We start from the raw sequence: 57,671 nt of genomic DNA, 5'->3' as shown, positions 1-57,671 counted from the left end.
CGGGTCGTCGGGGAGCATGAGATGGGTGTCCAGCCGCAGTACGGCATCCAGCGCCGTGTCCGCGCCACGCGCGCCCAGATCCGCGCCGACCAGGTCGCCGCTGGCATCACCCGCAAGGGCGTACGCCGGGCCGACGACCTGGCCCAACTCCGCGTGATCGTGGTCGAAGAAGAGTTCCGCGAACGCCGGTGCGACCTGGTCGCGGGGCACCTCGACGAAGGGCTGGTGATAGCCGTACCCGGCGAACACCTCGTCCGCGCCCTGCCCGGACTGTGCCACGTTGACGTGCCGCGCGACCTGCTCGGAGAGCAGGTGGAAGGCGACCACGTCGTGACTGCCCATCGGCTCGGTCATCGCCTCGATCGTCCGGCGTACGGCCGGCACCAGGTCGTCGTCGGCGAGTTGGATGCGCTGATGGTCGGTGTCGAACGCCCTGGCCACCAGGTCGGAGTAGTGGAACTCGTCGCCGGACTCGCCACCCCGACTGTCGAAGCCGATGCTGAAGGTACGCAGGTGTTCCTGTCCCGCCTCGGCGAGCAGCGCCACGATGAGGCTGGAGTCGAGTCCACCGGAGAGCAGGACCCCGACCGGCACGTCCGCGACCAGTCGACGGGCCACCGCCGTACGCAGCGCCTCGCCCATCGCGGCCTGCCAGTCCCGGGTGTCCCAGCCGGTGTGGGTGGCCTGGCGGACGTAGTCGGGCCGCCAGTAGACACGCTCCCGGCTGCGCCCGTCGGCCTCGACGACCCGTACGGTCGCCGGTGGCAGCTTCCGCACCCCACGCAGGATGGTCCGGGGCGCGGGCACGATCGAATGCCAGGACAGGTAGTGATGCAGCGCCACCGGGTCGACGTCGGTGTCCACCTCACCGGCGGCGAGCAGCGCCGGCAGGGTCGAGGCGAACCGCAGCCGGCCCGCCGTCTCGGCCAGGTAGAGGGGCTTGACGCCGAGCCGGTCGCGGGCCAGCACGAGCCGCCGCCGGGCCCGGTCGACCAGGCCCACGGCGAACATGCCGACCAGATGGTCGACGAAGTCCTCGCCCCACTGGGCGTACGCCACCAGGATCACCTCGGTGTCGCTGGTGGAGTGGAAGGTGTGCCCGGCGGCCCGTAACTCCTCGCGCAACTGCGGATAGTTGTAGACGCAGCCGTTGAACACCAGGGCGAGCCCGAGATCCTCGCGCACCATCGGCTGGGCGCCGGCCTCGGACAGGTCGATGATGGTCAGCCGTCGATGCCCGAGGAGCACCCAGTCCTCGCCCCATCGACCCGCACCGTCCGGACCCCGCGACCGCATCGCCTCGGTCATCCGGGTCACCGCGGCGGCGTCGGGCGCCGTCCCGTCGAACCGCGCCTCACCACTGATCCCGCACATCCGGCGGCTCAGGCCGGGACGGCTGGCGGCGGAGGGCCTTCGGCCGGCGTCACCTGACCTGGCACAGGGCGTCCCTTCGCTGGTGGCGGGTGGCGGGCCCAGGCCGTCGGCGTAGCTACCCGGGACGGGACGACGGCTCCGACCTGACCTTGACCGTATGCCGGCCGGACGTACGGCCGGGGGTAGATCGGTGAGGAGGAATTCCCACGCCCGGGACCGCTGCCGTCGGGGTTCGGCTGCCGTCCCGCGAGCGCCTCAGTCGCCCCCGGAATGTGCCGCGAGGCAACCGGCGATCGGGTGCGGTGGCCGGTGCCCTTCCAGGCGCCGTGCCTCGGCGCCCAGGTCGATGCGGAGGTTGTCGAGGAGTACCCCGGACGCCTGTTCGACGACGATCGGGGAACGCGAGCGCAGCGGCTCCTGCGCGCCGGGACCGGTGGCCGGCAGCGGCACCAGGGTGCAGTCCGCCACCACGACGTCCCGGTATGCCAGCACCCGGACCGAGTGGTCGACCTCGCTGCGGCCCCAGCCCGCGATCCGCATGGCGTACAGCGGGCCGTTCCACGCCACCCGGGCGCGCGACACCCGGATCCGCTCCCCGATGGCGTTGTCCGCGTCGGTGTGGAAGCGGTCGGTGTTGTCGCCGGGCAGCAGCCGGAAGCCGATCTCGACGTTCGACAGGCAGGCCCGGTCCACGGTGACGTCGTGCACCGAGCTGAGGTAGAAGCCCTCGAAGGCGTCGGCCACCTGAAGATCGTGGATGTCGATGTGGTGCGGGTGGTACGACGGCCCGCTGATCGAGCTGACACTCTCGCCGACCGCACCCCAGTGCACCGCGATCCCGGTGCAGCCACCGACGATCGACACCTCGGCGATGGTGACGTGGCGCACCGCCCCGACGAGCGCGATGCAGTTGGCGGCGCGGGTGTCCGGGCGCTCCACCTGCACCCGGCGAATCTGGATCCCCTCGATCCACTCCGTCTCGGCCGGGTAGAGGTACCGTCCGATGGTGATCGCGGTGCCCAGGTCACCGCCGTGCTCGCCGGGCGCGGCGGGCGGTGGCCGGAACCCGATGTCCTGAATCGTCACCTGGGAACCCAACACCTGGACGATCGGCTGGCCGTCCGGGGCGGACGAGGTCAGCCAGGTTCGTACCGGCCCGTCCGGGTGCCGCGCGCCGGCCAGGGTCCAGCCCGAGCCGACGACGAGCCCGCGGTCGAGCGGGAAGGTACCGGCCGGCAGGTGCAGGGTCCCGCCCGCGTCGCTGGCCAGGATGCTTTCGAGCGTCCGCCGGTTGGCCGTCGCGTCGGCGGAGAGCCTCACGTCGTGGCGGTTCGGTGCCGACATGTCACCACTCCACTTCGGTGACCTGGCAGGCGATCTCGGACACCCGCCGCCGCGCCGCCTCGGCCGCCGGGTCGGCCAGGCCGATCAGCACCGGCCCGTCACCGGCCCGTTCGATCACCACGTCGATCAGGTCCGGCCCGGGTGCCGTCGTACGGACCGGGCAGTCCGTGCCGTCGACCAGGTGCGCGGCGCGTACGGCCAGGCGGCCCGCCTCCGGCGGCCGGGTGAACGGCGACGCCTCGAACAGTGCGTATCCCGCGCCCCGCCTGGCCACCCGCACCGCCTTGAGTACGGTCTGGCTCTGCTGGCGACGTAGCCACGGCTGGGAGGGGTGCCGAAACGCCGCCGGCGGTACGGACGCGACGGTGGTCCGCAGCCGGGTGCGTACCGTCGGGCCGGCCGCGTTGACCACGACGAACCTGGACCGGGGACGGCCCTCGGTGCGGCCTCGTGCCCCCACCAGTCCACCGGCGCTGACCAGGCCGGCGAGCTGCGCCGACGCTCCGGTCAGGGGGCGTCTGCCCGACTCCCCGGCGACCTCCTCGATCGCGGTCACCTCGACCTGGTTGATCCGTACGCCGAAGGCCGCCAGCGGGCTCAGTGACGCCGCCGCCCACGGCGGCAGCGTGGCGTCCGCCAGCTCGATGATCAGCAGATGGTCGTCGCCCATCTCGTCCGCGCCCAGGTCGAACTCCACCCAGGCGTGGGCCTCCACCATCCGCAGCCGCCCGCGCTGGCGACTGATCAGGGCGGCGGCCCGGGCCGTGCCCTGGGCCCGGACCATGATCAGGCGGGGTAGCTCCCGCATGCCCCGCTCCGGAGTGGCCGCGCGGGACCAGGCCGCCTGCGCGGCGCCGTCCACGTGGAGATCGACCCGTACCCGGACCGGCCGACCGCCGCTGCGGACCTTCAGCATCACCGCGCCCGACCCGCCCTGGACCCGCCCGACGATGGCCGCACCCCGCGCCATCTGGTCGGCGACCAGCACCTCGGGGTCGCCGCCGCTGGTGAACACCGCGGGCAGCTCGCGCGGCGGTGCCGGTTCGTCGAACTCGGTGGCGAACCGTGCGCCGGTCGCCGTCACCGGGCACCTGCCGGCAGGTGGAGGTCCGTTCGGGTCAACACCGGCTCGCGTCGGCTCCACATCCGCTCGACGGCCTCGAACAGCGGATCGGCGTCGCTCTCGATGTGCCGGAACGAGACCTGTACGGATTTGAGCAGGTAGTCGGCGGGCCAGACCTCCCACTGCGGCACCTGCGGGGTGAACAGGTCGGTGGCGCTGCGGTAGAACCACAACCACAACCGGGCACGCTCGACCTGTTCGGCGGAGATCAACTCTTCGCCGCTGCCCAGGGCGCCGATCGCCGAGTCGAGGGCCTTCCAGTACGTCTCCGGGTCGTGCACGACGGTGGACAGGCCGCACTCGCTCCACTCCGACCAGCCCGCCTGGATCACCGGGATGCCGTACGCGGGCAGCTCGTTGCTCACGCTGCCCCGCACGGTCACGCCGAGGTCGACCAGGCTCCACAGGCCGTTCTTGCTGAGATCCTTGCTGGGCTGGAACACCATGTGCCGGTGCCGTGCGTAGCGGGCGGCGACCGACTCGAAGAAGCCGGTGCTGTCGTAGCGGAACTGGCTCGGGTGATCCTGGAACAACCACTGCACCTGCGTCGCGGTGCTCGCGAAGCGGGCGGTCTCCTCGAACCAGTCGGCGAGCGTGGGGAACGACTGGTGGTTGGTGCCGGGAGCGTCCGAGACGGCGTGGTTGAAGACCGCCACCACCGGACGCGCCGGGTCGAAGCCCAGACGTGCCGCGAAATGGGTACGCAGCCGGGCCCGCTCCGCGCTGTTGTTGATGTCGACGGAGGCGCTGGCGCCGCCCCGCCACCAGCTCGGCCGACCCAGGTTGACCTTCGACCGCCAGGCGACCAACTCCGCGTTGCGGCGCACCTCCTCGCGACGGGACCAGACGCGATCGGCGAAGAAGGTGCCGATCTGCTGGGTGAGTTCGCCCCGGAAGGTGTACTTCCCGGTGTCCGTCTCGGGGAACAGCGCGTACGCCTTGAGGCACCCGGTCTGCTGGGTGTGCACGACGGGGATGCCGGCCCGCCGGGCGGAGTCCACCGCCAGGCCCCAGTGGTCGTAGTCGACGTGACTGGTCACCAGGGCCACTGCGGAACCGTCGCCCAGCAGGGCGTCGTACGCCGACGACATGGCCCGGGCCAGCGCCTGCCGCCGCGGGTAGCGCGGGTCGGCCGCAGGATCCTCGGGCGGCCGGGGCCGCTTGGTCACCCGGCAGTAGGTGGCGCTGACGAACTCTTCCAGGGTCTCCTCGCTGATCGGCGGCCCGGGCACCAGTGGCCTGCCGAACAGCTCCAACTGCACCGCGCCCGGCGTGGCGGACCGGGCCGGGCCCTCGACCAGACGGTAGAGGTCGATGACCTCGCTCGCGCCGTAGGCTTCGGCGATCCGCCTGACCAACTGCACGTCGAACTCGGTCCAGAGCGCCTCGTGCCACATCTGCTCGACCCCGGTGACGACGACGAGTTGGGCCGGCACGATCCGGCGGATCGCGTTGGCGACCGCCAGGTTCCGCAGAGCCACCCGGATGTCCTGGTGGAACACCTCGACCACGAGGTAACGCTGGGACGGCGTGGACCCCAGGTTCTTGCGCCAGTAAACCGAGGCGGCATCGAGGAACCCGTCGAACGCCTTCTTGTCAGCCCTGAGCCACACCCGAAACCCGTCCTCACCCCGAAACGGCGCCAGCGTCGGGACTGTACGGTCCGGTTACGCACAGCAGCCGAACAACCGGTGGCCAGCCGGTGAAGACGAATCCTCCCCCGTACGGGGGAACTGCTCCGGCCCCGATTTCCCGATGATCGGGGAGGCGTGAGCCGCCGCAACGCTGGCAAGCTCGCGGTATGGCGAACCCGGACGTGACGGCGACCAATATGGCCGAGCCCCGTGGTGGCGTGGCCAGGTGGAGTGCGCCGCTGGTACTCACGGCGGTGGTAGCACTGGTGCTCCTGGCGACTCCGTGGTGGGGGGTGGACGCCCTCTACGAGGCTTCCAGCACATGGCTCATCGATCCGGGTCGGCTCGGGCTCGGGCTCGCCAACTTCGCGGCGGTCGCGGCGGTCGCGTTGTCCCGGTACCGGCTCGGCCCGGCCTGCGTGTTGGCGGTTGTCCCCTGGGTTCTCTCGCCATTGCTGGGTGCGGTTGCCTGGGGGTGGTGGTTGGCTGTCCTCGCCGTGCTCGGGATCGCTGTCTACGAGGGTGCGCGCAAGCTCTCCCTCGCCATGGTGGCTCTGGCCGTCACGCTCGCGGTGGTGTACTGCACCAGCGGGATGTACTGGCATGTGCCGCTCGTCGGGCCGGTCAACCTCCGCTCCTATGAGCCGGATCGCTGGCTCGACGAGCTGCGGATCGCCTACCTGGCGATCTATCTGGGCGCGGTGGGCGCCGTCGTGCTGGTCGCCGCTGTGGTGCGTCGACGTCGCGCCGCTCGCGTCGGATCAAGCGACGCCACATCGGGAGCGGCAGCAGTGCCCATGCTGCCTGCGGTCGAGTCGCCCGAGTCGCCGACCGAGGCGGTAGCAGTGGCCGAGCCCGAACCTTCAGTGGCGCCGACCGGGCCAGTAAGGTCCGAGACCGAAGCACAGGCGACGCCGACCGGGTCGGCAGTGGTCGCCGAGGCCGAAGTGCAGGTGTTGACTGGGCCGTGGGCCGAGCGGATCGCGACGCTCACCCCGCGCGAGCGAGAGGTGCTGCTCGCCGTCGCCCAAGGCCGGTCCAACGCCGAGGTGGCCGTCGACCTCGGCATCGGAGACGAGACCGTCAAGACCCATGTCTCCGAGGTGCTGCGCAAACTCGGCTGCCGCGACCGCGTGCAGGCGGTGATCGCCGTCTACGAATCCGGTCTGCGATAAAGGCGACCGGCAATTGGGCTGGTCCTGCGTGTTTCACCAACTGGCCAACCTTGCAAACACCGCGGAGTACGGCTTGCTGCTCTCAATCCCGAGAGCGGAGAACTGGTCGACCTCGCCACGATGGCCTTCGGTATCCGTGCGGGGGCGGTAGCTGCTGCTGCCACGCTGAGTGGCAGGGAGGATGCGCGACATCCCCGGCTCATTTGGGCCGCAGGTGATGATCAAGCGTTAGTCGGGCAGCAGTATCTGACGGGCCCGGTCAATCCTCGGTCGGGCTGGGGCGGTTCTCGGCGATCCAGGCCCGGACTGGCCCTCGCGCGGCGGCACCGACCAGCGTGGAACCACCGTCTCCGCCCTCACCGCGTAACCGGCCACTGGTCCGTGATCGCGGCCTGCGCTCACCGGCCCTGACGGAACGCGAACGGGCGCTGAGCGATCGCTCAGCGCCCGTTCACGGCGGTCGAAGCGTCAGGCCAGACCGTGCACCCGCTTGTACTCGACCATGTAGGCCAGCTTTCCGGGCTTGGCGTCCGCGTACGGCCTGCTCAGCTTGTCGAACTCGCCCTTGTCAGCGGCCTTGCCGTCGTTCCACCGCTCCAGCGCGCCGAGGTCGGCCGCAGTGAAGCCTCCGCCGACGACGGCGTTCCTGGGCAGCGTGGTGATCGCCTCGGTCAGTGAGCGAACGGTGGCCAGGTAACTGCCATGGTCGGCAGGGTTCCAGCCAGCCAGTTCGACCGGCTTGGTGTCGCGGACCCAGCCGCCCCAGTAGAACTCCTGGAACGGCAGCCCGTTCGGCGTGTAGCCGACGTCCCGGCCGAAGTAGAGCAGGCTGCGGTACCTGTCGTCGGCGAAGTTGGCCGGGCCGACCTTCCCCGGCAGCTTGTGCACGTTGATTGCCCTGCCCTCCGGGTCGCGCAGGTACACCCACTTCTGTGCCTTCATCTCGGCCCAGAAGGCCGCCGGGGGGAGGGTGCTCAGGTTGGCCGTCACCCGCAGCCGGACGTGCAGGTTCGCGCCGCCGTCCGGGGATTCGAAGAAGGACGTGAGCGTGTGGTGCCCGTCGGTGAGGAAGGGTTCACCGCCGGGACCGATGACGACGGTCTTCATCGGGGCGATGCTCCCCGGCGTCTCCGCACCGACCGGCAGGGCACAGGTGAAGGAGGACGGGTCGTCCAGGCGGGCGCCCGGAGCCGCGGCGACCGCATCGAGTCGGCCGTCGGCCTCACACCAGTCGCTGAACCTCTTGTTGACCGCGTCCTTGCCGAGTGTGTATCGGCCGAGCTTGTAGTACACCTCGTCGTACCCGAGCGACGGCTGGGTGGGGTGCACGTCGCCGATGCGTACGTCGAGGAGGTCGCCGGGCTGCGCACACAGGTACTTCGCGAACGGCGTACGGCGGCTGTCGTGGTCACAGAACGAGGGCCGGGCACCCGGGGCACCAGGCGCCGCGATCGCACCGGGTGCCGCGACGGCGGCCCCTGCTCCGACGGCGACCGTGAGGGCCGCCCCCAGCAGCGAGGCACGACGGACGGTTGATTTGAAGCGCATGACAATGGCTCCTTGCGCCAACGGGGGGATGTCGCAGGCGAGCCTGTAGGCGACCGACCAACAAACGGGATCCGCTGCGTGGCCGGGAGCCGACCCGGAGGCGAACGATCGCCCATCCGGCCGCCGCTGACCTGGCAAAACGGAAACGCTGGCAGCGTGGAGCCCGCAGCTGTCCGGTGGACCGGGCTGGCCGGACAGCCCGTCGGGCCGACCGGTGGGGCAGCGGATTCACCGAGCGGGGTCGATACTGCGGGGGTGGTGAAACTTGCCCGGTTGACGATGGTCGTCGTCCTGGCGTCGATGGCGGCGGCCTGTGACAGCACACCCGAGGCCGACCCGACCGAATCTTCGTCGGCTTCTGCGGTCGCTCCGACGGGCTCGCCCGGCGACTTCGCGGCACCACCATTGCGGCTGCCCAGCGGTGGTGCCGGCGACGCCTGCCCGGTCACCGAGCCGCGACCCTGGGACGATCCGGAGCAGGCGTCCCGGGTGCTCGGCCCCGGTCCGGTCTACCCGATCGCCGACTACTTCACCGGCGGCGTCCTGCCCCTGCGGGACAGCGATCGCCGACAGGATGGCAGCTACCAGGTGAAGGTCCGCTGGCTCTACGCCGGCTACACCGGCCCGGTGCTGGTCCGGGCGGGCCGTATCGATGCCCCGGGCACCGCCGCTGCGGAGTTCTCCTACCTCGGTGAACCACGCCACGGCGGCCACTACGCCGTACTGCCCGGGCCGGCGGCCTCCCTGCCCGGCACCACCACCGTCAGCGGCCCAGGCTGCTACGCCTACCAGGTGGACAGCCCCTCCTTCAGCTACCACATCACCTTCCGCGCCGCCCCCACCCCCTAGGTTCTGTCTCGCGGATCTTGTTGGTCGAGGACGGCGGGTAGCCCGTTCGACGTTCGACGAGTCGAGCCAGGCGTGGAAGTGGGGCCGGGCATGTCGTACCGGCCCGCCTGGTCGCGCCAGCGCCTGCGCCGTTGAGGCCGCGCCCGTCCCGGCTGCGTTGCTCGTCCACACCGCGGACCAACAACACTGGTCGGCCCCCTGGTCGACACCGCCGGGCGACCCGGTCCCCTTCACCCGGTCCCAGCCGCAGATCTTGGTTTGGGACGGCCCCCATAAAGGCCGTCCCAAACCAAGATCCGCGAGACAGACTCCCCCTCCCCCTCCCCCTCCCGCATCGATCTTGCACTTTTGGTCGGTGAAGTGTCCGTATAGGAGAGGTTTGTCCCGGCCAGAAGTGCAAGATCGCGGGGCGGGGTCGCCGTTAGGCGTTCGGGGGTGGGAGGGCGGGTGGGTGGGTGGGTGAGAAGGAGGGGTGGGGTGGTGGGGAGGTTGGGGCGGAGATCCGGGTCAGGTTGCTGAAATCGGGTCGGCACGCGGGCGTGGTTTCATGGGCGGATGGCAAATCCGGTGATTCTCTCCGTCGACGACGACCCGGCGGTGTCGCGGGCGGTCGCCCGGGATCTCCGGCGCCGCTACGGCGACCGCTATCGGGTGGTTCGGGCCAGTTCCGGGCCGGAGGCGCTGGAGGCGCTGCGCGAGATCAAGCTGCGGGGCGAGCAGGTCGCGCTGCTGCTGGCCGACTACCGGATGCCGGAAATGACCGGCATCGAGTTCCTGGAAGCCGCGATGGACCTCTTCCCCGTGGCCCGACGGGTGCTGCTGACCGCGTACGCGGACACCGGCGCGGCGATCGACGCGATCAACCTGGTGGACCTCGATCACTACCTGCTCAAGCCCTGGCACCCGCCAGAGGAGAAGCTCTACCCGGTGGTCGACTCGCTGTTGGAAACGTGGTCGACCAGCCCGGACGCCGGCACCACGGAGATCCGGGTGGTCGGGCACCGCTGGTCCGCCGAGTCGTTCGCGATCCGCGACTTCCTGGCCCGCAATCTGGTGCCGTACCGCTGGCTGCTGGTCGACGATCCGGAGGCCGGGCGGCTGCTCGCGGCGGCCGGGGTGAGTGCGGACGACGTACCGCTGGTGGTCACCGCCGACGGTAAGGCCCTGGTGGCGCCGACCGAGGCAGAGCTGGCCGGGCTGGTCGGCCTGACCGTTACCCCGGCGGCGGACTTCTACGACCTGGTGGTCGTCGGCGGTGGCCCGGCCGGGCTGGGGGCCGCCGTGTACGGGGCCTCGGAGGGGCTGCGGACCGTCCTGGTGGAGCGCCAGGCCACCGGCGGCCAGGCCGGGCAGAGCAGCCGGATCGAGAACTACCTCGGCTTTCCCGACGGCGTCTCCGGTGCTCAGTTGACCGACCGGGCCCGCCGGCAGGCGTTGAAGTTCGGCGCCGAGCTGCTCAGCACTCGTGAGGTCATCGGCCTGACCGAGGCCGGGTCGGCGCGGCTGCTGCGGTTCAGCGACGGCCAGACGCTCGCCGCGCACTCGGTGGTGCTGGCGACCGGGGTGGCGTACCGGATGCTCGACGCCCCCGGCCTCGCCGACTTCACCGGTCGTGGGGTCTTCTACGGCTCCGCCGCCAGCGAGGCGCCGAGCTGCATCGGCGAGGACGTCTACATCGTGGGCGGGGCGAACTCGGCGGGGCAGGCGGCGGTCTACTTCTCCCGCTACGCCCGGCGGGTGCATCTGCTGATCCGGGGTGCCGACCTCACCACGTCGATGTCCCGGTACCTGATCGACCAGCTCGACCGCGTCGAGCAGGTGACCGTGCACCCGTACACCGAGGTGGTCGGCGGTGCGGGCGGCGAGCACCTGCAACAGCTGACCCTGCGGGACAGCCGTACCGGCGCGCAGCGGGACGTGGACGCCTCCTGGCTGTTCGTCTTCATCGGGGCGGCCCCGCGTACCGGATGGCTGGACGGCACCCTGGTCCGCGACGAGCGCGGGTTCGTGATCACCGGACCGGATCTGGTCAGCGGGGGACGGCGGCCCCCCGGCTGGTCGTTGCCCCGCGACCCGTACCACCTGGAGTCGAGCGTGCCGGGGGTGTTCGCCGCCGGCGACGTACGCGCCGAGTCGGTGAAGCGGGTCGCCTCGGCGGTCGGTGAGGGCGCGATGGCCGTTTCCCTGGTGCACCGTTACCTGGAGACGCAGTGACCACCGGCGAGGGCGTGGCCCCTCCTCAGCGGTTGACCCCGGCGGAGATCCGGACGCTCTTCCTGTTCGAGTCCCTCGACGACGAGCAGGTGACCTGGCTGGCCGAGCAGGGGCGGGTCGAGCAGCGCTCGGAGGGTGAACTGGTGTACGCCGAAGGCGACTCCGCCGAGTGCTTCTTCGTACTGCTGGACGGCACGGTGCGGCTGTGTCGTACGGTGCACGGCGACCAGGTGGAGATCAGCCGTACCTCGCAACGCGGGGTGTACGGCGGGGCCACCCAGGCGTACCTGGGTGACGACCGGCAGTACCGCAACAGCATGTGGGCGCTCACCGACAGCGAGTTCTTCGTGCTGCCCGCCGAGCAGTTCGCGCACGCCGTGCGGTCCTGGTTCCCGATGGCGATGCACCTGCTGGAGGGCATGTTCATCGGCATGCGGGACACCCAGACCGTGGTCGGCGAGCGGGAGCGGCTGCTGGCCCTGGGCTCGCTGTCGGCCGGCCTGACCCACGAGCTGAACAACCCGGCGAGCGCGGCGGTGCGGGCCACCGCCGGCCTGCGGGAGCGGATCGCCGGGATGCGCCACAAGCTCGCCACGATCGCCGACGCCCGGCTCGACGGCCGGCAACTGCACTCCCTGGTGAGGTTGCAGGAGGAGGCGGTCGAGCGGGTGGGCAAGGCACCGACGCTGACCGCCATGGAGACCAGCGACGCCGAGGACGAGCTGACCGACTGGCTGGACGACCAGGGCGTGACCGACGGGTGGGACCTGGCTTCGATCCTGGTCAACGGTGGGCTGGACGTCGACTGGCTGGATCGGGTCCGGGCGACGGTGAGCCCGCAGGACCTTGAGCCGGTGGTGCGGTGGCTCACCTACGGGGTGGAGACCGAGCTGCTGCTGCGGGAGATCGACGACGCGGCCACCCGGATCTCCACCCTGGTCGGTGCGGCCAAGCAGTACTCCCAGCTCGACCGGGCGCCCTACCAGGTGGTGGACGTGCACGAGTTGCTCGGCGCCACGCTGGTGATGCTCAAAGGCAAGTTCCCCGCCGGGGTGCGGGTGGTCAAGGAGTTCGACCGCAGCCTGCCGTCGATTCCGGCGTACGCCGCCGAGCTGAACCAGGTGTGGAGCAACCTGATCGACAACGCCCTCGGTGCGATGGGCGGCGAGGGCACCCTGACCGTCCGCACCGGCCGCCTCGACGACCAACTGTTCGTCGAGATCGCCGACACCGGTCCGGGCATTCCGGAGACGATCCGCGCCCGCATCTTCGAGCCGTTCTTCACCACCAAGCCGGTGGGCGAGGGGACCGGCCTGGGCCTGGACATCTCCTACCGGATCGTGGTCAACAAGCACCACGGGGACATCCGGGTGACGAGCGTTCCCGGTGACACCGTGTTCCGCGTACTGCTGCCGATCAGCCCGGCCGCGTTGGCGGCCGGCTGACGGACGGCGTGGGTCAGCCGACCGGGCTGGCCTTGCGGCCCTCGGCCCGGCCCTCTTCCCGGGCGCTGTCGAGCAGTTGGGCGAGGCGGCGCCGACGGCGCTGGATGATCAGGCGGTAGGCGAGGACGAGCAGGCCGAGAACGACCACGAGCACCAGTTGCGGCCACGGGACGATCCAGGTCGTGACGGTGGCGGTGCCGGGCCGGATCACCGCGTCGGTCGCGTCGCCGCCGAGCACGGTCGGGGTGACCGAGACGGTGGTACGCAGCCGGCCCAGTCCCCAGACCCCGTCGATCTGGGCGTCGACCACCTGCTCGCCGCCCGGCAGCGTCTCCGCGACCTGGGTCGGGCCGTCCTGCTTGACCAGGCCGAACAGTTCGGCGACGGTCACCGAGCCGCTGCCGGTCAGTGCCACGTTGCCGTCGTTCGTCGCGGTGTAGCCGACCCGGATGGTGCCCGCCGAGAACGGGTTCCACGAGGGCGCGTAGCTGGCGGTGAGGTCGCTGATCGCCAGGCTGGCGGTGACCGTGCCGCTGGCCCGCATCATGACCCGGAAACCGACCCGGCTTTCCACGGCGACGGTGCCGCCGGTGCTGGTGACGGTCGCCGCGATGCCCGCCGGGTGGTCGCCCGGGGTGGCGTCCTCGGGCACCGTGATGGTGAACGGCACCACCTTCGTACCGCCGGCCTTGACGGTCACCTTCTCCTGCACGGAGATCCAGGTGCCACCGTCCACCGACTTCTCGTTCGACGGCAGCATGTTGAAGCGGCCCTTGTCGGTGAGGTAGCCGTCGGCGGCCTTGAGGGAGAAGACCACGTCGGAGTCGCTGAAGTTGCGTACCGCGAGGTGTTCGGTCACCACCTCACCCGGGTCGAGGGTGCGCTCGATCCACCGGCGGCCGTCCGGGCCGTTGCGGTCGGCCGGTTGGACCGCCCAGGTGACGGTCGGACTGGTCGGCTCCGCCATCGCACCGGCTGCCGAGATCGGCACGGTGGCCAGTACCACGGCCAGCACGGCGAGCAGCCGGGTCAGCACTCGCAGCGGGGTTCGGATCATGGCGGACTCCTTAGGGCGCCGGGCTTGGCGCCCGGATCGGTCGCCGGCGAGAGGGGCGGGCGGGGGAGCCACCGCAAGGTGGCTCCCCCGACACATCACTCGAACAGGGACAGGGTCAGCGTCGAGGTGTACTTGCCGGCGGCAACGTCCGCCGGGGTACGCAGGAACAGGTCGGCGTTGACGGAGTAGGCGTCACCGGCCACCGCGCCCGAGTCGAAGGTGGAGACCAGCAGTTCCTGGTCGACCAGACCCACGTTGTTGCCCGGCTGGGTCGGCTCGTCCAGCACGGTCACCACCTCTTCACCCTCGCTGACCAGACCGGTGTCGCCACCGTCGATCAGCTTCGGCTTCCAGCCCAGGTGCCCGGCGTCGATCGACGCCTGACCGGCGTCGCCGGTGAAGTCGGTGGCGCTACCCAGCACCGCCCAGGCGGCACCCGCCGGCACCTCGTCGGCGGTACGGGTGTCGGTGACCGTCACGGTCGGCAGGGTGCCGACGAACTGACGCACCAGCAGCGTCGAGCCGTCCTCGGCCAGCGCGACGGCGTTACCCGCGATGGACATCGCGAGCACGCCCGGCTCCTTGATCTCCTCGATGTCGACGGTCACCTGTACGTCGGTGCTGTCGACCGGCTCGGCCGCGGCCGGCCCGGCGAACGCCACCGACCCGGCGAAAAGGGCGCTGGCGGCAACGGCCGCGAACAGTCGCCGGCGGTTCCTTGTGTGCATTCGATGCTCCGTTGGTGCGTGTTGCTCGATTGGGGGTGGGGTGGCGGCGCCCGAGGGCGCCGCCACCCGTGGCGGAACTAGCCGCAGTTGATCGCGGCGAAGGCCGACTCGACCTGCGCCGTCACCGGCTGGCCGTTGACGGTACCGGTGATCTTCACCGTCGAGGTGCCGGCCGGCACGGACTTAGCCCGGCTGTTGAACGCCTGGTACGCCGTCTTGCCCGGGGCGACATCGGCAACGATGCGCGACCCGTACGGCGTGACCAGCTCGATGCTCAGTGCCACGTCGTCGGCGTTGCGGGCGGTGACCGCGACGTACGCGTTGGTGCCGACGCACTGGGTACGCGCCTGCACCTCGACGTCCCACGCCGGACCACCCTGACCGACGGTCGAGCGAGGCGTGGTGTCGGCGGTGACCGGCGAGTTGGCGGCGAGGTAGTTCACCAGCATGGTGAGGTCGTTGTCGCCGGTGGTCGCGCGGTTGGTACCGCCGCCGAGGGTGGTGAAGTTGTCCCCACCGGAGGCGAGGAACGAGTTCACCGTCACCCGGTAGGTGGCCGCCGGGTCGATCGGCGTGCCGTTCAGCTTCATCGAGGTGATCCGCGAGCCACGCTCGGCCTGCGGGTCGTAGGTGTAGCTGAAGCCCTTCGACACACCCAGCCACAGCACCGGACGGGACGCGCCCGTCGGCTGCCACTGCTGCTCCAACACAGACTTGATCTCCGCGCCCGTGTAGGACTTGGTGACCACGTCGTTGGCGAACGGCTGGACCGCGAAGGCGTCGGCGTAGGTCACCGTGCCGTCGGTGCGGTACAGCAGGTCGGCCCGCAGGCCGCCCGGGTTCATGAACGCGATCTGCGCCCCACCCCGGCCGGCGTCGGCGGTGCCGGCGAGCTGGACGTCGGCGATGAAGTTGCCCAGCGCCGACTCCTTGCCCCGGTCCTCGTTGCCGCCGGTGTAGGCCCGCCGGATGTCGGCGGTGATCTCACCCAGCTTGCGCTTGCCCAGCTCCTCGGCCCGCACCTTGGCGGCGGCCACGATGTCGGCGACCGCCGGGTCCTGCGGCGCACCGACCACGTCGACCAGCGAGGCGTCGGCGGTGGTGACCGAACCCGACTCCGGGTCGAAGGTCAGCGTGACCTTGCCCAGCCGCTTGCCGTAGTCCTCGGCCTGGACCACCGGGCGCAGCTTGTCGGTGCCCGGAACCGGGACCTCGAAGGCGTACGGCTGGTGGGTGTGGCCGCTGAAGATGGCGTCGATGGTGGCGTCCACCCGGGTGAACTTCCCGAAGACCGGGTCGTTCGCCAGTTCCTCGGCGGAGTCGATGTTCTCCGTCGCGGCGCCCTCGTGGGTGAGCAGCACCACCACGTCGGCCTCACCGTTGGCCGGGTCGCCGTCCTTGAGCTGGCCGGCGACGAGGTTCGCCTCGGCGACCGGGTCGCGGAAGGTGAGGCCGGCGATGCCGTCCGGGCTGACCAGCGAGCCGGTCTGCTCGGTGACCACACCGACGAAACCGACCTTGACCCCGCCGATGGTGCTGACCGAGTACGCCGGCAGCACCCGGTTGTCACCCCGGTAGACGTTGGCACCCAGCAGCGGGAAGTCCGCCCGGTCGGTGACCCGACCGGTCAGGTCGACGATGCCCTTGTCGAACTCGTGGTTGCCGACGGCCGAGGCGGTCAGGCCCATCTGGTTCAGCGCGTCGATGGTCGGGTTGTCGTCGTCGATCGCCGAGATGAAGGTCGACGCGCCGATGTTGTCACCGGCGGAGACGAACGCGGTGTTCGGGTTCTGCGCGCGGAGCTGGTTGACCAGACCGGCGAGCTGAGCTGCCCCGCCGACCGGCTGACCGCCCACGGTGGCCGGGGACTCCAGCCGGCCGTGGAAGTCGTTGATGCTCAGCAGTTGCAGGTCGACCGGGCTGGCCCCGGTGTTGAGCCCCACGACCAGCGGGTTGTGGTCGCTGGCCCGGTACGGGTCGGGCGCGAAGAAGGCGGCCAGCCCGTCGTACTGGAAGGCGTACGACTCGACCGCGTTGATCTGCCACACGTCGACGCCGGTGACCTGCGACGCCAGCGACGGCGAGGCCAGCGCGTGGTCGAGCGATCCGGACTCACCGTTGAAGACGTAGCTGGTCTTCCCGGTGTTGTTGACGTTGCGGTAGTCCTTGCCGTAGAGGACCTGCATCGGGTCCTCGTGGGTGTACGAGTTGAAGTCACCCAGCAGCAGCACGTTGTCGGTGTCGCTGTCGGCCTTCACCCGGTCCACGAAGGTGGTCAGCGCGGTCGCCTGCCGGACCCGGTCCCCGTTCCAGCCACCCTGACCGTCACCGGCGTCGGCGTTGTCGCCGGCTCCGGCACCGCTCTTCGACTTGAAGTGGTTGGTCACCACCACGAAGTCGAGCGGGCCAGCGGTGAAGGTCTGCGCGATCGGCTCGCGGGCGTTGAACCAGACGGTCTCGTCGTTCACCGAACGCGACGGGCCCTTCGGCTGCGCCTTCGCCGGCTTGAAGATGATCGCCCCGGTGATGACGTCCTGCTGGGCCGCTGCGGGCAGCTCGGCCGGGTTGCGGACGTAGTCCCAGGTGCCCGCGCCGTCGACGGTGTTCAGGGCCGCGACCAGACGCTTGAGCGCCTGGTGCGGGTCCTGCGCGTTGAACCGGACCGAGTTCTCGATCTCCTGAAGCGCGACCACGTCGGCGCCGAGCGCGCTGATCGCCGAGACGATCTTCGCCTCCTGCTTGACCAGCGCGGCCTCGTTGGCGGCGCCGCGGGCGTCGCCACCGAAGTGCACGAAGTAGTTCAGCACGTTGAAGCTGGCCACCCGCAGGTCGCCGCCGACGTTGACCGGAGCGGCGGTACGCGGGTTGCTGGCCTTGAAGGTGATCCGGTCGACCGGCCGGGTGTCCGCGTCGACCGGGCGGGTCGGCTGGAGACGCCACTCGTTGAAGCCGTACGACAGCACCGAAGGCACGAACGCCTCGACCGAGTCGCCGACCCGCAGCGGGCTCTCCTTGGAGACGTACGGCGGCAGCAGCCCGGCGGTGGCCAGGTTGGTGGTCTTGCCGTCGTCGACCAGGATGCGGCGCGCCTTGTTGTCGGCGGCGATCTGGCGGGCCTCGTCCGAGCCCGGGCGGGCCAGGTCGGTCGGGGTCAGCGCCGGCTTGTCACCGGCGGCGAGGGTCACCTCGCCGAAGCGGTTGGTGTTGTAGACCTCGGAGACGGTGTACTGGCCCACCGGAGCGACCAGCATCGACTCGACCGACTCACGGGCGTCGTCGGTCAGCGGCAGCTCCACCGGGACCGGAGCGGGCAGCGGGGCGCCCTGCTCGCACACCTGCACGTCGCCCTTGGCGGCGATGCTGAGCTGGGTCAGCCCGTTGAACTCGTTCGCGGTACCGCTGACCCGGACCCGGTCGCCGATCGCGACCACCGGGTGGTTGGCGGTGTTGGTGGTCAGGAAGACGAAGATGCCGTCCGAGGCGGTGCCGGCGGCGACCGGACGGTCTCCACCGCTGCCCGCCGTCTGCACGTACACGCCGTTGTAGCCACCGGTGCGGTGGTCGGCGGTGACGATGCCCTCGACGGTGACCCGGGTGCCGGCCACCGGAGTGGCGTTGCCGGTGCCCTGGACCTGGGCGATGGTGTGGTCGACCACGACGTCACAGCCGATGGTCGGGTCCGGGTCGGGGCCCGGGTCGACGGCGACGTTACGGACGCCGAAGGTGTTCGGTGCCGGCGCCTTCCAGACCCCGTCGATCTTCTGTAGCGAGTGCCCGATCGGGGTGCTGCTGGATTCCTTGACCCCGATGTCGGTGCCGGTCAGACCGTTGGCCGGCCCGCCGACCGCGGTGAAGGTGCCGCCGTAGGTGATGAACTCGGCCACCGTGCTGCTGGGCGAGACCAGCGCGACACCGTCGGGGTCGCCGTTCTGGATGCCGTTCACCGGGTATTCGGCGACGACCACACCGGCTGCCGGGACCGTGCCGGTCAGCGTCCGGGTGTGGTACGCCGCGCCGTTTCCACCGTTGTAGAGGACGATCTGCCAGCCGCTCAGGTCGAAGCCGACCGGCGCCTCGATCTCGATCGCCTCGCCGACGTCGGTGCCGACGTTGTCGTAGTGGATCTCACTGATGAACGGCGTGGCTGACGCGGGTTCGGCGAAAGCGGTGGTGCCACTGCCCAAGAGGAGCGCAGTGGCGGTGACCAGTACGCCCGGAATTGTGAGTAGCCGCCTACTTTTTCTTAGCTGCATCTGCTGGGCCTCCGCAGGGCCTCCGAGGGTGATAGACCGCTGGAGGATAAGGGGCACGGGTGTCCGTGCGGGAGCCACCAGATGTACTAATTCGCGAAATGGCGGTGGTCCTCGTCACGGCACTGGCCTGCGCGATCAGGCCGGATTCGCGGCATCTGGGCACCGGGTACGGCTCGAAAACGCCGACCGTTTGACGTGGCCGGCTCAACCGCCCCGGGCAATTGGTCCGATCAGCTGACGTTCGGTGCCGGTCATGCTCAGCATGACCCACTGCACCTTCCCCTTGGTGATCAGGCCGACCATTTCCGGGTGGAGCTGGGTGAACCAGCTCTGCACGCTGACCAGCCCGAGCGCGTTCGCCGCCGTGGCCGCCTCTGGTGCGGTGAGCCGCTGGAGCACCACGATGTCGCTGCGCACCAACACCTCGACGTCCCAGCCGGCCAGGTCGTCACGGACCACCAGAGTGGCCCGCCACGGCGCGCTCAGGTTGGTGTCCGGCCCGGTCACCGGGCCGGTGTCGATCACGACGAGCTGTGGTTCGGTCGGCGTCGCCGGCAGCGGTGGTGGCACCCCCGGCGGCAGGAACGAGGCGATCTCCCGGCCGATGACGCAGCGCCGCAGGAAGGCGTCCCACTCCTGCTCCCGGGCGGTCTGAATGAACAGCCGGGCACCGAGCGCCAGGGCCCGGAAGGCGAGCAGCTCGGCCGCGCGGACCCCACCGGTCAGCATCAGCCGGGTCGGTTCGGCCCGGAACACCCGCAGACCGACCGGCTCCTGCTGGCGATTACGGCCCACCACCAGCCCGCCACCACCGGCGACCAGACGCAGGCTGGCGACGGTGGGCCCGTCGGTGACGTGCAGCCCGATCCGGCTGCCGGGAAAGGCGACGTGGTTCACCGCAGGAAGCCTCCGAGCGGCAGGGTGGCGGCCACGCCCCGGGCGTGCTCGCCGTCGAGTCGTTGCAGGCGGCCTCCGTGACCGCGGATCGCCTCATGTAGCGCGGCGTCGGCGGCGCTCAGCGCGGCGGTGTCCGTACCGATCAGCCGCACGGCCACCTCCACCACGGCTTCGTCGTCACCGGGGCGGCCGGACTGCCGGGCCACCGCGATCGACACCACCCCGGCCGCGGCGGGCAGCCCGCGTAGCAGCGGGTCCACGTCCCAGGCCCGGTCCGGCCAGTCGAGCAGGCGGTGGCAACTCTGCGGCGTGCCCTGCGCCGACCAGCTACGCCAGCCCTCCCGGGCCAGCGGCCGGTCGCCGCCCGTCGAGTCGCCGGTGAGGTGGGTCAGGTTGGCGACGGCGGCGAGTACCTCGTCGCGGTTGAGCAGGCGGGCGGTCACCCGATCCTGGCGGAGCTGGCGGCGGGTCCGCCGGATCGCCGCGGTCAGCGCCGGGCGCAGGTCGCGGTCGGCGTGGAAGTCGGGGGTACGTGGTGCCTGGAGCACCACCCACGCCTGCCGGCTGGCGGGCACGTTCCCCTCGGTCAGTTCGCGGTACGCCCGGTCCACCGCCGCCGCCCGGACCCGGGGTGCCGGGGTGACCTGGATCAGCACCTGCACCGTCACCGGCGGAGCCTTGGGGTCGGCGGCCGGAAGCAGCGTCATCGGCGGTGGCAGCGCCTGCGGCGCGCCCATGAGCAGCGCACCCTCGGTCGGGTCGACCTCCAGTACGGCACTCAGCCCGCCCCGGTGCGTCAGCAGCACGGCCGGCTGGTCGTCGATCTCGACCTGGTCCAGCTGCACGCTGGCCTCCAGATGGGTCAGCAACTGCCAGGCGGTATCCGGTCCGGTCGCGGCGAGCTGCCGGCGCCGGCCCCGATAGCTCCACCAGAGCGCCAACCACTGGTAGACCCACCGGCCGCGGTACCGCAGCACGGTCGGGGAGAGCAGCAGCAGTACGGCGCCGGCCACCGCCACGGTCAGCGGGATGCCGCGCCCGATGGTGGCCAGCACCGCCGCCGCGCCGGCCTGCCAGGCCACCAGCTGGGCGACGTGGACACCGGCGACGCGCAGTTGCCGCTGGTATGGCCGGACCACCGGGGCAGCCGCCGCCGTGGGCTGCGGGGCAGCGACGGCCTCGGCAGTCGGCGTGGCTGCCGCCGCCCCCGCGGCCAGCGCTGCCGGCGCCGGTGCGGCGGTCTGCGTCGTGGCGACGGCCTGGCTGCTGTACGCGGTGCCAGCAGCCGCCCGTCCCTGCCCTCGTTGGGCCGCCCAGCTGTGTCCCGCCCCGGTCCCACCCACCGTCGGTGCCGGCGTGCCGGCCTGCTGCGGCGTGCCGGCCTGCTGCGGCGTGCCGGCCTGCTGCGGCGTGCCGGCCTGCGGCGGCGTGCCGGCCTGCGGCGGCGCCGTGCGCTGTGCTGGCGGTGCCGTGGCTCCCGGGTGATGCTGCCAACCCGGCTCGCCCGGCCGTGCCGCACCCGGATGCGTCACCGCGCGCCCCTCCCTGACCGGCCCGGCATGATCAGCGCCCGATCGCGGCACGCACGTCGGCGACGGTCACGGTACGAAGTTCGTCGAGGCTGGGCCGCTGGCCGGACTGGCGCAGCCGTTGCGCCTGCGCCTTGCGGACGCCCTCGAACAGCTTGCGGGCCTCCCGGGCGTTGCCGAAGTTCTGGTCCCGCTCGATCGTGCCGAAATGCTCCCGAAGCACCTCGGTGACGCCCTCGGCGAGCAGGTACTCGTCGCCGCCGGCCAGCCGCGACACGATGACGACGAGCTGCTCGGGAGAGTAGTTGCCGAACTCGATGGTCTTGGCGAACCGGGAGGCGAGACCGGGGTTGGCGTCGAGGAAATCGAGCATCTCCCGGGTGTAGCCGGCGGCGATCACGGCGATCTCGTCGCGGTGGTCCTCCATGAGCTTGACCAGCGTGTCGATGGCCTCCTGCCCGAAGTCGGCGCTACCGCCGGAGGACCGGGACAGGGTGTACGCCTCGTCCACGAACAGCACACCGCCGCGCGCCTGCTCGAACGCGGCGGCGGTCTTCTCGGCGGTGTGGCCGATGTACTGGCCGACCAGGTCCCGCCGGGAAACCTCGCGGAACGCCCCGCCGGGCAGTGCACCCAACGCGGCAAGCAGGTCACCGTAGATGCGGGCCACGGTGGTCTTACCGGTGCCCGGCGCACCGGCGAAGATGAGGTGGTGGCTGACCGCGCCGACCGGCAGCCCGGCACTGCGGCGCCACTCGTTGACCTGGATCTCGTCGATGAGGGCCCGGACCTCTTCCTTCACCGACTCCAGGCCGACCATCGCCGCCAGGTCGGCCAGCAGTCGCTCCACCCGGGCGGGGTCCTGCTGGGTGGTGGCGCGGGCGGCGTCCGCGCCGTAGGACGCCTTCGCGCTGGCCGTACCGGCCACAATGGTCGGTGCGGCCCCCTCGGCGACCTCGATCGCCGGCTGGGCGTTGTTCTCGGTGGTGCACTCCTCGACCGTGCCGTGGCAGCCACGCGCGAAGCTGATCGCCGGGCCGCGCGTGTCCCGGATCCGGCAGCGTCGCAGCACGGGAGCGCTCTGGTGCACGACTGCCACCCCGGCGTGACCGGTCTGGGAGATGTCGCACGCCTCGATCGTGGGCCGGCCGTACTGGTAGACGTAGATGCCACGGTTGCCGCAGCGGGCGACGGTGCTGGTGCGGATCGCCGGGGCGGCGCCGATGCGCACGATGATGCCGTCCTCGCTGAGGTCGGTGAACTCACACCCCTCGACGGTGCCGTCGGAGTCCTCGACCACCAGGCCGTACCGACCGCCGGTGACCCGGCAGCGGGTCAGGGTGAACTCGGACCGGCCGGCCACCTGGATCGCCGCACCGAATCCGGCGCTCAGTTCACAACCGCTCATGGTGAGCGTCGCCCGGTCGCCCACCACGACCGGAGCGTCGCCCGCCCGGAGTACGAGGTCGCGCAGCTCCAGCCGACCCGAGTTGCAGGACACCGTCGGGTACGTCCCGGCGGAGGCGTCGATGGTGACCGTTCCCGCACCCTGCGCGGCGACGACGGTGACCGCCCGGTCGTTGACGAACAGCGCCTCGTAGTAGGTGCCGGGGCCCACCGAGACGACGGTGTCGTCGCTGGCCACCGCCAGGGCCTCCCCAATGGAGGGGTAGGCGCCGGGCTGGTCCGGGGAGACGAGAAGGGTGCGCGTCATGACTCCGGGCTTCGTACGGCGATGAGGGCTGGGCCGACGATATCCCAGCCGGCCGACCCGATGTGAGCCCGTTGCGGCCCCATCAGGCAACCGCCACCAGGGTGATGGCCTGCCGGCCTGAGATCGGCACCGTTTCGCCGAGGTGGCGGTATCCGCTCCGCACGGTTACCCCGACTCCGCCGCAACGGCGTCGATGCCCGACCGCCGCGCCAGGACGTCGGCCCACTCGGTGGCTAGGCTCATTGGTTGGTACGGGAGCCTGTCGACGACCGGGAGTACGGATGACGCAGCTGCGGATGCTGCCGCTGGCGGCGGGTGCGCTGCTGGTCGACGGCACTGTCCACACCCACACCTCGGTACGCGGCGAGGTGGCACCGGAGCTGCATCCGGTGGTCCGGCGGTTCCTGCACGGGTTGCCGGTCGGCCAACGGGAGCGGTTCGTCGGCTGGTGCGCCGAGCCGGTGCTCATCTCTGACCGCCTGTACGCCGCCGAGGCCGACGGTCCGCCGCTCGAATCCGCTCGGGCCCGCTCGCTGTTGTGGGGCGCGAAGGTCCGGGTCACCCGGGTTCGGGAGGAGGGCGACCCGCGCCACGGCGAGGTCCAGCCGCCCTGCCGATCGTGTGCCGCCCTGCTGGACTGGTTCGGCATGGAGGCGTTGGCATGAGCGAGCGTTTTCCACCGTTGGTGGCCGAGATCCTCGCCGCCGCCGGCTGGTCGGCCGAGCGGCGCGACGAGGGACGGGCGCGCGAGTGGGCGCTGCGGATCGCCGCCGACGCCACCCCCGACGGCCGCCAGCACGTCCTGACGGCTGCCGCAGTCGAGGCGTACGCCGAGTTCGGTGGCTTGCGGCTGCGCCCGCAGGGGGAGGGTGAGCAGATCGCCCCGAGCGAGGTGCACCTCGACCCGTTCCGGGTCCGGCACTCGGTGGCCACGCTGGCGGAGTTGGCCGCGCTCACCGGAGCACCGCTCAGCCCGCTCGGTGAGGAGGGTGGCGGCACCGGCATCCTGGCCATCGACGAGCAGGGCCGGGTGTTCGTACTGGACCACACCGGCGACTGGTTCCTCGGGGCGAGCGTCGACGAGGCGCTCGGCACGCTGTTGCTCGGCCAGCAGCCGCGGCGGGTGCGCGGGGACGGCACCTGGTGACCGGCTGGCAGCCGACCACCGCCACCGAACGCGCGTTGCTGACCGCCGCCGAGAACGAGGACGGTACGGCCTTCCTCGCCGCGCTCACCAGCGGCCCGCTGCTGTTGCCGGTGCCGGCGACGGCGCCCGCCGGTGAGCCGGCCGCCTGGCCGACGGGCCAGCACGAGGGGGTGACCCACGTGATGGCCTACACCTCCCCGGCGGCGATCGCCGCCGGCCTGCCCGGCCAGCCGGTCACCTATCGGGTGTCGGTGCTGACCGACCTCGCCGCCGACTGGCCCGACGACCGCTGGGTGCTGGCCGTCGACGCCGGCCTGCCCATCGGCGTACGCCTCACCGCCGACGAACTCGCCAGCCTCGCCGCTGCGGCCATCGAGGCGGAACTGCCGCTGCGCGAGGCGATCCACCAGCAGGACCCGGACGCCCTGATGTCCGCACTGTTGCGGGCCGAACTGGTGCTGCCCCTGCGGCCGGACGGCCCGGCGACCCGCGACCTCGGCGATCCGGAGTTTCCCTGGTGGTGCCTGCCGGACGAGCAGGGTCGGCCGAGCGTGCCGGTGTTCACCTCGGAGGCCCGACTGCGGCAGGCACTTGGTGATCATGACTCGGTGGTGGTCAGCAGTCTCCAGCTCACCGAGCACTGGCCCGACGCCGCCTGGCAGCTCCTGCTCAACCCGGAGACGCCGCTGGCCGCGGCCCTGCCCGGCGAGGCGGTGTCGACGCTGCGCGACTGGCTCGGCGAACTACGCGACGTGCTCGGTGACGCGGCCGAGCGGGAGCGCAGCCGGCGCGTCAGCGCCGGATACGCCGACCCGGCGACGGTGGGCGTACCGGTGCCACGGACAGCGCCGGAGCCGGCGGCCGACGAGGCACCCGACCCCGACCTGCCGTTGCGGCTGCAACTGGTCATCCCACACCGGTACCTGGCGTCCTATCTCGACGACGGGTACGACCGGGCGGCCGGTCTGGTGCACGCCTGGCACGGTCCGGGGCGGGACACCCCGATCCGGCTCTACCGACGGCTGGGCCTGCTCGGTGCCGGCTCACCGTTCGAGGAGTCGGACGAGTGGGTGGCCGTGCTGCGCTGGCCCCCCGGCGAGCACACGCCGCAGGAGTGGGGCCGGGGCCAGCCACGGATGGAGTCGCTGATCGTGTCGGACGGAACCGAGCTGCGCTGCCTGCACCAGGACGGCCGGGACGAGTTCCTGGCCCGCTTCGACGCGACCGCCCGCCGCTGGTCGCCCGACTGACCGGCGTCGGTGCGGCAGCGTCCCGGGCTTCCGTGGCAGCGGCCCGTCAGCGGCTGCTCTTGCCCCGGCGGCGGGTCGGGTCAGCCTGCCGGCTGGCGAACCAGGCGCGTGCTGGCGGGCTCTTGATCAGTGCGAGTGCCACGCCGGCCAGCCCACCCACGACCAGCGGCGTGACCATCGTCGGGTGGTAACTCAGCTTGCCCTGCACCAGCAGGACGACGATGACGACCACGAAGAGTCCGAAGGTGAAGCCCGCCGGCACGGTCAGGCCCTCCGCACTGTCGCCGCTCCAGGCCATCAGGATCCCGAGCGACGCGAGCAGCACCACCAGCAGGGCGATCGCGAGGACGCCGGCCCCGATGCCCACCACCAGGATCCGGCCGAGCCCATCGCCCTCGGCACCGAGCATCGCCCGGAAGAAGGCGATCCCGGCGATCAGCCAGGTCACGATCGACGGCACCGTCAGCAGGGCGGCCAGGGTGACGGCGATCGGCCGCCGGACCGGCGGGCTCGGCGCGACGGCCGGTGGCGCGGGCGGGCCGGGGATCGGTGTCGGTCCGGTGGGCCCGACCGGGCCGGCGGTCTGCGGTGGGCCGGGCGGTGGGGGCGGAAACCCGCTGGCTGGGGTGGTCGACATGATGCCCTCCTCGGGTCGGATCGTCAGCCGGGAGGCCGGCGCCAGACGTCGTCGGTCGTGGCCTGAGCTGGCCCGTCCGACGGCTCTGCCGGGCCGCCCTGGGGCGGTATGTGGGGCGCGGCGTCGTCTTCCGTGGTCGCGGACGGGTCCTCGCCGGCAAGCTCGGCCTGGCGTCGACGGGCCCGGCCGCGCAGCAGCATGACGGTGCCCACGATCCCGCCGACGATCAGGATCAACACGGCGATGATCACGGACCACACGAAGATCAGGATGCCGTCCTCGCGTTCCCGGGGGTTGGCTTCCCACGCCCTGGCGCCGTCGGGTGCCGGCCCGGCGCTCGCGGTGCGGCTGCCCCGGCCGTCCGGTTCGCCGGTCAGTGCCTCCCGCAGGTCGAGCACGCCCCAGCCGTAGTAGAAGTCACGACCCGGCTCGCCCGCGTCGCGGGAGGTCTCCAGCACCCGCTGGAACATCTGGTACGAGGTCAGGTCCGGGTACTTCGCCTTGATCAGCGCCATCGCGCCGGAGACGATGGCACTGCTCGTGCTGCTGCCGGTCGCGGTGCGGTACTGGCCGCCGGGGACGGCCACCACGATGTCCTCGCCGGGCGCGGCGATGTCGGGCCGCTGGTCCAGGGTGCCCGCAACGGAGGCCTTCTTGCTGAGGACGCCCTTGCGGTCGACACCGTTGACCGCGATGCAGCCGGCATGGGCGGCCGGGTTGCCGACGAGGATGTCGGTGTCGTTGCCAGCGGCTGCGACGACGACCACGTTGCGCCGGTAGGCGCGGTCGACAGCCCGGTTCAGCTCGTGACTGAAGCTGCTGGAGAGCGAGACGTTGACGATGTCCGCGCCGTTGTCGACCGCCCAGTTGATGCCGGCGGCCACCGCCGTCGGCGAGATGCCCGCGTGTCGCTCGTTCTTGATGGTCACTGGCAGGATCTTGGCTTTCGGCGCGACCCCGAGCACACCGTTGCGGTTGCCCGGCCCGTGCCCGTGTCCGGCGATCAGTGAGGCCACGCCGGTCCCGTGTATCTGACGGTCGACGCGTCCCTTGGTGTCGTCGTCGTAGAGGTCGACGCCGGGCAGCACATTGTTTCTGAGGTCCGGATGGGTGGCGTCCACGCCGCTGTCGATCACCGCCACCACGACGCCCTCACCCTGCGTGATCTTGTGCATCTCGGCGAGTTCCAGCGTCTTGACGTGCCACGACTTGTCTCTCGTGGAATCCGCCATCGCCGGTGCCGCCGGCAGGACCAGGGCCGCCAGGACGCTCACGGTGCTGAGCCCCATGGCCGCCGTCGATCGGGTGAGGAACTGCATTCGGCGTTTTACCTTCCTCTGTGCTTCGTGGCGATTCGGCCGGAGATGGGCGGCCATCGCATGGTACGAGCCGGTCACCCCCAAGGCGGGTAACCGGCCCAGGTGACGTCAGCTCTGGCCGAGCGCCCGGCCCTGTTCGCGGGGCCGGTGCTCCGCCGGTGCCTCGACGACACCCACCGCCGAGGAGTCGGTGACCCACAACTCGTCGTCGCCGTCGCCGTACTCCCAGGTCTCCTGCTCCACGTCCCGCTGGGTGCCCTTGCGTGGCCCCGGCGTGGCCGGTCCGCCGCGCCGGCCGCCGAGCGACGGCGCCGGTCCGGTGGTCGGTGCCGGTCGCCCAGCACCTGCGGTACGACCGCTCAACCCGGGCCTGCCCCCGCTGCTCGGGGTGGCTGGCTGACCGGTCGGCGGGGCGGCTGCCTTCGGTGGCGTGCCGGGGGTGGCGCCACGTTTGCCGCCGAGGCTCGGCGGTGGCGTGGCGGGACGCCCGGGGGCGGCGCCGCGCTGGCCGGGGCCAGCCGTGGCGCCCGGCAGACGTGGACTCGACGGCTTGCTGGTCGGGGCCGTGGGGCGAGCCGGACCGGCAGCGGCTCGGCCGGGAGCGCCGGTGTTGCCGGGCAACGTCGGACGATTCGGCGCGGTACCGCGCTTGCCGCCGCCCGGTGCTCCGGAGCCGCTGCCCGGACCGCCGGCACCCGGCAGCGTCGGACGGTTCGGTGCCGGGCCGCGGCTGCTCGGCGGAGGGCCACCCGTGCCCGGCAGGTTGGTCCGGGGAGCGTTCGGGCGGGACCCCGAGTTCGGTGGCGCGGCCGGGGGACCGCCCGGACGAACTCCGGGTGCCACCGGCGGTAGGGCCGGGCCGGGCGGCGGTGGGGTGCTCGGCGCAGAGGTGACCGGCGGCGGGGTGGGCGCCGGCGCCGGTGGTGCGACGGGCGCGGCACCGCCGGCCAGGTCGACCCCGTCGGGCAGCTTCGGCGGTGGCGCGGTGGGCTGGTGTGGCTGGTCCCCCAGGTCGGGCCGGGTCGGCAGGTCCGGACGGGTGGGCATGTCCGGGCGGTTCGGGCGGGCACCGTTCACCCCGGGTGCGCCCGGTCGGTTGCCCGGTCCGCCCGGTGCGACGGGCCTGGGTACGCGACTTGTCGGATCGCGGTAGACCGCGTCCATCGGGCCCTTGAACTTGCCGCCCCGGGAGATGTTGGAGATGTACACGTCGATGTACATGTCGGCCAGCGGCTTGGCGATGTCCTTTGCGCGCTGGTGGAAGTCCCGCTGGACCTCCTCGTACGACTTGTGCTTGTCGCCGAAGATGTCGCTGAACGTGACCTTGGCCTTGTCCTTGTCGTAGATCGCCTGCTGCCGATCCTGCTCGGCCTTGTACTCCAGCCACAGGTCGGTCATGGCGCGCTGGCTGGCCGAGATCTTTCCGGCCAACTGCTCCAGCCCGGTGGCGTTGTTACTCGCCACGGTCTTCCACTCGTCCAGCGAGTGCAGGGTCGCACCCACTTTCGACATGAACACCTGGGCCGCCGGTGAACTCCATTTGGCCGAGAGCGAGTCGGCGTGGGCCTTGAGGTTGTCCCGAGTGGCCTCCAGCAGGCTCGCCGCCCGGCGCCACATCGCGGCGAGCGCAGTGGTGCGTTCGTCGCTCTCCTTGCGGACGTAATCCCACATCTCGTCGATGGTGGTGTCGTCCCAGGAAGTGGGGTCGTACGGTGTCGCCTGGCCGGCCCGGTCGGCCGCGTAGTCATCCGACACGCCCGCGTACATCGGGTAGCTGATGGGCCTGTAGCCGTAGTAGTCGTCGGTCATCCCCGCTCCTCAGGTCCCCCGCCCCTGTCGGCTGTCACCGCTGGCTCGACCGGTCCACTCGGAATTCGTCACCGAACATGTGGTGACGCTCATCCTCGATCTCGTACGCGCTCGTCCCCTCGCCCACGACCTCCCCCTGAGCCCACGCCGGGGCCTGCTCGCGGGTGTCCTCGGTCGGGCAGGAGTCCATGCCGTAGTAGGGGTCGGTGACCGCCGGGTTGCTTGTCTCCGCCGGAATGGCGTCCGCCGGACCACCCTCCTCCTGCCACCGCTCGCTGAGCGTCTGTTCGCCGTTCGCCGCGCGGAAGGCGTTGTAGACGTCGTCGTTGGTGGCCTGGGCCAGCGCGTCACCCATGAGGTATTCGGCGGAGATGGAGGTGGCCGCCACGCTGAGCGAGGTAAGACCCTTGATCACATCGCCCATCAGCTGCCCCACGGCAATCCGGCTCTCGTCGTGCCGGCCCCGGAAGAACGCGCCCTCCTTCAGCCCACCGCCGCCGAACGGGGCCTGCACGGTGAGCATCGGACGCAGACCGTTGTCGAAGCTGGGCAGGAAATTCGTGTCCAGCTCCTTCTGGATGGCCTTCGCGAAGTCCTGCAACTGGCTGACATCGACGTCGATGTTCTCGTTGACGAGCCACTCGTCGCCCATGATCCCTCCCCCGTTTGACTCACACGGTGTTGGCGCGACCGTCCCGCGCTCCGGCAGGCCGGAGCGTCACCGCCGCGCACCGCAGGTCCACTCTGGCCGACGGTAGCCGGATCAGGCAACCCCGTACGCAGCTCAGGAGCGGGGTGGAAGGTTCACCAACTGCACCAGCCGGGTGGCCCCGCGCCGGGACACCAACCAGCCCCGCCCCGGCGGCAGCGGCCCGGGTCGGACGGTACCGAGCAGCACCCCCTCGTCCCGGTTGCCGGACATCACGATGCCGGGCGTGCTGATCTCCCGCAGTCGCATGAGCACCGGCTCGTAGAGCGCCCGGCTCGCGCCGCCGGTGCGGCGGGCGATGACCAGGTGCAGACCGATGTCCCGGGCCTGGGGCAGGAACTCCAGCAGTGGGGTCAGCGGGTTGCTGCCCGCACCGGCGACCAGGTCGTAGTCGTCGACCAGCACGTACAGGTCGGGGCCCTTCCACCAGTCCCGGGCCCGCAGCCGCTCCGCGTTGATGTCCGGCGGGGGCAGCCGGTCCCGCATCACCGCCGCGACCTCGGTCACGATGGTCTCGGTGACCTGCGCCGTGGAGCCGTACCCGATCAGGTGCGGCGTGTCGATGTCGCCCAGCAGGCTACGCCGGTAGTCGACGATGACCAGCCGCGCCTCGGTCAGCTCGTGGCGGTCGACGATGGTCTGCGCCAGCGCCCGCAGGAAGGTGCTCTTACCCGACTCGCCGTCGCCGAAGAGGATGAAGTGCGGGTCGGCGGCGAAGTCCAGGTGCACCGGCTGAAGATCGACCTCGGCGATGCCGATCGGCACGCCGGGCCGCCCGGTGCTCGGCAGGCTGCCGTACGGGACGCTCGGCGGAAGCAGCCGGATCGGTGGTGCGCCCGGCCCCTGCCAGGCGGCGGCCAGGTCGGTGACCAGCTTGCGCGCCCCCTCGGGCAGGGTCTCCGTCTCCTGCGCGCCGTCGGTGCGTGGCAGTGCCGCCAGGAACTGCTGCCCGTCCGGGGTGATGCCCCGCCCCGGCGACTTCTCCGGCACGTTCATCGCCGCCCGGCGATCCAGGTTGGAGTCGCTGGCGTCGGCCAGCCACAACTCCAGCCGGGTACCGAAGACGTCCCGCACCGCCGGGCGCAGATCCATCCAGCGTCCGGCGGTGACGATCAGGTGGATGCCGAAGGAGAGCCCCCGGTTGGCGATGTCGTTGATGGTCGGTTCCAGGTCCTCGAACTCCGAGCGCAACGTCGCCCAGCCGTCGATGACGAGGAAGACGTCACCGAACGGGTCGTCGCCGTGCTGACCGTGCCGGCGGGCCCGCCGGTACTCGGCCATCGAGTCGACGCCGCGTTCGGCGAAGCGCCGCTCCCGCTCGCCCATCAGCAGTTGCAGTTCGGCGACCGTACGCCGAACCAGGCCGGCGTCCAGCCGGGTCGCCACCGAACCGACGTGTGGCAGGTCCCGCAGCGACGACAACGCGCTGCTGCCCAGGTCGAGGCAGTACACCTGGGCTTCCCGGGGAGTGTGGGTGAGCGCCAGCGCGGTGACCACGGTCCGCAGCAGGGTGCTCTTGCCGCTCTGCGGCCCACCGACGATCACCGCGTGGCCGGCCGCCCCGGCCAGGTCGAACCAGAGCACGTCCCGGCGCTGTTCGAAGGGCTTGTCGACGATGCCGACCGCCACCTGCAACTCGCCGAGCAGGCCGGCGTGCGCCACGGTCACCCCGCGCGCCGGGTCGGCGGTCAACGGCGGGAGCAACTGGTCCAGCGTCGGTGGCTCGGCCAGCGGCGGGAGCCACACCTGGTGCGCCGGCTTGCCCCGGCCGGTGAGCCGCCCGACCAGGATGTCCAGCACGCTCTCGCCGACCCCGTCGGCCGGCTCCGGCGCCTGCTCCTCCTTGGGCGTACGGGTCACCGGCGGCGCGACGTAGCTGGTGGTGTACTCGCGTACCCGGTTCTCGCCGTCACCGGCCGCCACCGCCGCGGCGGTCTTGCTGCGGTAGGCGCCGGAGACGTACGCCGCCTTGAACCGCACCAGCGGCTCTGTGCCGAAGCGCAGGTAACCGTGCCCCGGCGAACGGGGCAACTCGTACGCGTCGGTGGCGCCGAGCACCACCCGCGACTCCATCGCCGAGAAGGTCCGCAGACCGATCCGGTACGACAGGTGGGTGTCCAGCCCGCGCAGCCGGCCCTCCTCCAGCCGCTGCGAGGCCAGCAGCAGGTGTACGCCCAACGACCGGCCCACCCGGCCGATCTGCACGAACATGTCGATGAAGTCGGGCTTCGCGGTGAGCAGCTCGGAGAACTCGTCGCAGATGATCAACAGGCTCGGCAGCGACGACAGCGGAGCACCCGCCGCGCGGGCCTTCTCGTAGTCGCGCTGGGAGGCGTAGTTGCCCGCCGAGCGCAGCAGTTCCTGCCGGCGTACCAGCTCGCCGTTGATGGCGTCGGTCATCCGGTCCACCAGCGGCAGCTCGTCGGCCAGGTTGGTGATGACCGCGCTGGTGTGCGGCAAGCCGTCCAGCCGGGTAAAGGTGGCGCCGCCCTTGAAGTCGACCAGGACGAAGTTGAGGCTCTCCGACGAGTGGGTGGCGGCCAGCGCCAGCACCAGGGTGCGCAGCAGTTCGGACTTGCCGGAGCCGGTGGCGCCGATGAGCAGCCCGTGTGGGCCCATGCCGTCCTGCGCCGACTCCTTGAGGTCCAGCTCCACCGGCCCGCCGTCGGTGCCCACCCCGATCGGCACCCGCAGCTTGTCCCGGTTGGGTCGCGGCTGCCAGGCCCGATCGACGTCGAACTCGTACGGGTCGCCGATGTCGAGCAGATCGGTCAGGCCCAGTTCGGTGGTGAGCGGGGTATCGCCCCCGCCACGGGAGGCGGCCGAGAGCCGCAGCGGGGCCAGCTGCATGGCCAGTGCCTCGATCTCCGGCACCTGGCAGTCGTCGGCACGGCCGATCTCCGCCGGACCGTCCACGGTGAGGCTGTGCAACTGACCGTCCGTGGTCACGTCGAGCACCAGCCGCGCCCGGTCGAGCATCCGGGGCGCCGGGGTGGACAGGTCGAGCAGGGTGACGCCCTCCACGCCGCCGTCGGTCATCAGGTGGTCCGAACCGGCGGTGTCGCCGCCGTCGATGACCACCAGCACGTGCGGCCCGCCGACGTGCGACGCACCGCCGCTGGCGTTGAACCGGGGCCGGCTGGCCAGCACGTCGTCGAGCATCGCCTCCAGGCCGGTCACCGAGGACGACACCAACCGCAGTTGGCCGAGCGCGTCGGTGCGCGACGGGTGCAGCGCGTGCGGCAGCCACTTCGTCCACTCCCAGGCGGCCCGCCGGTCCGCCGAGACGCAGACCGCGACGAGCATGTCGTCGGGAGCGTGGAAGGCGGTCGCCTGGGCGAGCACCGCCCGCACCATGCCCCGGGCCCGGTCGGTGTCGCCGCGCAGATGCACCCGGGCGAAACCGTTCAGGGCCATGGTCACCGGCAGGTCCGGCACCTCGCCGTAGGTGGTGAGGAACCGGCGGAGCGCCAGCGCGCACATCGGTTCGAGCTTCTCCAGCGACGTCGCCGGCGGTGGTACCAGCGGAGTGGCCAGTTCCTGCGGCCCCAGACCGATGCGGACGGTGGCGAAGTCCACGTCGCCGCGCCGACGCTCCCACAGTCGCGGCCCGAGCGGCAGGGACCAGAGCGCGTCCGGATCCGGGTGTCGGTAGAAGGCCGCCTCCCGCTGCCCGCGAACCGTCTTGAGGACCCGGCGGCGCTGCCGGGACAGGTGCGTCATGTACTCCCGACGCTTCTGCAGCATCTCCTGCTTGCTCGGGCCACCGGCGTTGTTCGTCAACTGGGCGCCGAGCATGCCGATGGCGGAGAGCCCGAACAGGCCACCGGTGACATAGCCGAGGGTCGACCCGCCGCGACCGGCGAACATCAGCGCCATCGCGAAGGAACCGGCCAGCATCGGCAGCAGCATCATCATCTGCCCCCACGCCTTGCCGCTCGGCGCGGGCACCTCGGGTGGCGCCTCCAGGAGCACCTCGCCGGAGGGGTACTCCGGTTCCGGCTGCCGGGCGGGTCGCTTGACGACCACCGTGCTCACGTGACAGACCTCCGTTGCCTCTCGTGGGTGTGGCAACCACACCCGGCACCCCCGTACGCTCGGCCGCCGCCGCGAACCGGCACCCGCGTCACCGGCACATGGTAGGTAGCCTTCTCCCGTCAGGACAGCCGCGGGCCGCGACGGCCCGCTCCTCGTACCGAGGGGTCGTCAGTGGTCACCCAGGCCGGAACCGGACTCGCGCGTATCGCCGTCGTCGCCCCCAACCGGCGGCTGGATCTCGCACTGCCCGAGCATCTGCCGCTCGTCGGGCTGCTGCCCGCGGTGCTGCGTCAAGCCGACGAGGAACCGTCGGACGGCACCGCCCACGGTGGCTGGATGCTGCGTCGCAGCGACGGCAGCGCCGTCGACCTGACCCGTACGCTGGCGGCGCAGAACGTCCGCGACGGCGAGACGCTGCACCTGGTGCCGCGCCGCACCGAGTGGCCGGAGTTGGCGTACGACGACCTGATGGAGGCCGTGGCCGACGGTGCCCGGCGGCGCGGCGTGGCCTGGACCCCGTTCGCCACCCGACTGACCGGCCTGATCGTGGCCGGGGTGCTGCTGCTGCTCGGCCTGGTCGTGATCGTGACCTCCGCGGAACCCGGCTGGCTCGGTGGCGCGGTCGCACTCGGCGCCGCCGCACTGCTGCTGCTCTGCGGCATCGTGCTGTCCCGGGCGATGGCCGACTCCCTGGCCGGCGCGGTGGTCGCCGCCGCCGGTCTGCCGTACGCCTTCGTCGGTGGGGTGCTGGTGATCGGCACCGGTGAGTCGGTGTGGGCGCTGGGCGCACCGCACATCCTGCTCGGATCCGCCGTGCTGCTGCTCTCCGGCCTGCTCGGCCTGCTCGGCGTGGGCGACGCGACCCGGGTCTTCGTGGCGGCGGTCTTCGTCGGCTTCTGGGGCATGGTGGGTGGGCTGCTCGCGCTCGGCTCGATGGATGCCGCGCAGGGCACCGCCATCGTGGTCAGCGCGGTGACCCTGCTGCTGCCGGCCATGCCACTGCTGTCCGTACGGCTGGGCAAGATGCCGATGCCGGCGCTGCCGCGTACCGCCGAGGACCTGCTGCGCGACGAACCGCAGCCGAAGCGGGAAGTGATCTACCAGGCCACCGCCCGGGCCGACGAAGTGCTCACCGGCATGATCTTCGGCGCGTTCCTCGTCACCATCGGCTGCCTGGTGGTGCTCACCGCGACCGGCACGCTCTCCGCGCTGCTGCTCGCCGGGGTGATCTCGCTGGGTTACCTGCTGCGGGCCCGGCTGGTGACGACCGTGCGGCACCGCGTCCCGATGCTGGCCGTCGGCCTGGCGGGTCTGGGTCTGCTGCCGCTGGTCGGCGCCGCCGACGCGTCGACCGCCGCGCGGGTGCTGGCCGTACTGCCGGTGGCGCTGGTCGCGGCCGGGTTCTCGGCCGCCGCCGGGCTCGCCTACAGCCGGCGTGCCCCGTCGCCCCGCCTGGCCCGGCTCGGCGACATCTTCGACATCCTGCTCCAACTCGCCGTGGTGCCGCTGGCCTGCAGCGTGCTGGGCCTCTACGCGTTCATGCGAGCGATCAACGGCTGACCCGGCGGGTCACCAGTCGCGATCGCTCGCCTCGGTCATCTGGTCGCCCCGGATCAGGCTGACGATGGCGGAGTCGAGGTCCGGCGCGACGAAGAAGTCGTCGACCCAGTGCAGCATGAAGACCCGCCCCTGCGCGTCGATCACCAGCTCGGACGGGCCGTCCTCGTTGTTGCCGAGCGGGTAGACCGGGTTGTCGTACTCCTCGGCGAAGATCCGCGCCGACTCGGTCAGCACCCCACCACGGGTGGGATGGATGTAACTGGTGAAGCCGCCGCCGAGCCGGCCGCTGTTGCCGAACTGCGGCAGAACCAGGCCACCGAACTCGACGAGCGCGGCCCGCGCCACCGGCGGGCAGTCCAGGCCAGCCAGGTCTTCGGCGAAACGGACCATCCAGTGGTTGACCGCCGAGGTGACATCGCGCCCGGGAAACCAGCCGGCGGCCTCCAGAACGTGGCGTACATCAGGCGGGAACCGGCCCTCGGCAGCGCGGCGTTGCGCGTACCGCTCGGCGATCAGTTGCTCGGGCAGGGACGGCCACTGGGACACCTCGCCGCTCTCCCGGTCGATGACCGCCCGGGGGTAGCCGGTGGCCGGTGGTGGTGCGGGTGGACCGTCGGTGGCCGGGGGCCTGGGTTCGGCTCGCCAGGCTACGTAGCCGAGGTCGAACTCGTGCAGGAAGACCTCGGGCGCGGGCCCGGGCCGCCCGGCACTGGCCCACTGGCGGGCGATCGCCAGGGCGTCGTCGCGACTGATCATCGTTGCGCTCCTCGGGCTGCCGTCGTCGGCTTCCACGGTCGGCGCCGGGTGCGGACACCGGCTGACTCGACGTCGTGCCTATGGTAGGCACCGCGGTCCGGCGATGGTGGCCGTGCCGGCGTACGCCAGGGGGAGGGTGCCATGCCGTCGCGGCGGGACCAGGTCCAGTCGTACCAGTTCTTCGTGCAGCGGATGACCTCCGCCCTGGTGGCGCGCGAGCCGGACCCGGAGGCGGCGCCGTTCCGGCGGCTGGGTGGCGCCGGCTTCGCCAGCGTCATGGTGGCGGTGCTCTGCCTGGCGGCGGTGGGCGTGTACGGGCTGTTGCGCCCCGGCGGGGCGACGAAGTGGAAGGACGGCGCCGCCGTCATCCTGGAGAAGGAGACCGGCACCCGGTACCTGTACCGGGAGGGCCGGCTGCACCCGGTGGCCAACTACGCGTCCGCCCTGCTGGCCATGGAGTCGGCCGTGCCGATGGTCTCGGTGTCCCGTAACTCGCTGGTGGGCACGCCCCGGGGGCCCCGCATCGGCATCCCGGACGCGCCGGACGCGCTGCCGGCGCCGAACCGGATCCTGGACGGTCCGTGGACGCTGTGCACCCAGCCGGCCCGGGACGCGGCCGGCGGAATCGTCGCCACCACCGTGCTCACCGTCGGGCGGGCACCAAGTGGTGGCCGGGAACCAGGCGATGCCGCGCTGCTGGTACGCGACCGCAAGTCCAAGCGCCTGCACCTGGTCTGGCGCGACCACCGGTACGAGATCCGCAACGAGAAGGTCGTGCTGGAAGGGCTCGTGATGACCGCCGAGCCGGTGGTGGAGGTCGGCGGGGCGTGGCTGAACGCGCTGCCCGCCGGTGAGCCGATCGCCACCCGGCGGGTGGCCGACCGTGGCGTCCTCTCGACGGCGTTGCCGGATGCCCGCGTCGGTCAGGTCTTCGTGGTACGGAGCCAGAACGACAGCCGCCAGTACTACGTCGTCGAGCGGGAACGGCTGGTCCCGATCACCCCCGTCCAGGCGGATGTCCTGCTGGCCGACAGCGAGACCCAGGCCGCGTACCAGGACGGGACGAAGCCGGTCCCGATCGAACTCGCCGCCGGTACGGCCGCCGCCGCGCCGAAGGCGTCGGCACCGCAGCCGGGCCGGTTCCGCGCACCGGAGCAACGCCCCGAGATCGCCCGGCTCAGCGGCAGCGACCCGGCCATCTGTGCCGCCTACCAGCCCGGCCAGGACGAACCGACGGTGCTGCTCGACGCCCAGGTCGAGCCGGTACGCGGACCGGTGCGTACCGGTGAACAGACCGGGAGTGGCGTTCCGCTGGCCGACCGGGTCGTCATCGAGCCCGGTCACGGCGTGCTGGTCAGCGCGGCCTCGTCGCCCGACCAGGACGGCGGCACCCTCAACCTGGTCACCGACCTGGGATATCGCTACCCGCTGGCCGGCGAGGGGGTGCCGGCGATGCTCGGCTATTCGCAGGTGCAGCCGGTGCGCCTGCCGGCCAGCCTGGTGGTCCGGCTGCCCGCCGGGCCGGCGCTCGATCCGGCCACCGCGAAGCTGGCCCTCGATCCGGAGTGACCCCTACCAGCCACAATGGAGTCGACAACCGGTCTGCGGGCTAGCGCGGGTTGGATCCGACCCGTTACCGTTCGAATGACGATGGTGCGTAAAGCGCCGACGCAAATGGCCGCCCCCCGGGGACGCGGGGCGATCGAACGAGGACGGGGGTGACTTCCGCCATGTCGATGCGTACCGACACCGGCTTGATGCTGAAGACCGAGGGTGACGTCGATGCCGTCGCCGATCGGCTCACCGGCAACCTCAACGGGTTGATGGACCAGCTCGCGCCGCTCTACGACCAGTGGAAGGGCGCTGGTGCGGGATCGTTCCAGCAGGTTCGTGAGCGGTTCGACCAGGACATGGCCCGGCTCAACGTCGCGCTGCGCGCGATCGCCGAGGCGGTTGGCTCGGCCGGTAAGGACTACGACGTCAGCGACGAGGAGATCCGGTCCGAGATGGACAGCGCCGGTGCGACCGCCGGCCAGATCACCGCGGCCCTGAAGCTCTGACGGGGGGATTCGCAATGGAAATCCGGTACAACTTCGCCGGTCTGAACGCGGCGGCGGACAGCTGCGGCAGCTCGGTCCGGAACATGACCAGCGAGCTGGAGGGCCTCAAGTCGGGCATCGCCCCGCTGTTGGCCACCTGGGACGGTGACGCCCGCGAGGCGTACTTCCAGCGCCAGCGCGAGTGGGAGTCGGCCGCCAACGACCTGCGTGACCTGCTCGGCAAGATCGAGCGGGCGCTGCGTGAGTCGGCGGCCAAGATGCAGGCCCGTGAGGCGGCCAACCGGGCCAAGTTCGGCGGCTGAGCCGCGACCGACGCGAGCGCTTCGCCCGATGGCCCGGCCGATCGCCGGGCCATCGTCGTCTGCGCCGCCGGGCGGCCGGTTCGCCGTGCCGGGTCGACGGGTCGGGGTCAGCCGCGTGGCGTCGAGCTCGGCACCCGGAAGAAGACCTCTTCGGGTTCGTCGATCTGCGTCCGGGCGGGCGGCGGCGCGGACGGCCGGGTGGCACGCCATCGGGTACGCCGCCCGCGTGGCAGCAGCGCCGCCAGCACCGCCACGCCGACCGCGATCGCGGCCAGGCCCAGACCGATCCAGAGCGCCAGCCGACCGAATGTCGCCCAGCGGTCGGCGCGAGCCTGTGCCGCCGCGTCATGGGGTACCTCGGGCAGCGGCGGCTGTGCCACCGGCTTCGCGGTGGTCAGCCGCTCGGTGACCGCCCGGTACGGATTGACCACCCCGCTGCCGTAGCCGCGTGCCGCGTCGCCCCGGGCCGGGTCGGCGGTGGACAGGATCCGCCGGGTGACCTCCTTCGCCGACAGGCCCGGCTCCGCCGCGCGGATCAGCGCGGCCGTCGCGCTGACCATCGGGGTGGCGAAGCTGGTGCCGTCGTACACGGTGTGACCGATCAGCCTGGTGGCGGCGACCACCGCCCCGCCCGGCGCCACGATGTCCACGTACGACCCGACCTGCGACTGGCGGATCCGGGTGCCGTTCTGGTCGATGGCACCCACGCCGATCACCCCGTCGTAGCCGGCGGGATAGGGCACCGGATCGGGTCGGGTGCCGTCCTGATGCTGGTTCCCGGCGGCGGCGACCAGGACGACGTCGTTGGCCACGGCGTACCGGACCGCCCGCTCCACGTCCGGGTCCGGCCGGTAGAGCGTCACCGACATGTTGATCACGTCGGCGCCGTCGTCGACCGCGCGCACGATCGCCTGCGCGAAGACCGCGCCGGTGACGGTGGCACCGGCGGTGCCCGCGTTCTCGTTGGCGTTGCGTTCGCTGACCCGGATCGGCACGATCGTGGCGTCCGGCGCCAGGCCGTGGAAACCCACGCCCTCCTGCCGGGCGGCGGCGATGATGCTGGCGACGGCCGTGCCGTGGGAGACGCAGTCCACGTCGCCGCCGGGTGCACCACGCAGTGCGTCGAAGCCGCTGGTGACCCGACCGGTCAGTTGCGGATGTCTGCTGTCGGTGCCGGAGTCGATCACCGCGACCCGTACCTGGGCGCCGGTGCTGAACGGCCACACCCGCTGCGGCGCGAGCCACCGCTGGTGCCAGGGCGTCTCGGTGTTGACCTCGCCCGGATCGCTCGGATTCTGGCAAATCTCCGGGGCGGCCTGGGCCGGCGCCGGCGCGGGGACCGTCAGCGCTGCGGTCAGCACCGCTCCCACCAGGGAAAATGCCACCATAGGACGGTCGCGGACCACTGTGCTCACCTCCCGGTCGGCCGGTGCCGGTGCATCCTAACGACTGGCCGCCCATCCCCGATGTCGCGCAGGTTCAGTATGGTCGAGTCGTCACGCGCAGGCGCAGGCGCACGTCTCCTTGCCAGGGACCGCCTGTGGCACGGGCCAACGAGGCGGGACGGGCAACAGGGCGGGAGGGACACGCCATGGACGTACAGGCGCTGCGCGCTCGTGCCGACGAGCTGATGGCCCAGTTCGAGCGGATGCGTTCCGGGGTGGGCGACCTCCAGCAACAGCTCAAGACCGTGGCGGCCACGGTTACCTCCGACGACGGGCTGGTCAGCGTCACGGTCGGACCGCGTGGTCAGGTGACGAAGGTCGAGTTCGACCCGCGCATCTACCGCCGGCCGAACTCGAAGGAACTCTCCGCCACGGTCACCGAGACCATCCGCCGCGCCACCGAGCAGGCGATGGCCGACGTCGAACGCCTGCTCCGGCCGTACGTGCCGGACAGCCAGTTCCAGGCGTACATCGACCACGACCTGGACGGCATCTTCCGACAGTTGGACAGCGACCTGCCCGGGGAGGACAAGCGATGACCGAACTTCGGGAGACCTTCGTCAGGCCGGATGGCGCGCTGGAGGGGGCCAACAGTCTCAGCGCCGCCGGTGCCCAACTGGCCGCCCGCTGGCAGGGCCTCGCCGCCACCATCGGCACGCTCAACGGTGATCGCCCATGGGGTGACGACGAGCCGGGCAACGAGTTCAACAAGGGCTACCTGGGCGGTGAGCAGCCGGCACAGAAGGTCCTCGACCTGGCCGCCGACATCGTGCCCGTGGTCGAGCAACTGGGCCCGACGGTGAAGGGCGCCGTGGAGGGCACCGTCGACCTCGACGACATGGTCAAGGCGCTCTTCGGAGGCGACGGCAAGTAGCCGCCCGGCGGCTACTGGTCGACATCGGACGGAGGGGCGCACCCGGTGGCGGTACCCAATCCCAGACACATGCTGGGCGAGTACACCTGGGTCTGGGATGCCATCTGCTGGGTCAGCGCGGGTGAGGCATGGCCCAGCGGTGACGAGGACCGCATGCGGGACCTGGCCGACGCCTGGCAGGCGTTGGCCGACGTGGTGAGCGAGACGCTGACCGATGCCGACCCGGCGGTCATGAAGATCCTGCAAAGCTGGGGTGGCGGGGCCGGCGAGGCGTTCGGTGGGCTGTGGAACCAACTCGGCGTCGACCCGAACACCGGCCTGCCGCTGATCCAGGAGGTCGCCGCCGCGTACGCGGCCGGCTGCGACCAGGCCGCCCTGGAGATCGAGTACGCCAAGCTGACGGTGCTGATCGCCGTGATCATCACCGTCATCGCCGTCTTCGTCGCGTTGCTGATGGCGTGGCTGGGCGGGGTGTCGGCGGGTGCGATCCCGGGCATCCTGGCGGCCGGCCGGCAGGCCGTGACCGTCGCCTTCCGGCGGTTGATCGCCCAGATGGGACGGCAACTGCTCACCCGGGCGGGGATGCAGGCGGCGCTGCGGACTGCCGGGTCGCGGGTCGGGCAGATCGTCACGAGCCAGGGCTTCCGGCAGGGCGTCAACCGGCTCGGTCTGGAACTGCTGGAGGAGATCGGCGAGGAGCTGATCATCGACGTCGGCGCCCAGGCGTACCAGATGCGCCGCGGTGACCGGCGCGAGTGGGACGGCCGGCGGACGCTCACCGCCGGGGTGGGTGGCGCGTACGGCGCGGTGCTCGGTTCCGGCATGAACTGGGCCGGCCGCCGGGCACCCCGGATGGATGTCTCGTTCAGCCCATCCCGGTTGACCTTCCCCGGCAGCGGCCTGGTCCGCTGGGGCAGCACCAGCCTCACCTCGGGTGCCCAGAACGCCCTCATCTCGCCCGCCGCGAGCGTGCTCGCCAACGCCAGCGTCAACCAGCAGTTCGTCCTCCCCGGCGCGGACGCCTTCCTCGGCGGGTTCGCCAGCGGCGCCGGCCGTACCGGCGTGACGCTCGCCGGTGGTGCCACCGGCAACGTGGCGGCGAGGATCACCAATTTCGGCCTCGACAAGATGGGTGTCTCGTTCACGCCCGGCGCCGGCCTCGGACCGGACGGGATCGATCCGTCGCTTGGTGTCCAGACCGTGAACCTCGGCAATCTGGGCGATCTCGGCGGCGCGGGGGACGGTGCCGGCGGTACGAGCCAGAACGGCGGCGCCGCACCGCAGAGTGGTTCGGGTTCCATCAGCTTCGCGCCGGCAACGACAGATCCGGCCGTGACATCGCCGACCGGCGGTGTCACCACCACCGATGGGCCGCCGCCACCGACCGACGGTGTGGGGTTGGCCGGCGGTGCGACCGAACCGAACACCGCCGACGCCGTCCGGGTCGGCGAGAGAGCGCCGGTCCCCGCCCCTGACGACGCCACCACGGCCGACAGCCGGGTCCCGACCGGCGACACTCCGGCGTCTGCTGGACCCACCGTGGAGACGAACCAGGACGGCAACTCGGGCGATCGGGCGGCACCGGTCGGCGACGCGCCCGGCACCGACCGCGCCTCGACCGGCTCGCCCGAGCAGGTGAGCGTGGCGGACCGGGGCGACGGCGGGCCGCCGGCAGAGTCAGCATCGGGCAGCGCCCAGGCGGCCCTTGTCGACACCTCGACCGGCGCCGGGCGTACCGGCAGCGTCGGTCCGGTCGCGGACTCCGCCCATGCTGGTCCGGTAGTCGATCCCGGCCATGCCGGCCCGGTGGCGGACTCTGCCGGTGCGGGCCGGGGCTTCGTCGGCCCGGCCGACGCCCGGACCGATCCGGCTGCCGTCGATTCCGTCCCGGCCGTGCTGCCCGGTGCGCCGCCCGTCGCTCCGGTCGCCGGTCCTGCGCCGGGCAGCGTCGCTCCGGTCGCCGGACCCACGCCGGGCGGCGTCACCCCGGCCGGGCCCGCCGCCACGGTGAACCCGGTGCCGGCGACCGGCGCGCCATCAGCTGCGACTGTCGTCACCCCGACGACAAACGTCCCGTCCACCGCCGCGACCGGTACGCCGGCAACCAGCACGAGCAGCCCGCCCGCCACCGCAACCACCAGCCCGCCCGCGACCGGCAACACCAGCACGCAGCCGGCACCAGCCCCGAGGACACCGGCCAACATCACCGCAGCGAACGCGGCGGGATCGGTCTCGCTCGCCCCACCGGCCGGCGCCACCACCACCGGGCAGCCCAGCGCCAGCCCACCCGCCGGGCGTACCTCGGTCGACCCGACGGTTCCGGCCGAAACGGCGGGCACCGACCCGAACGCCACCCCGGCGCCCTCGGCTGCCGAGCCGAGGATCACGCCCGCGACTGCGGACGGTGTCACGGACCCCACTGCGAACCGGACGGATCCGGTCGACCGGTCGGCAACCGGCGGGCCGGTCGTCGTCGCGGTGCCGGGCAGCACCGGGACGACCCAGCCGGGTGGCCCGACCCCGCCGACTGTCGACGGCGGCCGGGTGAACCCGGATACCCTCCGGCGCTCGACGGGACCCACCGGGCGTGGCACGCACAGCTGGCAGCTGGACCCCACGACCGTCGACGGCGACCCCACCGGCCCGGAGGCGCTGATCGAGGCGTCGCGGACGCTCGCCGAGACCGCCCGGCGGGCGGTGAAGGACACCGCGATCTCGCGGGCCAAGCAGCCCGGCACCGCCGGTGCCCTGCTGATGCCCGACGGTGGGATCACCACGCACACCAGCATGACCGCCAACAAGGGCACGGATCCGGTGACCCAGCCGGCAGTGCATCCGCTCGCCCAGGCCGCCCTGGACCGCACGGCGGCGGCGCTGCCGGACGGGACCGGCAGTGGGCACGGCAAGTGCGCCGAGGTGGCCCTGGTCTCGGACCAGCTCTATCGGCTCGAAACGCAGTGGCGGGAAGCGGGTGAGCCCGGCACCTTCGAGCAGTACGCGCTGGACGCGCTGAGCGGCGCGAGGATCATCACGCATCAGGTCAAGCCAGCCCGACAGAACAATGTTCTCTACGATCTCGGCCATCACCGGCCGCCGTGCCGCTCCTGCGCACACTTCCTGCCACAGTTCAACATCGAGCCGGTGGCTGACCCACAGCGGGACACCCAGATCTACCAGCCGCCCGTCCCGGGTGTGGTGGGCAACGGCCTGCCGCTGAGTGACAGCCGGCCGTACGGCCATCCCGAGGGCCTGATTCCCCCGGACCCGGCCGACCAGCAGGCACTCGACTCGGTCGTACCTCGCGACCCGGCGACCGGTCGACCGCTGGTGCACCCGGACCCACGCGTCGGACCCTGGGCGCGCCTGGTCAACGATGGCGGTCCGACCGTCCCGGGGCGCGACAAGAACTGTGCGGACGTGGGGCTCTCCGTTCTGGCGACCTGGTTCGGTCGGCCAGAGGTGGCGGCGCCGACCGCTGTCGCGGCAGAAGTGGAGCAGGGCAGCACCGCGCGGCAGGAGCAGGCGCTGCGCTCCAACTTCGCCCACCAGGGCGCCGGCATCGCGGGGCTGGAGGCGGTCGCCGCCACGCTCCGTACCGCCGGTCCCGGCTCGGCGGCCCTGATCGTCACCACCCTGCCGAGCGGCAACGGCGCACACACCTGGAACGCGGTCAACCACGACGGCACCATCATCTGGCTTGACGGTCAGAACCAGCTGACCTCTGACACCGGCCCGGTGCACAGCGGACCGGGCGATGTCTGGTCGATCGTGCTCGACGCCGAGGGCGATCCGCTCCGTCCAATGGTGACGGAGAGTGACATCCGGCCACCGGCACCCCCGGACTCGACCGCGCCGGCCGACACCCCTGCCACCAGCCCCGACCAGACCCTGCCCGGTCTCGGGCCTGACCTGCTCGGGGGTCCGCATGGCGGCGCCGACGTTCGGCTACTTCCTCCTGCGGAGACCGGACGACCCGACCGGCCCGCCGGTCAAGCTGATCGTGGAGGCGCAGAGCGCGGGACCGACCCGGGCGGTGAGTCCACCGATCCGAGCGACAAGGGGGTTCCGGGTGACCGAGGACGAGGCCCTGGCACTGATCAAGCGCCTGCTGGGCACGCCGAACGAGATCGAGCTGCATCCGTTCGAGTTCGGCTGGCTGGCGAGGGAGCAGCTGTCTCCCCAGGAACGGGCACAGGGCCGAGCGCTGGGCCAGGGGAGCTTCATCATCGACCGGACCGGAGTGGTCACGGTCCAGACCAGCCTGCCGGTCCCGCTGCTGATCAGGGAGTACGCGGCGGCCCGCCGGGCGGGCCGGACAACTGGTCGCCAGGTCTGGCCCAAGGTGGAACCGACGGCCTGAACCAGGCCGGCTCCGCGTCATCGCTGGCCGAGAGTCGACGGTTCGGGCCGGGTGAGCTGGCCCCGCTGGAGGACGCCGCTTTCCACGATGACCTGGCCGCCAGCCTGGCCACCTCGTACGGGTACGCCGTCTTCGCCGATCCGTCCACCCACCCGTACGGCCGGTTGGTCAACGACGGCGGGCCGGACCAGCCGGGCCGGGGCAACAACTGCCTGGACAGTTCGCTGTCGGCGCTGGCCAGTTTCCACGGTGATCCGCAGGTGTCGCGCCCGCGCTGGCCGGACCGACTCGACGACGGTTCGATCGACCGGCTCTCCGGCGAGCGGGGCGGGTTGGACCGGGCCGAGGCGTGGATCGGCGGGCAGTGGATCGGCGGCCCGGACAGCCTGCCCGCCGACCTGTCGTCTCGTGCCTACGCGGTGGCCGCCCAGTACGCCGAGCTGTACCAGCAGGTGGCCGACGCCGGCCCCGGAGCGTCGGCGCTGGTGGTGGCCGACTGGCTCTACCTCGACGGCGCCGGGAACGTCGTACTCGACGAGAACGGCCGACCCGAGGTGGACGGCTCACACGCCTTCGTGATCGTCTTCCCGGCCGACGCCGACGCACCGGTGTGGTGGGATCCCCAGACGGGGACGGCGTCGGTGGACATGCCGGCCGCCGACGTGCGGGACACCCACGCCCTGTGGGCGATGATGGTGCCTGACGGAGAGGGGCGAGTTGACCGAGGACGAGGCGCTGACGCTGATCAGCCAGTTGCTGGGGACCCGGAATCCGATCGTGCTTCGGGAGTTCGAGTTCGGCTGGCTGGCCCGGGAGAGGCTCTCGGTGCCGGAACGGGCCTCGGGGATGCACGTCGGCCAGGGGAGCTACATCATCGACCGGACGGGAGTGATCACGGTCCACTCCAGCCTGCCACCGCGACGGATCATGGAGGAGTACGCCCAGGCGCGACGCGAGGGCCGGATCAAGGGTCGGCAGGTCTGGCCCGAACCGGAACCGACGGCCTGACGGACGCCCCAGGCCCGGCCAGCCCCGACGGCCTGACCGACGCCGCCCGCCCGGCCAACCCTGACGGCCTGACGGACGCCAGCCCGGCCGGCCCCGACGGACCGGTGGGGCCGCAGGACCCCAACTCCGGCACGACCGCCGCCGACGGGCCCGACCTGCGGCAGGCCGCCGCCGGTACGACCTTCGGCGGTGCGTTGCTCGACGTCGACGCCACCCGTACCGCCGAGGCCGTTCAGGCGGCGTTGACCAGTGGCCCACTGCCCGCGCAGGCGAGCGTGGGCCCGGCCGCCGGCACCGTCACCCTGGACCTGGCCGATGGCCCCTACCAGGTACGGATCGAGTTGACCGACCCGCCGGCCGGGGTGCCGATCGTGCCGGTCGCCACCGTCGGGTACACCGCCGACGGTGCCGTGGTGCAGGTCTCCACCGGTGCGCATCCCGACCACGTCCGCCGGGCGGTGGTCGCGATGCTGGCAGAGGTGGACGCGGTCGCCCAGGAACGAGTCGTCGACCTGCGTACCGACGCCACCACGGCGCTCGCCGAGGGCGCCCGGCCCGAGCACGACGGCAATCGCATCCTCACCGCGCGGGACATCGGTCGCCTCGCCGAGCTGCGGGTCGTTCTCGCCGACAGCACCGCGACCCCCGATCCGACCCGGGCCGGCCAGCTACGGGCCGAGGCGTTGAGCCTGCTCGTCGCGTCCGGCCTGGTGGAGCAGGACCCGACGCACGCCGTACACGGGCTCGGCGGCAACGTGCCGGTGGTCGGGCCGGCGGCGGCGCAGGCCCGACTCGAACTGATCCGGAGTCACCTGGGTCCGGCCGCCCCAGCGGTCGAGGGCCTGATCGGGCACGCGACGGGTGGCGGACAGCAGATCGTCGCGGACCTGCGGGCCGCGCAGTCGGCGATCCGGGCCGAAGCCCGTACCTGGGCACAGCAGGCCACCGCCCTGCGCAACGATGCCGACCTCGCCCTGACCGCCCGGGTCGACGCGGCCCTGGACGCCGCACCCGAGCATGTCTTCGGCCGACTGGTGATCGGTGGTGGCTGGGCCGCGACCGCCGATTTCGTCACCATGGGTGCCGCCGCCGACACCGGGACCGGCGTGCCACCGGTGCTCTGCGTCTCCCAGGGACACGACCCGTGGGCGGATCGGCAGGCCCTGCTGATGGGGCAGATCCCGTCGGAGCTGGAGCTTCCCGGGATGCCGTTCCAACCGGCCGACCTGTCCGAGGAGGGCACCCAGTTCACCCCGTCCGACGTCTTCGCCGACGCGGTCGGCGCGGCGCGGGCGTTGCACGCGATGCCGACCTACCAGGGCACGGCGACCGCGATCACGCCCCGCCCGGTCGACGCCGGGTGGCCCGACGGCGCGAACTTCCGGGTCACCGTCGGCGGGCGGGAGTTCTACACCGCGTCCGTCGACGTCGCGTCCGGACCCGGTCCCTCCCGGGTGCCGAGCGCGCCGGCCACCACCACCGGCCAGTACGTCGACCCGACGACCGGCTACCGCGTCGACCGGTCCGGACCGACTCCGGTGTTCCGCGCTCCCGACGGCACCCCGGTCGCCCCGGACACGCTTGCGCCGGCCGTACGAACCGTCCTCGGTGCCCAGGCCCCGCCGCTGCTGGCGGACCTCGCCGGGCGGCCGACCGATCCACTGGTGGTCGACCCGCTCTCCGGGTACGCCGTCGACCCCTCGACCGGGCAGGTCTTCGACCCGGACGGCGGGCCGGTGGACCTCGACGCGCTCTCCGACGAGGTACGCGGCCGGCTCGGGCACGCGCCGGACGGCTCGTTCGGTGACCCGCGCCTGTCCGCGCCACCGGTCGAGTTCGGGGGCCAGAACCTGGCCGACGCCTACCGCCCCGGTGACCGGGTGCTCGTCTTCGGCGCGGGTGCCTCCGGCGCTTGGGACGTCGAGCAGGCCGTGGCGTCCCCGGCCGGGAGTGTCGACTGGTCGGCGCGGGCCATGGAGCCACCACCGGACCAGTTGACCGGCGATCCGGCGCACGACGCCGAGGCGCGGATGCGGTACAGCTTCGGTGGCGGCTACAACCGGCGCAACACCCTGCCCGATGTCGGTGCCTACGCCGAGTCGGTAGGCAGCCAGGTCGAACAGACGCTGCGGGAGATCGTCAGCCTCCGGCACACGGTCGACGGCGGTTTCCTGGTGGAGTTCACCGACGGCAGCCGACAGGCGTACGACCGGGTGGTCTTCTCGATCGGTCAGGCGCCCGAATACCCGGGCGGCGTCGCCGACCTGCTGTCCCACGTGGGTCTGGCGCCGCTCGAAGGACCGGCCACCGAGCACGACGGCCCGGCCGACGTGCTGGGGCTGCGCGACGACAGCGGCCGGTTGCGGGTCCTCGGCGGGGCTTCCGTGGCGGGGCCCCTGCTGGCCAAGGTCGGCCCGGCTCTCCGGCAGACAGTGGTGGACCAGGCCGGCGCACTGCCAGCCGATTCGCGGGGCATTCCGCCCAGCATCCGGTTCCACGCCCAGCGGATCGCCGAAGCGAACCTGGGCGCCCCGCCCGCGCCGTCGCCCGCTCCGCCCGCGCCGTCGCCCGCTCCACCCACTCCGCCCGCGCCGTCGTCAGCTACGCCTGGCGCGCCGTCCGCTTCGGCGCCGGGGGCGGCGGCCGGTGGGCCGGGGACCAGTTCGCCGGGCCTGCCGTCAGACCTCGTCCCAGCGGGCCACACCGAGCAACCGCCAGCCCCACCGGATGTCGAGCCAGGGCAGGGGACCGTACCGCTCGTCCAGTTCCCGGCCGAGCGGGGGCATCTCGACCCACATGGGCTTGCCGTCGATGTCCTGTCCGACGCCCTTGGCGGTGACCTCGACGGGGTTGCCCCACAGCTCGACGTAGCGCAGGTCGGGCAGGTTGCGACTGGCGGCGAGGGCCTCGGCTCCGGCCGGCCCGATGCCACAGTTGGCCAGGCCCAGCCAGCGCAGCCGGCCCAGGTACGGGGAACCGGCCAGCGCGGCGAGCCCGTCGTCACCGATCGGATTGTTGCTCAGGTCGAGGGCGACCAGGCGGCCCAGACTGGCGACACCGGCGACCTCCGGCATCAGCCCGGCCGCCTCGACCAGGGTCAGATGGCGGACGGGGAGCTGGGCCCAGACCTCGGCACCGTGGTCGACGAAGGCACGGGCGGTCATGGTGACCAACTCGACCAGGCCGTTACGCACCTTCCAGTCGACGAGCAGGTGGGCGACCGGACCCGCGAGCCGCGGGATCACCCGCCGGTACCGCAGGGCGGACGCCCGGTCGGGGCGGGATCGCGCCAGGTCGATGCGGATCAGTTCGGCGTGGTCGGGATCGGTGGCCTCGATGGCGTCGGCGTACCGCCGGCGCAGGTCGAGGTCGTCGGGGTCGGCCAGGATAGCGGCGTACAGCTCGGCGGGCGTGGCCATGACGGCAGCGTATCGACGGCCGGCTCGGTCACCGCCAGTGCCGTGCCGGGCTCCACCTTCCACGGCCTGGGTCGACCGGCCGCCGACCCGGCGGCGGTGCTGGACGTGGCCCGGGTCGCGCTGCCGCAGGTGGCGCCGTACGCCCAGGTGGACGCGGTGGTGCCGGTCGGATCGGACCGGTTCGAGATCCGTTCGGCTGGGCAGCCTCCGTTGACCGTGCGGCTCACCACCGGCCCGTTGACCGACGGCGTGGTGGCCCAGTCGACCGGCAACCCCGACGGGACCTTCACCGTCACCGTGTCGGACCGCGCGGTGGATCAGGTGGTGGCGCGGGCCCTGGCGCACGAGGTGGCCGAGCTGGTGGCGCTGCACGAGGCCGGCCCGGCGCTGGTCGGCCCGTTGGATCCGGGCAACGTGCGCGGGCCGCTGAGCGTCACCGGACTCACCGCCCACGATCGGGGCCGACTCGCCGAGATCCGGCTGCTCGCCGCCGCGTACGCCGGTGCCGACGCCGCCGGCCGGCTGGCCGTACGCGCCGAGATCGACGCCCTCGCCGATCACCTCGGCCTCCGGGTGGGTGATCCGGACGTCCGGGCCCGGTGGGCGCTGCTCCCGGGTGACGTGCTGACTCAGCTGATGCAGCTCAGCGTCCCGTCGCTGACGCCCGAAGCGGTCTCGGCGGTGCTGGCCGGTGCGCCCACCCGCACCGAGGTCGAGCGGGTCCGGATGATCGACTACCGGTCCCGGCTGGCGCCCGACTTCCAGGTGCCACAGCCGGCGGCACTGACCGCTCGGCTGCGGGAACTGGCCGTCGAGGCCGAGCACGCCCAGTCCGGCATGCCGAGAATGCCGGCGTTCGCCGGGCAGATCGTCGGCATCCCGCAGGCGCAGCTCGACCGGGTCCGGGCGGTGGACCCGCAGCTTGCCGACCGGCTCGCCCGTGAGGGCGTCTACGTCGACCTGACCGGCCGCTACGACCTGCGCCCGTACATGGTGGCGGACCTACCCGCGATCGACCTGGGTGCCGCCCGCCCGGCGTTCGACCTGAGCACCGAGGCCGGCCGGCAGGCGCAACTGCACGAGGACCGGCAGCGGTCCCGGGCCGCCCTGCGCGGACTGCACGCCGACCAGGCCGCGGCCCTGCTCGCCAGCCACGACTTCCACTACCAGGGCAGCGCCCGCTGGATGGGCCTGGTGCCGGACGCCCTGACCGACGTGTTGCGCGGCATCACGCCCGTCGCGCCGGCTCCCGTCGGCACGGTGGAGAGCGCGGCGAACCAGGGGCCGGCCGGCGACACCCGGGTGGTGGCCGACCGGGTGACCCTGCCACCGGAGTCGCCGACCGAGCCCGGCCCGGCCTACGGACCGGCGCTGGACGCCCGGACCGGGCAGCCGCCGCCGCTGTTCGACGGCCCGCCGACCCGCGAGGACGTGCAGCAGGGTGCGCTCGGCGACTGCGGCATGATCGCCGTGATCGGCGCGGTCGCCGGCCAGCTGCCGGACACGATCACGCGGATGTTCCAGCCGAACCCGGACGGCTCGGTGGACGTGCTGCTGCACGAGGCCAGCGGTCCGGGCCAGTCGGTCACTGCGACCGGGCGTCAGCTGCGGGTCACGGTGTGGCCGGACGTACCGCTGCACGCCAACTCGAACGGTCGCAGCGCGTACGCCGACCAGTCGGTGGTTGGCACGGCCTGGGCGTCGCTGCTGGAGAAGGCGATCGCGGCGGTCGACCGCACCTGGACCCAGCACCGCCACGACCTGTGGCAGCAGCAGTGGAGCGCCCGACCCGGCGCGGATCCGAACCAGGCCGCCCCGCTCGGCTATGCCCGCCTCGGCAACGGCAGCAGCCGGTTGGTGCAGGCGGAGCTGCTCACCCAACTCACCGGGCTGCCCAGCAACGTGAGTCAGTTCGACCCGACGCCGGGTCGGGAGGCCGACGCCGAGGCCCGCTTGGCTGCCCTGCTCGCCGCCGGCAGTCCAGTGATCACCGGAAGCCTGCCAGCCGCCCGGTATCCCGGCCAACCGCCGTACGGGCTCGTTCCGGGGCACGCGTACGAGATCGTGTCGGTGGCGAACGGGGAGGTGCGGCTGCGCAACCCGTGGAATTCGAGTCACCCGGCGCCGATGCCGGTACGTGCCCTCCTGGATCTGATGAGCCCCTGGTACGGCCACGTCGAAGTGGCGCAGAGCAGCGTCGCGGCGCTGCCGGACTCCGAGTTCCACGGGCAGGGCCGACCGGCGGCTGATCCCACGGCGGTGGTCGACCGGGCGCGGCTGGTGCTGCCCACCCTGGCCGAGACGATCGGCGCGGACCAGATCGTCACCGTCGGCCCGGACGTCTTCGAAGTCCGGGCGACCGGCCTGGCGCCGCTGCGGGTCCAGGTCGCCGCTGGTGCCCTGACCGGCGAAACCGTGGCGCAGACGATCCGCAACCTCGACGGCACCTTCACGCTCACCGTCTCCGACCGGGCCGGCGACGCGGTGGTGGACCGCGCGGTGGCCCACGAGTTCGCCGAACTGCTGGCCCGGCACGAAACCGGCCAGGCACAGGTCGGCCTCTTCGACCAGGGCGCCGCCGAGCGGCCGATCGACCCGGCCGGGCTCACCGCCCGGGACCGTGGCCGGCTCGCCGAGCTGCGCCTGATGGCCGCCTGGTACGCGCAGTCCGAGCCGACCACCCGGCTGGTGCTGCGCCGCGAGATCGACGCGCTGGTCGACCGGCTCGGCCTGCGCTGGGGTACGCCGGAGGCGACGGCCCGGCTGGCGCTGCTGCCACCCGACGGGTGGCATCAGGTGATCCGGCTGAGCGTGCCGGGGATCACACCGGACACGGTGACCGGCGCGCTGGCGTACAAACCGGACCCGACCATCGTCGAGCGGTTCCGGGCGATCGACTACCGCAGTCGGCTGGCGCCCGACTTCCAGCCGCCACCGGCCGCCGAACTGACCGCGAAACTGCGTGAGCTGGCCGTGCACGGGGAGCAGAGCCAGTCCTCGCTGCCCCGGATGCCCGCCCTGGCCGGGCAGGTCATCGCGCTGCCCCCAGCCGCGCTGGCCTCGATCCGGCAAACCGATCCACGGCTGGCCGACCGGCTCGCCACCGAGGGCGTCTACATCGACCTGACCGGCCGCTTCGACCTGCGCCCGTACGCCCTCGACGGCGCCCCGGAGTTCCCGCTGACCGTGTCGGCGCCCGCGTTCGACCTGACCACCGAGGCCGGCCGCAAGGCCCTGCTGGCCGAGGACCGCAGCCGGGTGGCCGCCGCCTTCCGGGCCGCGTACGGGTCGAATCCCGCTGCCATGGCGGTGCTCAGCACGCACGGCTTCCACTACCTGACCGACGCGCGCCGGATGGCGCTGGTCCCGAACGCGCTGACCGACGTGCTGCGTGCGATGCTGCCGCCCGACCCGAGCACCGAGATCGAGATCGAGGTCGAGGTCGAGGTCGAGCCGACCGTGACCGACAGCGAGATCGCGGTGGTCGCGGACCGGGTCACCCTGCCCGACCCGAACCCGAACTATCCGGTCGAATACGGCCAGGCGCTGGACGACCGTACCGGGCAGGCGGCCCCGCTGTTCGACGGGTCGCCGCACCGCGAACACGTGCGCCAAGGCGTGCTCGAGGACTGCGGGATGCTCGCCACGATGGCGGCCGTCGCCGGGTACCGGCCGGATGCGCTGGCGCAGCTCTTCCAGCCAAACCCGGACGGCACGGTGGACGTGCTGCTGCACGAGAGCGTCCTGTACGGCGGCACATCGGCGCCCACCGGCCGGCGCCTCCGGATCACCGTGCAGCCGGATGTGCCGCTGCATGTCGGGAGTTCCGGGGAGGCTGCCTACGCAGACAGGTCGTCGAATGGTTCGGGCTGGGCGTCGGTGCTGGAGAAGGCACTGGCGGCGGTCGACCGGACCTGGACCAATGAGCGACGCGACGCCTGGCAGCGGGACTGGACCACGTGGTGCAGCAAGGACGACCCGCATCAGGCAGCACCGCTCGGCTATGCCCGGCTCGACGTCGGCAGCACCAGCTATCTACAGGCGGAGCTGATGACTCAGCTCACCGGTGTGCCGAGCCAGATGTCGTTCTTCGACACCAGACCCGGCCAGGAGGCCGTCGTGGCTACCCGGCTGGCCGCGCTGCTCGCCGCAGGCAGCCCGGTGATCGCTGGTACCCGTCCGGAGAACACCTACCCGCCGGGACTGGCCACACTGCCATTCGGGCTGTATGCCAAGCATGCCTACGAGGTCGTGTCGGTGACCAATGGTCTGGTGCGACTGCGCAACCCGTGGGGGCACGAGCATCCCGCACCGATTCCGGTGCGCGATTTCCTGGATCTGATGGCTTCCGACTACGCCCACATGGACGTCGGCGGCGCGAGCAGTGCCCCGCAAACCGGCACGGTGACCAGCACATTCGTCCCACCCGCCCAGCCGTCGATTCCTGCGCCCAGGGCAGTGGAGACGACAATCAAGCCCGAGGGAGATCGACCGCGCCGGCACACCCTTGGGCGTACCTACCTGGAGGACGAACGGGCCATCGTCAACTACCTTGCGCTGCTCGACGACGACGGTACGGTGAATGGCCTGAGCGTCGTGGTGTCGTCCGGTGTGGGCCAGCGCACGGCCCACTGGGCGACCAACGGCACGGCTGGCGTCGGTGGGTCGATCCCCGTCGGGCGGGCCGAGGCCGAGCGTATCGCTCGCGAGGTGCTCGGGTTTACGCTGCCGGAGGAACCCGCGCTGCACGACATGGTGGGCGGCTGAGGATGCCGACCGCAGGGACAGGGGGGGGGGGGCAGTTGTTGCGATCCTTCACTGCCAGGACCGCGATCCGTAACAACACCCCCGCCAACGTGGGCATCGCCCGCCTCGGGGTGCGCTGGGTAGCGGTGGGCCCACCCGTGCGTGCCGAGATCGTCGTCATGCCGCGCCGGGGCGGAGACACCTCACGGTATGAGGTGACGCTTGGTGAGACCTTTCCGGTGGGTGAGGAGACCTGGCGCTTCGCGGATCTCGACATGACCAGCGCCGACGAGTGGCAGGTCAAGGTCCGGCGGGTGGACGAGGACGAGGTGATGGAGCCCCCCACGGGTCACCTCTGGAAGCGGGCGCGGCTGCGCCCCTACGGGCAACTCGATGAGGCGCAGCTCCAGTCGGTGGAGGCGGCCCTGGGGCATCCGCTGCCACCGGACTACCGGGACTGGCTACGCCGCAACAACGGCGCGTTGCCCGAGGTCGAGCACCATATTCCCGGCGCACCGTTCTCGCTGCTGCCGGAGCGTCCGCTGTTCGGCATGCATCCGCAGTACCCGCCGTTCGACCTGGTGCACGCGCAGCGCGTACATCGGGATCCGTGGTTGTCGCCGGCCTGGTTGGTGATCGCGAACCCCTTCGGCGGGCTGCTGGTCGTCTCGACCCAGGCGAGTAGCGGAAACGTCTACTTCGTGCACGAGCTGGATCTGCTGGGGCCGCCTGGCCCACCCGCCTCAGCTGCCCGTGAGCGGAAGCTGCGCGCGGTGGCCTGGTCGATGGGTGAGTTCCTCGGGCGGTTGACGCCGAAGGAGTTGGACGACCAACCTCCGGTGCAGCTGATGCCGCCCGGCACCTTCACCGACCCGCGGAACTACGAGGATGGGCCGTTCTGAGCGAGTCCTACCGTCCCGGGCCAGCCGGGGAGAACCGGGAGAGAAGCGTTGCGCTCGTTCACTGACGTTGCCGCCATCCCGAACAACGTCCCGGTCGACGTCGGGCCTGCTCGCCTCGGGGTGCGCTGGGTCGACGTCGGGCCACCAGTGCGCGCCGAGCTGGTCGTCATGCCGCACTCGGCCGAGGAGTCTGCGCATCACGAGGTGACGCTCGGTGACACCTTTCCGGTCGGTGCGGAGACCTGGCGCTTCGCCGATCTCGACATGGCCAGTGCGGACGAGTGGGAGGTCACCGTCCGCCGGGTGGACGACCACGAGGTGCTGGATCCACCCTCCGGCCACCTGTGGCAGCCGGCCCGGCTGCGTCCGTACGGGCAACTCGACGAGGCGCAACTCCAGCAGGCAGAAGCGGCCCTGGGGGTACGGCTACCGCCGGGTTACCGGGACTGGCTGCGCCGGAACAACGGTGCGCAGCCCGAGGTGGAGCACCACATTTCCGGCGTACCGTTCGCCCTCCTACCGGCGCGCCCGCTGTTCGGCGTGCACCCGCAGTACCCGCCGTTCGACCTGGTGCACGCGCAGCGCGTACACCGTGACCCTTGGTTGCCACCGGACTGGCTGGTCATCGCGAAGCCGTCGGGTGGCCTCCTGGCCATCTCCGCCCGACCCGGCGTGGAGATCATCTATTTCGTGCCCGAGTCGGACCTGGTCGGACCGCCCGGACCGCCGGCCGAGGCCGCCCGGGCGGGCAAGCTGCGCGCGGTGGCCTGGTCCATGCACGAGTTCATCGGTCGCCTGACCCCGCTGGAGGTGGGCGATCTTCCGACCGCGCAGCTCCTGCCTCCCGGCCGCCGCTACGAAGACGGGCAGTCTTGACCACGACGGCGGGTCTGCTGGTGCCGGCGGGTCCGCTCAGCCGGGCGGCGACAACAGCCCGGCGTACGCCGCCCGGACCGCGGCGAGACGGTCCCGCCGGAACCGACCCGGCTCGCGCTGGTGCAGCTGCCGTCCCCGATCGCTGAGGAAGGCGCCCGCCGGGACGGTGTCCGCGCCGGCCGGGATGAACTTGACGACTTCGTCGAGCGCGGCGACCGCCCGGGCGAGCGCGGCCTGGGCCTGCTGCCCGGCCTCGCCGCCGGATTCCGTCGGCACCGATCCGGCGTACGCGTCGGAGACCAGGAGCCACTCGCCCGGATCCAGCAACTGTGACGGTTCGTCGCCGCCGTAACGGAATCCGCCGCCCGTGCCATCGGGCGTGGGCGGTAGCCGGAACAGGAACTCCCGTTCCTCGCCACAGCCCTCGCACGCGCCGGTGTAGCGGCTGGCCAGGTCACCGTCCGCCAACGCGACGACGGCACTGTGCCGGGGGAACCGCGTGGACCCGCACGAACAGGCGTGCAGGTCCAGGTAGAGGTGCGCCTCCGCGTTGGTACGGCTGAGCGGCGGGTTCATGCCGACCACCGTACCGATCGGGTGCGCTTTGCGACCGCCCCGGTGGAACCGCTGGCATACTCGCCGACCATGGTGTTGTCGCGTGGCTGGGCGGTCTTCCTCACCGGGGTCGGGGTCTGGACCTGGGTGATCTGGCCCCGATTCGCGGTGGCCATCTGGAACGACCCGAGGTCGTGGTCCAGCGCAGTGGTCGGGGACTGGCCGGCGACCGGCTTCCTCTGGGTGCACGCACTGCTGATCGGCGCGTCGTTGGCCATCGGCACGGCCGTCGGCCTGCTTGGCGTCCGCGCCTGGCGGTCAGCCGTCCGGCGTACGCCCTGAGCGAGTCCGGGCTGTTTGACGACTGCACCGTCAACGGGGCGGTCTGCATGGTTGTCCACTTCGGTCGGGTGTCGTGAGCGGGTGTGACGGGGACCGCTCCCCCTCGATTTGACGATCAACTCGCCGGCCGCGTAACTTTCTCTCTGCCAGCGCGGAACGGGCGAAAACGGGGCCAAAACCCCGGAGAACCCGCTCCGATGGCACCGAGTGCTGGAGGATTACTCCTCTTAGGACTCGGACCGGGTGGGGCTCGTCGGATCGGCCGGGAGGCGGATTTGGCGCAGCGAAACCGACCGGGTAAGGTTTGCGACCGGCAGGGCACCGGGCGAGCTTGCGGGAGACCGCAGCGGCCGGCCTGCCAAATCCGATGACCTGGCAAGGCGGATCTCCGCTGCGCCGGATCGCGGGTGCCGAACCGCATGAAGCGTGACGGACCGGGACAGACCGGTTTGACACGGGCCAGACGGTAAGGTAACGTAGTAAAAGTGCCCGGCGCGAGAGCGGCGGGTGGGATGCCCCTGATGGTGGCCCTGGTGGGTTGTCGGATGGTGTGTGGTTGTTCTTTGAGAACTCAACAGGGTGCTTGATAAGCCAGTGCCAAGTTAGATTTTCTACCCCGTGCTGGGCTGAGCCTTTGTGGGTTTGGTCTGGTGGGGATTCCTTTGGCAACATT

The 57,671-nt window shown here is 71.9% G+C and carries 37 protein-coding genes and 1 pseudogene (1 of these 38 running past the window's edge); 18 read left to right on the top strand and 20 right to left on the bottom strand.

Annotated features, from left to right (window positions below; all coding sequences use genetic code 11):
- The 4 genes from E0H26_RS26905 to E0H26_RS26890 all read right to left on the bottom strand — a co-directional run.
- On the bottom strand, positions 1-1,374 hold the 5' portion of the coding sequence (locus tag E0H26_RS26905; protein WP_131308721.1) for an N-acetylglutaminylglutamine amidotransferase. The gene continues 411 nt to the left of window position 1, outside the view; 1,374 of the gene's 1,785 nt are visible here — the first part of the coding sequence; the start codon lies at positions 1,372-1,374; its stop codon lies off the left edge, out of view.
- Positions 1,375-1,629: 255 nt separating this feature from the next.
- Positions 1,630-2,718 carry a hypothetical protein gene (locus tag E0H26_RS26900; protein ID WP_240742405.1) on the bottom strand — a complete coding sequence of 363 codons (1,089 nt, stop codon included), beginning with the start codon at positions 2,716-2,718 and terminating at the stop codon, positions 1,630-1,632.
- Position 2,719: 1 nt separating this feature from the next.
- Positions 2,720-3,802, bottom strand: coding sequence for a hypothetical protein (locus E0H26_RS26895; RefSeq protein WP_131308718.1), 1,083 nt, complete (start codon positions 3,800-3,802; stop codon positions 2,720-2,722).
- Positions 3,799-5,454 carry a hypothetical protein gene (locus E0H26_RS26890; RefSeq protein ID WP_131308715.1) on the bottom strand — a complete coding sequence of 552 codons (1,656 nt, stop codon included), beginning with the start codon at positions 5,452-5,454 and terminating at the stop codon, positions 3,799-3,801. Before E0H26_RS26890 ends, E0H26_RS26895 begins: the two co-directional genes overlap by 4 nt.
- 188 nt (positions 5,455-5,642) lie before the next feature.
- Here E0H26_RS26890 and E0H26_RS30665 point away from each other — a divergent pair, with 188 nt between their 5' ends.
- Entirely contained in the window at positions 5,643-6,650 is a 1,008-nt protein-coding gene (locus E0H26_RS30665; protein ID WP_420812896.1) for a helix-turn-helix transcriptional regulator, read from the top strand.
- Positions 6,651-7,118: 468 nt separating this feature from the next.
- Here the strand turns inward: E0H26_RS30665 and E0H26_RS26880 are convergent, their stop codons facing one another.
- Positions 7,119-8,198, bottom strand: a complete 1,080-nt coding sequence (locus tag E0H26_RS26880) for a ParB/Srx family N-terminal domain-containing protein (protein ID WP_131308712.1) — start codon at positions 8,196-8,198, stop codon at positions 7,119-7,121.
- Between the two features lie 255 nt (positions 8,199-8,453).
- Here E0H26_RS26880 and E0H26_RS26875 point away from each other — a divergent pair, with 255 nt between their 5' ends.
- The 3 genes from E0H26_RS26875 (at position 8,454) to E0H26_RS26865 (ending at position 12,706) form a co-directional block, all read left to right on the top strand.
- Positions 8,454-9,047: a hypothetical protein gene (locus E0H26_RS26875; protein ID WP_131308709.1), complete on the top strand. Its 594-nt coding sequence runs from the start codon at positions 8,454-8,456 to the stop codon at positions 9,045-9,047.
- A 555-nt stretch (positions 9,048-9,602) separates the two neighbouring features.
- Entirely contained in the window at positions 9,603-11,261 is a 1,659-nt protein-coding gene (locus tag E0H26_RS26870; protein WP_131308706.1) for an NAD(P)/FAD-dependent oxidoreductase, read from the top strand.
- A complete protein-coding gene (locus E0H26_RS26865; RefSeq protein WP_240742404.1) occupies positions 11,258-12,706 on the top strand; it encodes an ATP-binding protein in 1,449 nt (482 codons plus the stop codon). Before E0H26_RS26870 ends, E0H26_RS26865 begins: the two co-directional genes overlap by 4 nt.
- Positions 12,707-12,719: 13 nt before the next feature.
- Here E0H26_RS26865 and E0H26_RS26860 read toward each other — a convergent pair whose 3' ends face one another.
- The 6 genes from E0H26_RS26860 to E0H26_RS26835 form a co-directional block, all read right to left on the bottom strand.
- Entirely contained in the window at positions 12,720-13,763 is a 1,044-nt protein-coding gene (locus tag E0H26_RS26860; protein WP_131308703.1) for a WxL protein peptidoglycan domain-containing protein, read from the bottom strand.
- A gap of 95 nt (positions 13,764-13,858) precedes the next feature.
- The gene (locus E0H26_RS26855; RefSeq protein ID WP_131308701.1) at positions 13,859-14,491 is read right to left on the bottom strand and encodes a hypothetical protein; all 633 of its coding nucleotides are present in this window, start codon (positions 14,489-14,491) and stop codon (positions 13,859-13,861) included.
- Positions 14,492-14,568: 77 nt separating this feature from the next.
- On the bottom strand, positions 14,569-18,744 hold the full coding sequence (locus E0H26_RS26850; protein ID WP_240742403.1) for an ExeM/NucH family extracellular endonuclease: 4,176 nt from the start codon (positions 18,742-18,744) through the stop codon (positions 14,569-14,571).
- A 204-nt stretch (positions 18,745-18,948) separates the two neighbouring features.
- Positions 18,949-19,641 (bottom strand): hypothetical protein, encoded by a 693-nt coding sequence (locus E0H26_RS26845; protein WP_131308698.1) that lies wholly within the window; start codon positions 19,639-19,641, stop codon positions 18,949-18,951.
- A complete protein-coding gene (gene eccE, locus E0H26_RS26840) occupies positions 19,638-21,173 on the bottom strand; it encodes a type VII secretion protein EccE (RefSeq protein WP_131308695.1) in 1,536 nt (511 codons plus the stop codon). The genes E0H26_RS26845 and eccE overlap by 4 nt, the downstream gene beginning before the upstream one ends.
- Positions 21,174-21,204: 31 nt before the next feature.
- Positions 21,205-22,884, bottom strand: coding sequence for a right-handed parallel beta-helix repeat-containing protein (locus E0H26_RS26835; RefSeq protein WP_131308692.1), 1,680 nt, complete (start codon positions 22,882-22,884; stop codon positions 21,205-21,207).
- Between the two features lie 281 nt (positions 22,885-23,165).
- Between E0H26_RS26835 and E0H26_RS26830 the strand changes: the two genes are divergently transcribed.
- From E0H26_RS26830 to E0H26_RS26820, 3 genes are read left to right on the top strand one after another with little or no spacing between them, the layout of a single operon-like run.
- Positions 23,166-23,549 (top strand): YwqJ-related putative deaminase, encoded by a 384-nt coding sequence (locus E0H26_RS26830; RefSeq protein WP_131308689.1) that lies wholly within the window; start codon positions 23,166-23,168, stop codon positions 23,547-23,549.
- On the top strand, positions 23,546-24,031 hold the full coding sequence (locus E0H26_RS26825) for an SUKH-3 domain-containing protein (RefSeq protein ID WP_131308686.1): 486 nt from the start codon (positions 23,546-23,548) through the stop codon (positions 24,029-24,031). Before E0H26_RS26830 ends, E0H26_RS26825 begins: the two co-directional genes overlap by 4 nt.
- Positions 24,025-25,281: an SseB family protein gene (locus E0H26_RS26820; RefSeq protein ID WP_131308683.1), complete on the top strand. Its 1,257-nt coding sequence runs from the start codon at positions 24,025-24,027 to the stop codon at positions 25,279-25,281. The genes E0H26_RS26825 and E0H26_RS26820 overlap by 7 nt, the downstream gene beginning before the upstream one ends.
- Before the next feature lie 46 nt (positions 25,282-25,327).
- Here the strand turns inward: E0H26_RS26820 and E0H26_RS26815 are convergent, their stop codons facing one another.
- From E0H26_RS26815 to eccCa, 5 genes are all read right to left on the bottom strand, one after another.
- Complete coding sequence (locus E0H26_RS26815; RefSeq protein ID WP_131308680.1) at positions 25,328-25,918, bottom strand: hypothetical protein; 591 nt, start codon at positions 25,916-25,918, stop codon at positions 25,328-25,330.
- A gap of 23 nt (positions 25,919-25,941) precedes the next feature.
- Positions 25,942-27,237, bottom strand: a complete 1,296-nt coding sequence (locus E0H26_RS26810; RefSeq protein WP_131308677.1) for a S8 family serine peptidase — start codon at positions 27,235-27,237, stop codon at positions 25,942-25,944.
- Positions 27,238-27,345: 108 nt separating this feature from the next.
- Positions 27,346-29,046, bottom strand: coding sequence for a WXG100 family type VII secretion target (locus tag E0H26_RS26805; RefSeq protein ID WP_131308674.1), 1,701 nt, complete (start codon positions 29,044-29,046; stop codon positions 27,346-27,348).
- 34 nt (positions 29,047-29,080) lie between these two features.
- Positions 29,081-29,698 (bottom strand): hypothetical protein, encoded by a 618-nt coding sequence (locus tag E0H26_RS26800; RefSeq protein ID WP_131308671.1) that lies wholly within the window; start codon positions 29,696-29,698, stop codon positions 29,081-29,083.
- 132 nt (positions 29,699-29,830) lie between these two features.
- A complete protein-coding gene (gene eccCa / locus E0H26_RS26795) occupies positions 29,831-33,793 on the bottom strand; it encodes a type VII secretion protein EccCa (protein ID WP_131308668.1) in 3,963 nt (1,320 codons plus the stop codon).
- Positions 33,794-33,964: 171 nt separating this feature from the next.
- Here eccCa and eccD point away from each other — a divergent pair, with 171 nt between their 5' ends.
- Positions 33,965-35,353 carry a type VII secretion integral membrane protein EccD gene (eccD, locus tag E0H26_RS26790; protein ID WP_131308665.1) on the top strand — a complete coding sequence of 463 codons (1,389 nt, stop codon included), beginning with the start codon at positions 33,965-33,967 and terminating at the stop codon, positions 35,351-35,353.
- A 9-nt stretch (positions 35,354-35,362) separates the two neighbouring features.
- Here the strand turns inward: eccD and E0H26_RS26785 are convergent, their stop codons facing one another.
- On the bottom strand, positions 35,363-36,109 hold the full coding sequence (locus E0H26_RS26785; protein WP_131308662.1) for an SUKH-3 domain-containing protein: 747 nt from the start codon (positions 36,107-36,109) through the stop codon (positions 35,363-35,365).
- 141 nt (positions 36,110-36,250) lie between these two features.
- Between E0H26_RS26785 and eccB the strand changes: the two genes are divergently transcribed.
- The 3 genes from eccB to E0H26_RS26770 all read left to right on the top strand — a co-directional run bounded on the left by eccB (position 36,251) and on the right by E0H26_RS26770 (position 38,471).
- Positions 36,251-37,678 (top strand): type VII secretion protein EccB, encoded by a 1,428-nt coding sequence (gene eccB, locus E0H26_RS26780; RefSeq protein WP_131308659.1) that lies wholly within the window; start codon positions 36,251-36,253, stop codon positions 37,676-37,678.
- Between the two features lie 161 nt (positions 37,679-37,839).
- Positions 37,840-38,169: a WXG100 family type VII secretion target gene (locus E0H26_RS26775; RefSeq protein WP_131308753.1), complete on the top strand. Its 330-nt coding sequence runs from the start codon at positions 37,840-37,842 to the stop codon at positions 38,167-38,169.
- 14 nt (positions 38,170-38,183) lie between these two features.
- Positions 38,184-38,471 (top strand): WXG100 family type VII secretion target, encoded by a 288-nt coding sequence (locus E0H26_RS26770; protein WP_131308656.1) that lies wholly within the window; start codon positions 38,184-38,186, stop codon positions 38,469-38,471.
- Between the two features lie 107 nt (positions 38,472-38,578).
- Here the strand turns inward: E0H26_RS26770 and mycP are convergent, their stop codons facing one another.
- Positions 38,579-39,859, bottom strand: coding sequence for a type VII secretion-associated serine protease mycosin (gene mycP / locus E0H26_RS26765; RefSeq protein WP_165521995.1), 1,281 nt, complete (start codon positions 39,857-39,859; stop codon positions 38,579-38,581).
- A gap of 203 nt (positions 39,860-40,062) precedes the next feature.
- Between mycP and E0H26_RS26760 the strand changes: the two genes are divergently transcribed.
- The 3 genes and pseudogenes from E0H26_RS26760 to E0H26_RS30660 form a co-directional block, all read left to right on the top strand.
- Positions 40,063-40,455, top strand: a complete 393-nt coding sequence (locus E0H26_RS26760; protein WP_131308653.1) for a YbaB/EbfC family nucleoid-associated protein — start codon at positions 40,063-40,065, stop codon at positions 40,453-40,455.
- Positions 40,452-40,790, top strand: a complete 339-nt coding sequence (locus E0H26_RS26755; RefSeq protein ID WP_131308650.1) for a hypothetical protein — start codon at positions 40,452-40,454, stop codon at positions 40,788-40,790. Before E0H26_RS26760 ends, E0H26_RS26755 begins: the two co-directional genes overlap by 4 nt.
- A 45-nt stretch (positions 40,791-40,835) precedes the next feature.
- A pseudogene (locus tag E0H26_RS30660) lies at positions 40,836-45,773 on the top strand (toxin glutamine deamidase domain-containing protein); the annotation flags it as partial.
- A gap of 3,063 nt (positions 45,774-48,836) precedes the next feature.
- On the opposite strand, the gene E0H26_RS30655 reads toward E0H26_RS30660, so the two are convergent.
- Positions 48,837-49,232, bottom strand: coding sequence for a leucine-rich repeat domain-containing protein (locus tag E0H26_RS30655; RefSeq protein ID WP_420812898.1), 396 nt, complete (start codon positions 49,230-49,232; stop codon positions 48,837-48,839).
- 27 nt (positions 49,233-49,259) lie between these two features.
- Between E0H26_RS30655 and E0H26_RS30650 the strand changes: the two genes are divergently transcribed.
- Genes E0H26_RS30650 through E0H26_RS26710 form a run of 3 tightly spaced genes read left to right on the top strand, consistent with a single transcriptional unit; the run spans position 49,260 to position 56,101 of the window.
- Entirely contained in the window at positions 49,260-54,344 is a 5,085-nt protein-coding gene (locus tag E0H26_RS30650; protein WP_420812897.1) for a C2 family cysteine protease, read from the top strand.
- 38 nt (positions 54,345-54,382) lie between these two features.
- Positions 54,383-55,225: a DUF6406 domain-containing protein gene (locus tag E0H26_RS26715; protein WP_240742401.1), complete on the top strand. Its 843-nt coding sequence runs from the start codon at positions 54,383-54,385 to the stop codon at positions 55,223-55,225.
- Positions 55,226-55,273: 48 nt separating this feature from the next.
- Positions 55,274-56,101 carry a DUF6406 domain-containing protein gene (locus tag E0H26_RS26710; protein ID WP_131308647.1) on the top strand — a complete coding sequence of 276 codons (828 nt, stop codon included), beginning with the start codon at positions 55,274-55,276 and terminating at the stop codon, positions 56,099-56,101.
- Positions 56,102-56,137: 36 nt separating this feature from the next.
- On the opposite strand, the gene E0H26_RS26705 is transcribed toward E0H26_RS26710, so the two are convergent.
- On the bottom strand, positions 56,138-56,677 hold the full coding sequence (locus E0H26_RS26705; protein ID WP_131308644.1) for a hypothetical protein: 540 nt from the start codon (positions 56,675-56,677) through the stop codon (positions 56,138-56,140).
- A 69-nt stretch (positions 56,678-56,746) separates the two neighbouring features.
- Between E0H26_RS26705 and E0H26_RS26700 the strand changes: the two genes are divergently transcribed.
- Positions 56,747-56,998 carry an SCO4848 family membrane protein gene (locus E0H26_RS26700; protein WP_131308732.1) on the top strand — a complete coding sequence of 84 codons (252 nt, stop codon included), beginning with the start codon at positions 56,747-56,749 and terminating at the stop codon, positions 56,996-56,998.
- Positions 56,999-57,671: the final 673 nt, after the last annotated feature.

The organism is Micromonospora zingiberis, from assembly GCF_004331455.1.
Classification (GTDB): domain Bacteria; phylum Actinomycetota; class Actinomycetes; order Mycobacteriales; family Micromonosporaceae; genus Micromonospora; species Micromonospora zingiberis.
Note: the sequence above shows the minus strand (reverse complement) of the source record. Positions and strands in the feature narration are given on the sequence as shown.

What these genes read in the sequence shown, in the direction of transcription:
- E0H26_RS26900 (WP_240742405.1), bottom strand. Translation starts at nt 2,718, where the DNA reads ATGTCGGCACCGAACCGCCACGACGTGAGGCTCTCCGCCGACGCGACG.
- E0H26_RS30665 (WP_420812896.1), top strand. Translation starts at nt 5,643, where the DNA reads ATGGCGAACCCGGACGTGACGGCGACCAATATGGCCGAGCCCCGTGGT.
- E0H26_RS26880 (WP_131308712.1), bottom strand. Translation starts at nt 8,198, where the DNA reads ATGCGCTTCAAATCAACCGTCCGTCGTGCCTCGCTGCTGGGGGCGGCC.
- E0H26_RS26870 (WP_131308706.1), top strand. Translation starts at nt 9,603, where the DNA reads ATGGCAAATCCGGTGATTCTCTCCGTCGACGACGACCCGGCGGTGTCG.
- E0H26_RS26860 (WP_131308703.1), bottom strand. Translation starts at nt 13,763, where the DNA reads ATGATCCGAACCCCGCTGCGAGTGCTGACCCGGCTGCTCGCCGTGCTG.
- E0H26_RS26855 (WP_131308701.1), bottom strand. Translation starts at nt 14,491, where the DNA reads ATGCACACAAGGAACCGCCGGCGACTGTTCGCGGCCGTTGCCGCCAGC.
- E0H26_RS26850 (WP_240742403.1), bottom strand. Translation starts at nt 18,744, where the DNA reads ATGCAGCTAAGAAAAAGTAGGCGGCTACTCACAATTCCGGGCGTACTG.
- E0H26_RS26835 (WP_131308692.1), bottom strand. Translation starts at nt 22,884, where the DNA reads ATGACGCGCACCCTTCTCGTCTCCCCGGACCAGCCCGGCGCCTACCCC.
- E0H26_RS26830 (WP_131308689.1), top strand. Translation starts at nt 23,166, where the DNA reads ATGACGCAGCTGCGGATGCTGCCGCTGGCGGCGGGTGCGCTGCTGGTC.
- E0H26_RS26825 (WP_131308686.1), top strand. Translation starts at nt 23,546, where the DNA reads ATGAGCGAGCGTTTTCCACCGTTGGTGGCCGAGATCCTCGCCGCCGCC.
- E0H26_RS26815 (WP_131308680.1), bottom strand. Translation starts at nt 25,918, where the DNA reads ATGTCGACCACCCCAGCCAGCGGGTTTCCGCCCCCACCGCCCGGCCCA.
- E0H26_RS26810 (WP_131308677.1), bottom strand. Translation starts at nt 27,237, where the DNA reads ATGCAGTTCCTCACCCGATCGACGGCGGCCATGGGGCTCAGCACCGTG.
- E0H26_RS26805 (WP_131308674.1), bottom strand. Translation starts at nt 29,046, where the DNA reads ATGACCGACGACTACTACGGCTACAGGCCCATCAGCTACCCGATGTAC.
- E0H26_RS26800 (WP_131308671.1), bottom strand. Translation starts at nt 29,698, where the DNA reads ATGGGCGACGAGTGGCTCGTCAACGAGAACATCGACGTCGATGTCAGC.
- E0H26_RS26785 (WP_131308662.1), bottom strand. Translation starts at nt 36,109, where the DNA reads ATGATCAGTCGCGACGACGCCCTGGCGATCGCCCGCCAGTGGGCCAGT.
- eccB (WP_131308659.1), top strand. Translation starts at nt 36,251, where the DNA reads ATGCCGTCGCGGCGGGACCAGGTCCAGTCGTACCAGTTCTTCGTGCAG.
- E0H26_RS26775 (WP_131308753.1), top strand. Translation starts at nt 37,840, where the DNA reads ATGTCGATGCGTACCGACACCGGCTTGATGCTGAAGACCGAGGGTGAC.
- E0H26_RS26770 (WP_131308656.1), top strand. Translation starts at nt 38,184, where the DNA reads ATGGAAATCCGGTACAACTTCGCCGGTCTGAACGCGGCGGCGGACAGC.
- mycP (WP_165521995.1), bottom strand. Translation starts at nt 39,859, where the DNA reads ATGGTGGCATTTTCCCTGGTGGGAGCGGTGCTGACCGCAGCGCTGACG.
- E0H26_RS26760 (WP_131308653.1), top strand. Translation starts at nt 40,063, where the DNA reads ATGGACGTACAGGCGCTGCGCGCTCGTGCCGACGAGCTGATGGCCCAG.
- E0H26_RS26755 (WP_131308650.1), top strand. Translation starts at nt 40,452, where the DNA reads ATGACCGAACTTCGGGAGACCTTCGTCAGGCCGGATGGCGCGCTGGAG.
- E0H26_RS30655 (WP_420812898.1), bottom strand. Translation starts at nt 49,232, where the DNA reads ATGCCGGAGGTCGCCGGTGTCGCCAGTCTGGGCCGCCTGGTCGCCCTC.
- E0H26_RS30650 (WP_420812897.1), top strand. Translation starts at nt 49,260, where the DNA reads ATGGCGGACGGGGAGCTGGGCCCAGACCTCGGCACCGTGGTCGACGAA.
- E0H26_RS26705 (WP_131308644.1), bottom strand. Translation starts at nt 56,677, where the DNA reads ATGAACCCGCCGCTCAGCCGTACCAACGCGGAGGCGCACCTCTACCTG.
- E0H26_RS26700 (WP_131308732.1), top strand. Translation starts at nt 56,747, where the DNA reads ATGGTGTTGTCGCGTGGCTGGGCGGTCTTCCTCACCGGGGTCGGGGTC.